Genomic DNA, 55,324 nt, shown 5'->3' on the forward strand with positions numbered 1-55,324 from the left:
CACTTTGTCGCCCGCCTTGAACAGCGTGACCTCATTGCCCACCGCCTTGACCACGCCGGCCACGTCCCAACCCAGCACTTTGGCTGCGCCGTCTTCAGGCTGGACGTTCTGGCGAATTTTCGTGTCGACCGGGTTGACCGAAATGGCTTTGACTTCCACCAGCAGGTCCCGAGGGCCGGCGGTGGGTTCCGGCAGTTCAATGTCCTGCAGCGATTGCGGGTCGGTGATCGGTAACGAATGGTAGTAGGCGATGGCTTTCATAGGGCGGCTCCTTGAAGTGAGTTCGATGAAGCCAATGGTTAGCTATTTATCGCCGAGATAAAACCGGCTAAAAGAACAGGCTCTTTCAATGTTTTTTTGATAATGAGGCCGTCATGTTTCGATTCGACGACTTGCAGTTGTTCGTCCGGGCCGCAGACCTGGGCAGCCTGTCTGCCGCGGCCAGGGTCATGGACCTGTCGGCGGCGGTGGCCAGCGCCGCATTGAAGCGGATAGAACAACACTTGGGCGCCCGGCTGTTGGCGCGCTCTACCCGCAGTTTGCGCCTGACGGCCGAGGGCGAAGGCTTCCTTGAGTATGCCCGTGCGGCGCTGAGCAGCCTCGACGAAGGACGCAGGTTATTGACCAGCGGCCAGGATCAGGTCAGCGGGGTGTTGCAGTTGTCCGCCCCCTCGGACTTGGGACGCAACCTGCTGCTGCCCTGGCTGGACGCGTTCCAGGAGGAGCATCCGGGGCTGACCGTGCGACTGCTGCTGGGTGATCGCATCGCTGATCTGTTCAAGCAGCCGGTGGACGTCGCGTTGCGTTATGGCAAGCCGGAAGATTCGAGCCTGGTGGCCCTGCCGGTCGCGCCGGATAACCGCCGGGTGCTGTGTGCATCGCCCAGTTACCTGGCTCGGCATGGCGAACCTGTTCAGTTGGAGCAACTGGCCCAGCACAATTGCCTGTTGTACATGCTCGGCACGCGGGTTCATGACCGTTGGCGTTTTCATGACGGCAAACGGGAAATGAGCCTGACCGTCAGCGGCGACCGCTTCAGCGACGATGCCGATGTGGTGCGTCGCTGGGCGGTGGCAGGCGCGGGGATCGCTTACAAGTCCTGGCTGGACGTTTCAACCGATGTGTTGGCCGGACGTTTGAAAATCCTTCTGCCGCATCTGCAATGCGAACGCGCGCCGCTCAATCTGCTGTGTGCTCACCGAGCGCAACTGAGCAAACCCATCAATCTGCTGCGGGAAATGCTCAAGCTGCGTTGTGGCCGGTTGACGGCACAATTTGCCCTCTCGACGGGGGACGACCATTAGTCGCGCGTAAATAGAGACTTTTCCCTCACGAACAATCGCCTCCAAAGGTTTCCGGAGGACAGGAAACCTCGATCCGCACGCTTATACTAGCGGCCGCCTGAAGCGGCGCGCGATTTGCGGCGGTCGAGCCGCTTTGGGCGGCCCCATTGCTGGTCACTAGCGCCAGAGCAGTAGACGAATGATTCAACAGGGAGTGAATACATGGAACATGCACCTTGCATCAGCCAGATCGCCACGCTGCTGGCCGACCCAAAACGCAGCGCAATGATGTGGGCCTTGATGGACGGCACTGCGCGGCAGGCTGAAGAGCTGGCGTTGCTGGCCGGGCTGTCGCCGTCTTCGGCCAGCGCTCATCTGGGCCGTCTGTCCGCCGGTGGCCTGTTGAAAGTCGAAGCCCGTGGCCGCAAACGGTTTTTCCGCCTGGCGGCACCCGAGATCGGCGCTGCCGTCGAAGCGCTGGCCAGCGCGACCCTGGCCAGTACGCCGCGCCAGCTTCCGGAAGTCTTCAAGCGCGGAGTCATGCCGGGCAAGGCCCCGTCGGCTCCCGCTTCGTTGATGCGGGCCAGGCTTTGCGAAGACCATCTGGGTGGCACCCTGGCGGCCGACCTGTATCAGCGCCTGCTGGATGCCGGATGGATCGAGCAGGGCGACCAGCGGGTGATCGTGACTCACAAAGGTGCCAATGAGCTGGCCGGGCACGGCCTGTTCATCCAGGCGCTGGCCCACCGCAACGCCCGCACCGCTTGTGCCTGCCCGGACTGGAGCGAGCGACGTCCGCACCTGGGGGGCGCCTTGGGTGCTGCGTTGCTGCAACTGTTCATGCAGTCCGGTTGGCTGAGCTTGCCCAACGACTCCAGGGCCTTGCAGGTAACGGTGCTTGGCCAGCAGGAAATCCATCGGTTCGCCACGCAGGACACCGTGGAAATGGCGTTCTAGGGCTGCCGACAGGTCGTATTCAGCAATAGCCTCCAGCAAGGTTCGCGCACACTCGAACCTGGGATTTTTTTGGATTGGGGGAAACAGCATGGATACTCACGGCTACAGCGCGGCGGAACGTCTGGAGCGACTGCCCATCAGCGGCTACCACCGGATTATTTTCATCATTATTGCCTTGGCGTTTTTCTTCGACTCCATGGACCTGGCCATGATGACGTTCCTGCTGGGCTCGATCAAAGCCGAGTTTGGCTTAAGCACCGCCCAGGCAGGTTTGCTCGCCAGCTCCAGTTTCTTTGGCATGGTACTGGGAGCATCGCTGTCGGGCATGCTGGCCGATCGGTTCGGGCGCAAGCCGGTGTTCCAGTGGAGCATCGTGTTGTGGGGCGTCGCCAGTTATTTGTGCTCGACCGCCCAGAGCGTCGATTCACTGATGCTGTTCCGCATCCTGCTGGGTATCGGCATGGGCATGGAGTTTCCGATCGCTCAGTCGATGCTCTCGGAACTGATCCCGGCCACACGCCGAGGCCGCTATATCGCGTTGATGGATGGCTTCTGGCCGTTGGGTTTCGTGGCGGCGGGCGTGCTGTCATATTTCCTGTTGCCGGTGATCGGCTGGCGCGACATCTTCCTGGTGTTGGCGGTGCCGGCGGTGTTCGTCCTGGTCATTCGCTTCTTCATTCCCGAGTCGCCGCGCTGGCTGGAACAGGCCGGCCGGGGGGACGAGGCGGACGCCGTGCTCAAGCGAATCGAAGACAAGGTCCGAGCCTCGTTGGGACGTGGAGAATTGCCTGAACCGATTCGTCTGCCGAGGGGCGAGAGCACGCCGGGCAATTTCTTTTCGGCCCTGGCGCAGATCTGGTCACCGCTGTATTGCCAGCGCACGATGATGATCTGGAGCGTCTGGTTCTTCGCCTTGCTCGGTTTTTATGGCCTGACGTCCTGGCTCAGTGCCTTGTTGCAGCAGTCCGGATTCGCCGTGACCCAGTCGGTGTATTACACCGTGCTGATTTCCTTGGGCGGGATTCCCGGCTTCCTCATGGCGGCGTGGCTAGTGGAGCGCTGGGGACGTAAACCGGTGTGCGTGGTCACGTTGCTGGGTGGCGGGGTGATGGCGTTTCTTTATGGTCAGAGCGCGGTGTTTGGCGGCAACGTGGGCCTGCTCATCGGCACCGGGCTTTTGATGCAGTTCTTCCTGTTCGGCATGTGGGCGGTGCTCTACACCTACACGCCAGAGCTGTACCCCACCTCGGCACGGGCCACGGGCTCGGGTTTTGCCTCGGCTGTCGGTCGCATTGGTTCGCTGCTCGGGCCCCTGGTCACCGGATTGGTGTTTCCCATTACCGGACAGGGCGGTGTGTTCGCCCTGGGCGCGCTGTGCTTCGCCGTGGCGGCGGGGGTGGTCTGGTTGTTTGGCGTGGAGACGCGGGGCAAGACATTGGAGGAGTTGAGCGAGGGTACGGTGGCCGGTTAAACCACTTCACTCTTGTGGGAGCGAGCCTGCTCGCGATGGCGGTAAGTCAGGCGACATCGATGTCGAATGTCATGCTGCTATCGCGAGCAGGCTCGCTCCCACAAAGGGGCATCACCCGTCTTAGGGTTTTACCAGCCGTGCATCCAAGCTGTTCTGCGCCAGGCGTGTGGCCTGGTCCTGGGTCATCCCCAGATGGGTGTGCAGCGCGTGGAAGTTTTCGGTGACGTAGCCGCCGAAGTACGCCGGGTCATCGGAATTGACCGTCACCTTCACTCCGCGTTCGAGCATGTCGAGGATGTTGTGTTGCGACATGTCGTCGAACACACACAACTTGGTGTTGGACAACGGGCAGACCGTCAGCGGGATCTGTTCGTCGATGATCCGCTGCATCAGTCGTTCATCTTCAATGGCCCGCACGCCGTGGTCGATGCGCTGGATCTTCAACAGGTCCAGGGCTTGCCAGATGTACTCGGGCGGGCCTTCTTCACCGGCGTGGGCAACGGTCAGGAAGCCCTCGTTGCGTGCACGGTCGAATACCCGCTGGAACTTGCTCGGCGGGTGACCCATTTCCGAACTGTCCAGACCCACGGCCACGAACGCGTCGCGGAACGGCAGCGCCTGGTCGAGGGTTTTCTCGGCCTGTTCTTCGCTCAGGTGGCGCAGGAAACTCAGGATCAGGCCGCTGGTGATGCCCAGTTGCTGTTCACCGTCCTTGAGGGCCGCGGCGATGCCGTTGAGCACCACTTCGAACGGGACACCACGGTCGGTGTGAGTCTGCGGGTCGAAGAACGGTTCGGTGTGAATCACGTTCTGCGCCTTGCAGCGCAACAGGTAGGCCCAGGTCAGGTCGTAGAAATCCTGGGAGGTGCGCAACACGTCGGCGCCCTGGTAATACAGGTCGAGGAATTCCTGCAGATTGTTGAAGGCATAGGCCTTGCGCAGGGTGTCCACGTCGCTCCACGGCAGGGCGATCTTGTTGCGTTCGGCCAGGGCGAACAGCAGCTCGGGCTCCAGCGAGCCTTCCAGATGCAAATGCAGTTCAGCCTTGGGCAAGGCGTTCAGCCAGTCGTACATGTTCTTTTCTCATCAGCGAATCGATGGCGGGCATTCTACAGGGGCTGGCCGCAATGTCTGGTAAAACCTGACCGGCTGATCCACTACACCGCCTGTTGTTCCCGCCGATAAGCATAGGTGTCAGCGAAGCGTGACAGCAGGAATTCGGCGCAGGTGGTGGTCGGGTACTTCGGTGGGTGGCCCTCATCCTGACAACCGGGCAGGCATTGGATCTGCGTATCGGGGTGCGGCTCGGCAAAGAACGGCATCGAGTAGCGGTCTACCCCCAGCGGGCTGATCACCCGGTGGGGGGTGGACAGGTAACGGTCGTTGCTCCAGCGCGCCATCATGTCGCCGAGGTTGACCACGAACGTGCCGTCGATGGGCGGCGCGTCGATCCATTGGCCGTTGACGTTGCGCACTTGCAGGCCACCAGCGGCGTCCTGGTAGAGCAGGGTGATGCAGCCGTAATCGGTATGGGCGCCGGCACCTTGCTGCTCGGCAGAGCTGGCGGTGTGACGCGGCGGATAGTGAATCAGGCGCAGCACGCTCACAGGCTCGGTGAAGCGCGTGTCGAAGAAGTCCCGCTCGATGCCGAGGGCCAGGGTCATGGCGCGCAGCAGGGTTTGGGCAAGGGCCTGCATGTCGCGGTAATGCTGCTCCATCAGGGGTTCCCAGCCCGCCAGATCCGGGTGTCGGTTAGGACCGCGCAGAGGCTTGTGCGCCAGCACGTCGGGATGATCGGCCGGCAAGTGCAGGCCCATGTCGAAGGTTTCTTTCAGGTCGCTGGGTTTGGCCGGGTCCAGTTGTTCGGTGGCGACGGCGCCGTAGCCGCGATGATGGCGGGTCTGGGTGATGTCGATCTTGAGTTTTTCTTCTACCGGCAGCCTGAAGAAGCGTTGGGCATGGTCCAGGACTTCGGTGATGCGAGCCGGGCTGATGGGGTGACCCTTGATGTAGAAAAAGCCCCACTGGCGGCAGGCCTGGTCGATCTGGTTGGCGACCGATTGCCAGGCGCTGGGGCTATCGCCGTAGAGCGGGCTGATGTCGATGATGGGAAGGCTGTTCATGCGGCTTTCCTGATTGTGTGAGGGGGCCGATGTGGGAGCGAGCCGGCTCGCGATAGCGATTTGTCTGTCGACATCAACGTTGCATGTCAGTCCGCTATCGCGAGCAGGCTCGCTCCCACAGGGTTTTGTGTTGACTCGTCAGTTATTTGGGAATCTCAGCCTTCATACCTTCGACGTAGTAATTCATCGACGCCAGTTCCACATTGGTAGCGCTCACGCCCGCCGGGATTTTCTCGACGCCGGCCTGGTCCTTGATCGGCCCGGTGAACGGATGGAAAGCACCGCTCTCGATGTCGGCGATGATCTGCTCGGCTTCGCCTTTGACCGCCGCTGGCACCAGGTCGCTGATCGGCAGTTTCACCGTGCCTTCCTTCAGGCCGCCCCAGTAGTCCTGGGATTTCCAGCTATGGTCGAGCACGCTTTGGGTGGCCTGGATGTAGTGCGGGCCCCAGTCGTTGACAATCGAGGTCAGCACCGCCTTGGGACCGAAGTGGGCCATGTCCGAAGCGTAGCCGACGGCGTAGACGCCGCGCCGCTCGGCGGCCTGGATCGGCGCCGGGCTGTCGGTGTGCTGGAACACCACATCCACGCCCTGGTCGATCAGTGCGTTGGCGGCATCGGCTTCCTTACCCGGATCGAACCAGGAGTTGACCCACACCACTTTGATTTCGGTGCCGGGGTTGTACTTGTTCAGGGCCAGTTGGATGGCGTTGATATCGCGGATCACTTCTGGAATCGGGAAGGAGGCGACGTAGCCGATTTTTTTGCTTTTGGTCATCTTGGCCGCGATGAAGCCGCCGACGTAGCGACCCTCATAGGTGCGAGCCAGGTACGTGCCCAGGTTCTTGTCCTGCTTGTAGCCGGTGGCGTGTTCGAAGGTCACCTTGGGGAATTGCTTGGCGACCTTCAGTGTCGGGTTCATGTAGCCGAAGGACGTGGTGAAGATCAGGTCGTACTTGTCCTTGGCCATGTTGCGGATCACCCGCTCGGCGTCGGCGCCTTCAGGCACGTTTTCCACGTAGTTGGTGGTGATTCGGTCGCCGAGTTTCGCCACCAGTTCCTTGCGTCCCTGTTCATGCTGGTAGGTCCAGCCGTGGTCACCGATGGGGCCGATATAGACGAAACCGACCTTCAGCGGGTCGGCAGCGCTGGCATTCAGGCCGGCGCTCAGACCGACAGTCGCAGCGACGGCGCAAAGCAACATCTTCAAGGGACGCTTGTGCATGAACTCGAACTCCATTTTGTTGTGAGGTTGGCTGAACAGCGCTAATGCAAAATGCTGACCAATAGGACAACAAAATCTGTGATCTTTTCGAGGCAGCCATCGCGAGCAAGCTCGCTCCCACAAGGACAACGCAATACCTGTGGGAGCGAGCTTGCTCGCGATGAGGTCCTTGAGATCGATAAAGGTGCACCTGCCACCCACTCGCCACTCCCTGGTGCGTCACTTCGCCCGAACGTTCGCCGCCCCCTACAGTCAGTAGCTCAAGACCCCGACCACGGTGATAGGCCCGCGATGCTGACTTTGATCAAGCAAGAAAAACTGCTGTTGCTGGCGCTGATCGCCGCAGTGCTCGCCTATCCGCTGGAGCACTGGCTGTTGGGCAGCGGACAGATCGTGGCGTTGCTCGGCGGTTTGGTCCTGATCGGCTTTATCGTCGCGGCTTCCATGCGTGTGGCCCATCACGCCGAGCTGCTGGCAGAGAAGGTCGGCGATCCCTACGGCACGATGATCCTGACCCTGTCGGCGGTGCTGGTAGAAGTGGTGATCCTGGCGATCATGATGAGCAACGAAGCCTCGCCAACGCTGGTGCGCGATACCATCTATTCTGCGGTGATGCTCGATATCAACGGCATTCTTGGCCTTGCGGCGCTGATGGGCGGAATCAAGCATGGCGAGCAGGCTTACAACGATGATTCGGCGCGCACCTACAGCGTGATGATCCTCACCGCCATGGGCGTGTCGATGGTGGTGCCGGAGTTCATTCCCCAAGAGAGCTGGAAGCTCTATTCGGCATTCACCATCGGCGCGATGATCGTGCTGTACACCCTGTTCCTGCGCATGCAGGTGGGGCCTCACAGTTACTTTTTCAGCTACAGCTACCCGGAAAAACGCCGTCGGAAAGAGCCGGTGGAAAACCAGCCGAAACCCATCAGCCTGACGTTCTCCATCGCGGCGCTGGTGTTTGGCGTCGTAGTGATCGGAGCGTTGGCCGAGGTCATGTCCAAAGCCATCGACCTGGGGCTGGAAGGTTCAGGGGCGCCGCCGGTGGTTACGGCGATTCTGGTGGCTGCCATTTCCGCGGCACCGGAAATCCTCACCGCCTTGCGCGCTGCGTTGGCCAACCGTATGCAGTCGGTGGTGAATATCGCCTTGGGGGCTTCGCTGTCCACCGTGATCCTCACCGTGCCGGTGATGGAAGCGATGGCGCTCTACACCGGCCAGCCGTTCCAGATGGCAATGACCCCGGTGCAGACGGTGATGATCTTCATCACCTTGATCGTCTGCGCCATCAACCTCAACGATGGGGAAACCAATGCCATTGAAGGCATGACCCATTTTGTGTTGTTCGCGACGTTTATCATGTTGTCGTTGCTGGGACTCTAGAAGAGTATCGCGGGCAAGCCTTGCTCCCACTGGTCTCACGGCAAGGCTGCTTCATACATCCACCCTTGATGTGGGGGCAAGGCTTGCCCGCGATAGCGTCCGGTCAGGCGCCGGCGATCAACTCCCGCGCCGCCTGGCTGTGATCAGCAATCAACCCCTTCAGGTCCAGCCCCTCGACCTGCCCGTCGATGACCCGCCATTGCCCACCGACCATCACCCGGTCCGCCCGGTCCGCGCCGCACAGCAGCAGGGCCGAAACCGGATCGTGACTGCCGGAGAAGCGCAGTTCGTCGAGTTTGAACAGCGCCAAGTCAGCCTGTTTGCCCACCGCCAGCTCACCGATATCGTTGCGCCCCAGCAGTTGTGCCGAGCCGCGGGTCGCCCAGCCCAGCACTCGCTGCGGGGTGATCGCCTGCGCGCCATAGCGCAGGCGCTGAATGTACAACGCCTGGCGGGTTTCCAGGATCATGTTCGAGGCATCGTTGGAGGCCGAGCCGTCCACACCCAGGCCCAGCGGTGCGCCGGCGGCGGTGAGTTCCAGGGTAGGGCAGATGCCCGAGGCCAGGCGCATGTTGGAGCTTGGGCAATGGCAGATGCCGGTGCCGGCGGCGCCGAGACGGGTGATTTCCTCAGGATTGAAATGAATGCCGTGGGCCAGCCAGGTGCGCGGGCCGAGCCAGCCGACGCTGTCCAGGTAGTCCACGGTGCGCAGGCCGAAGCGTTGCAGGCAGAAGTCCTCTTCGTCGAGGGTTTCGGCCAGGTGAGTGTGTAGGCGTACGTCGAGTTTCTCCGCCAGCTCGGCACTGGCGCGCATGATTTCAGGCGTGACCGAAAACGGTGAACAAGGCGCCAGGGCAATCTGGATTTGCGCCCCGTCGCCGCGCTCATGGTATTGGCTGATCAACCGCAGACTGTCCTCGAGAATCACGTGGCCCTGCTGCACGGTCTGTTGTGGCGGCAAGCCACCGTCGGCTTCGCCCAGGCTCATGGAACCGCGGGTCAGCATCGCGCGCATGCCCAGTTCACGGACACTTTGCACCTGCACATCGATGGCATTTTCCAAGCCTTCAGGGAACAGGTAATGGTGATCGGCCGCTGTGGTGCAGCCTGAAAGCAACAGTTCGGCCAGCGCCACTTTGCTCGCCAGAGCGAGCTTTTCCGGTGTCAACCGCGCCCATACCGGGTAGAGGGTTTTCAGCCACGGGAACAGGGGCTGGTTCACCACCGGTGCCCAGGCGCGAGTCAGGGTCTGGTAGAAATGATGATGGGTGTTGATCAGCCCCGGCAGGATCACATGTTCGCCGGCGTCGAAGACTGTGTCGCAGGGCTGGGCGGGTTGCTGGCCGGCCCTCAGCAATTCGACGATCACGCCGTTTTGCAGGACAAGACCGCCACGGGCATCGAGGTCGTTGGCCGTGAAGATGGCGAGGGGATTTTTTAACCAGGTACGGGTCGCAGGCATGGTGGCCGGCTCCTCTGAAAGTGGGTTCAGGTTAGCCAGCTCAGTGATGCCCTGTCTGCTGATCCAGGGTCGCCCGTTGGGTAGGGCGAGGTGCTGAGTTTACTCAGGTTGCGGGGCACATTTCCAGAGTTCGCTGAGGCTCAAATGTGGGAGCGAGCCTGCTCGCGATAGCGGTGTGTCAGTCGACATCATGGTGAATGTCAGGCCGCAATCGCGAGCAGGCTCGCTCCCACAGGGGGAAGGCTTGGGTTACCAGGGAATCGTCTCGCCCTTGTAGTTGACGAAATGATGCCCACCCTTGCCGGCAAAGGCATTGACCTGATCAATCAGGCCGCGGGTGCTGGTCTCGACATCAATGTCCGCCCCTTCGCCACCCATGTCGGTCTTCACCCAGCCCGGGTGCAGCGACAGAACCGTCAATGTCTGCTCGCCCAATTGAGTGACAAAACTATTGGTCATCGAATTGAGCGCCGCCTTGCTGGCCTTGTACAGCGCCAGTTCCGGGGCGTCAGGCATGGTCACGCTGCCCAGCACGGAGCTCATGAATGCCAGCACGCCACTGCCGTCGCGGATCTGACCGACGAAACGCTGGGCCAGATTGATCGGTGCCACGGCGTTGGTGAAGAACAACTGGCCGACTTCGGCCAGCGTCGCACCGCCGGGGCTCTGGTTGTCAGGGCCTTTGACGCCGGCATTGACGAACAACAGGTCGAAGGTTTCGTCCTTGAGCTGCTGGCTCAGGGTGATGACGGCTTGCTGGTCGTCCATGTCGAGCTTTTCGATCCGCACTGGGCCCAGTGCCTTCAACGCCTCGGCGTTCTGCGGGTTGCGCACGGTGGCGGTCACGCTCCAGCCATCGCTGAGCAGCGTCTTCACCAGGCCGAGGCCCAGGCCCCGGGAGGCGCCAATGATCAATGCGTTTTTTGCCGAATTCATGAGGAGCATCCTTGATGAAAAAAGGTCACGGATTTAATGGACAGCGTTGCCCGAGCCGTTGTTTCAGCTCATGGCGCAACGCGTCGAGTTCGGTCATACGGGTTTCGATCAGGTTCAGTTTGTCTTGCAGCAATTGCGTCACGGCGCAGTCAGGGTCCTGCGCCTGCCACAGGGCGGCGACGCTTGCGCCGATCTCGCCCAGGGTAAAACCCAGGCGCTGGGCGGTCTTGATGTAGAGCACCAGTTGCACCATGTCGGCGGGGTAGTGGCGATAGCCATTGGCGCTGCGCTGCGCCGCGATCAGGCCGCGCTGCTCGTAGAAGCGCAGGGTGTCACGGCTGACGGCACAGGCTTGGGCGAGTTCACCGATGCGCATGGTGGGTCTCCGAAGGGCTTGACCTTGGAGCATACCCCAGGCTTTAGGCTCTTTGCTTCCCAATTATCTGGAGCAAGGTGTATGTGGACTTTGATGCAATATCGCCGGGTGGTGCGCGGCAGCGCCTGGTACGACCTTATCGTGTCGGCCGTGCTGGCCACGCCGTGGAGCTTTGCGGCGTTGCATGATGTGTTGATGAGTATGACTCAGCTATTTGACCTGCCTGGAGAACTGCCGCCGTTCGCGCCGGCGCATGTGCTGATGGTGAATCTGCTGGGCTCGATTGTCTGCGTGTGGGCGGTGCTGCGGATTCGTGATCCGCAGCCGCTGTACGGGCGTTATGACGCGGCGGGGCGGTTTTTGTTTTCGGCCTGGATGCTGTATGCACTGCTTCATGGGGCCAGTGCGGTGTTGTGGGTTTTCCTGTTTTTCGAGTTGGTGTGGGGCTTGGTTCAGGTATTGCCTGTTCGGGCCTCATCGCGAGCAGGCTCGCTCCCACAGGGAGAGATGGGGCGAGCCTGAAACTGACGGTCACCCCGATCAAATGTGGGAGCGAGCCTGCTCGCGATAGGCGCGCCGCCGTCTACGTCAATGCCCTGCCTGCCAAGGCTGTCCCAGCGACACCGGCGCATACAGCCGCGTGCGCACCGCGTCCCGGGACAGCAACACCAACACCACAATGGTCGCGACGTACGGCAGCATCGCCAGCAAGCTCGATGGAATCGCCAGCCCCAAGCCCTGGGCCACCAGGTGCAGGATGCTGGCGAGGCCGAACAGGTAGGCGCCCAGCAGCAGGCGCCAGACTCGCCAACTGGCGAACACTACCAGCGCCAGGGCGATCCAGCCGCGCCCGGCGCTCATGTTTTCGGCCCACATCGGCGTGTAAGCCAGCGACAGATAGGCACCCGCCAGCCCGGCCATGGCACCGCCGAACAGCACCGCCAGGGTCCGCACCCGCAACACCGGCAGGCCCATGGCACTGGCGGCATCGGGATTTTCCCCCACCGCCTGGATGATCAGCCCGACGCGACTTTTCACAATCACCCAGGCCACCAGGGCGAACAGCGCAAAAGACAGGTACACCAGCAGATCCTGGGCAAACAGCATCCGCCCGATCAACGGGATGTCGCTCAAGTAGGGAATCGCCAGCGGCTCGAACCCCGCCAGCGGCTTGCCGACCCAGGCCGCCCCGACAAAACTCGACAGCCCCACGCCGAAAATCGTCAGCGCCAACCCGGTGGCCACTTGATTGGCATTGAACACCAGCGCTACCAACGCGAACAGCGCCGACAACAGCATCCCGGCGGCCATCGCCAGCAGCACGCCAAGCCACAGGTTGCCGCTGTTGAACGCGACGATAAAACCGATCACCGCGCCGAACAGCATCATGCCTTCCTGGCCCAGGTTCAAAACACCACTTTTCTCGCAGATCAGCTCACCCAGAGCCACCAGCAGCAACGGTGTGCCGCAACGGATCATGGCGTAGAAAATATTGCTCAACAGGTCGATATCCATCACAGCGCTCCTGCCTGTACGGCGGTGGTCCGGGTGCGCCGGGCCCAGCGCAGGTTCAGGCGCGGCCGATACAGGATCAGTACGTCGCAGGCCAACAGGAAAAACAGCATCATGCCCTGGAACAGCTGGGTGATTGCCTGGGGAAGGTTCAGCGACATCTGCGCGCTTTCGCCGCCGATGTACAACAAGGCCATCAGCAGGCTGGCGAACAGAATGCCGATGGGATTCAGACGTCCCAGGAACGCCACGGTAATCGCCGCATAGCCGTAGCCCGGTGACACTTGCGGCACCAGTTGGCCGATTGGCCCGGTCACTTCGCAGACACCGGCGAGCCCGGCCAGTGCACCGCTGATCAACAGCGCCAACCACACCAACGGCTTCTGGCGAAAGCCGGCGAAGCCGGCGGCCCGAGCGTCCAGGCCCAGCACTTTGATCTGAAACCCGACAAAACTTTTCTGCAGCAACACCCAGACCGCCACCAGTGCCAGCAGGGCGAAATACAACCCGGCATGAAGCCGCCCGTCTTCCACCAGCAATGGCAGGCGACTGGCATCGCCGAACATCGCCGACTCCGGAAAGTTGAACCCGGCCGGGTCTTTCAGCGGTCCGTGAACGCAGAACAGCAGCAGGTTAAGTGCGATGTAATTGAGCATGATGCTGGTCAGGATTTCATTGGCATTGAAGCGCGTGCGTAGCCACGCCGTGAGCCCGGCCCAGGCGGCACCGGCGAGGGTGCCGGTCAGCAGAATCAGCACCAGTGCCCAGCGGCTTTGCATGCCGATGATGTTCACCGCGACGGCGCTGCCGGCCAGGGCGCCCAATAGCAATTGTCCCTCGGCGCCAATGTTCCAGATTCGTGCCTGGTAGGCCACCGCCAGGCCGAGGGCGCAGAGCAGGATCGGCAAGGCTTTGACCAGCCATTCGGACACACCGTATAGATCACTGATCGGGGCTATCAACAAGGTGTACAAGGTTTGCAACGGATCATGCCCCAGGACGGCGAACAGCAGCGAGCCACAGCCCAGGGTCAATACGGCGGCCAGCAGCGGCGAGCACCAGAGCATCAGGCGCGATTGTTGGCCGCGGGGTTCAAGAGACAGCAGCATAAAAACTCCGTTAGACCGTCGCGGGATCAGGGGATTGAGGGGCGTCGAACTGGCCGGCCATCCAGCCGCCGACGTCGCTAAGCCGGGTTTGGACAGTGGGCCTCAAGGCGGACAAACGCCCGCCACACAAAGCGCCGAGGCGGTCGCTGATCTGGAACAGTTCGTCGAGGTCTTCGGAGATCACCAGGATGGCGGCACCCGCATCGCGCAAGGCAATCAGGGCCCTGTGGATGGTCGCCGCTGCGCCGACGTCTACGCCCCAGGTCGGATGCGCCGCCACCAGCAGCCTGGGCTGTTGAAGGATTTCCCGACCGAGGATGAATTTTTGCAGGTTGCCCCCCGAGAGGCTGCGCGCCGGGGTTCTGGTGTCGGGCGTCTTCACCCCAAAACGACGGATAATCTCCTCGGCCAGGTGCTCGACCTTGCGCCGTTGAATCAGGCCGCAACGGATCAGTCCTTGTTGGAAGGCGCTGAGCAGGGCGTTATCCGCCAGGCTCAATTGCGGCACGGCGCCGTGGCCCAGGCGTTCGGCTGGAACAAATGCCAGCCCGAGGCGGCGCCGGGCATTGGGGCGCAGATGCGCCACCGGTTGCCCATCGAACCTGATCGTCTCGCCTTTGTGGCGGGGCAGTTGCGTTTCACCGCTGAGTAATGCCAGCCACTCGTCCTGCCCATTCCCCGCCACTCCGGCGATACCGACGATTTCGCCGCTGCGTACCTCAAGGTCTATATCCCGTAACGAGCAACCGAACGGGTCTGGGTTTGGCCATGACAGTTTGTGGATCTCAAGGAACGCTTTGTCTGCGCTGACCTTGGGATAGTCCGCGATCAGCCCGGCCGCTTCGCCGACCATCAACTGCGCCAGTTCCCGGTCCGAGCACTGCGCTGGTGTGCAATGCCCTGACACCCGTCCGCCGCGCAGCACCGTCGCGCTGTGGCACAACGCGCGGACCTCGCCCAACTTGTGGCTGATGAACAAAATGCTGCAGCCTTCGCTCGCCAGGCGCCGCAGGGTCACGAACAGTTCTTCGGCTTCCTGGGGCGTCAGCACCGAGGTAGGTTCATCGAGAATCAGCAGACGGATGTCCTGCATCAAGCAGCGAATGATCTCCACCCGTTGACGTTCGCCAATCGACAAGCTGTGGACCAATCGCTGCGGCTCCAGGGCCATGCCGTAGCGTTGGGAAACTTCGCGAATTCGCGGCTCCAGTTGCGCCGGTGTGCCGGCTGCCGCGCCCATGGCCAGGGCGATGTTCTGCGCCACGGTAAGGGTTTCAAACAGCGAGAAATGCTGGAACACCATACCGATGCCCAGGCTGCGGGCCTGGGCCGGGTTGCGCAGGTCGACCCGTTGGCCTTGCCAGATCACCTCGCCCGAATCGGCTTGGGTAACGCCGTAGATAATCTTCATCAGGGTGCTTTTGCCAGCACCGTTTTCGCCGAGCAGCGCGTGGATCTCGCCGGGCTGGATGCTCAGGTCGATGGCGTCATTGGCCAGGCAACCTGGGTAGCGTTTGCTGATCTTGCGCAATTGCAGGCGCGGGATGGAATCGAGGTCGGACATGACAGGCTCGGGTCAGGGGACATGAATGCCTGTGGATAAAGCAATTTCCTGGCCAGTAGGTCAGGAAATGTCAGCAAGCCCCGCTCTTTGCCTATCGGCTTGGCTTACCCGCCAACACCCTCGCTGTGGATAGGGCACCGCAATGGGGCGAGCAGGTGATAGAGGCGCTGTTTGTGCCCCGAAACGGGTGGTTAAAAAATGATCAGGCGGCTGCGAGCCATGCCTTTCTTGGGACGGCGTGAGCCATGAACGGGTTATCCACAGTATGTTCCACAGTTATTGTGCGCAAGCCTGAAGGTCCGGCATAACCAGCGCCCGGCTTTCTTCTAAAGGTGATAAAACCTCGCAAGCATTTGTTTTTCTGAAGAAATCGTACAGAAAACAGTGCTTTGATCAAAAAACGAACAACAGCCGCAAAGCCGCATGACAGAAGGGTTACAGCGGAATGTGCTCAGGTTATCCACAGTCGGGTGCACAGTGGATGTGGGCAAGTCGCACGATGGCGTTTGCCCTGAAAAGTCGCAGACCCCCTCGCGCTCAACGGGCCAGCAGAATCCGTCCACGGCTCAGGTCGGCCAATTGCTTTTGCAATGTTTCGATCTGCGCTTCACCCACGGCCACCTGCAAGTCCACGCCATTGGCTGTAAAGCTCTCGGTGTTCACCAATCCGCCGCATTCGGCGACCCGCAGTTTCACCAGGGCCAGTTCCGCGAAACCGCAGGTGCAGCGCAGCGCCACACGGCTGATCAACTCAACCTTCTCGGCGTTTTGCAGGCATTTGTTCGCGCCCCCGCCATAGGCCCGGGCCAAGCCTCCGGTGCCCAACTGGATTCCACCGTACCAACGGATCACCAGCACCACGACCTGATCGCAAGCCTGGGCTTCGATGGCCGCCAGGATCGGCCGCCCGGCGGTGCCACCCGGTTCGCCGTCGTCGTTGCTGCGGTATTGGTCGCCGAGTTTCCAGGCCCAGCAGTTGTGTGTGGCGTTCAGATCGCTGTGCTGCTCTATAAAGGCCACTGCGTCGGCAGGGCTGGTGATAGGGGCGGCGAGGGTGATGAAGCGGCTTTTGCGAATCTCTTCGCGGTATTCACAAAAGCCGGTGAGGGTAAAAGGCATGAGGGTCTTAAAAGGTTGGTTTCAGGCCGCAGCCCTTGAGAATGATGCGGATCAGGTTGTCGCCGGCATCGATCATGTCCTGCTTGGTCAGCTTGCTGCGACCGGTCACGCGGCAGATCTGGGTGGCGAAGTCGGCGTAATGCTGAGTACTTCCCCACAATAGAAAGATCAGGTGCACGGGGTCGATCGGGTCCATCTTGCCGGCATCGATCCAGGCCTGGAACACTGCCGCGCGGCCGTTGAACCAGGTGCGATAATCCTGGTTGAAATATTCAGTCAGGCATTCACCACCGCTGATCACCTCCATGGCGAAAAGCCGGGACGCCTGGGGATGGCGGCGGGAAAACTCCATTTTGGCGCGGATGTAGCGGGTCAGGGCTTCGGCCGGATCATCCTCGGCGGTGAGGGTATTAAAGGTGCTATCCCACAACTCGATGATGTTGCTCAGCACCGCCACGTACAACCCAAGCTTGTTGGTGAAGTAATAATGCAGGTTCGCCTTGGGCAGCCCGGCCTTCAAGGCAATGGCATTCATGCTGGTGCCTTTGAACCCGTGACGGGCGAATTCATCTTCGGCGGCCTTGAGGATGGTCTCTTCGTTTTTTTGACGAATGCGGCTGGTGGGCTTGCCACCGTGGGCAGGGACTTCAAAGGTCATGGGCGTTTCCGGGCTGGGTCTGTGGGGCAAGCAAATGCGTTGATAGCGCACCGGCAGCGATCCGACAAGTGCCATCATGCTAAAAGCCTTTCGCTGGGGGCAGGCTAACCCAGCCAATGTCGGACCAAGGGTTAGCGGGTTGCCGCCAGGCTCTGGAGAAAGCTCTCCAGCACCAGATGAGGCCGACGCCCCTTGCGCGTGACTGACGCCAGGCTCAAATCATAGAAACGGGCCGTGGGTTTGAGGGCGCGCAACCGTCCCTGCTGGACCCACAGGCTGGCGTAATGATCCGGCAGGTAACCGATGTAGCGCCCTGTAAGAATCAGGAACGCCATGCCTTCGCGGTCCGATGCACTGGCAGTGCAATTGAGTGCCTGGTAGTGGGCCTGGATCTCGGCGGGCAGGCGGAAGGTCGGGGCGATGGCATCCTGGCTGTTGAGGCGAGCGTCGTCCAGTTGTTGGTCATCCACATAAAACAACGGATGCCCGACCGCGCAATACAACAGCGAACGTTCGCTGTAGAGCGGTTGATACTCCAGCCCGGAAAGGGCACTGGCCTGAGGCACCACGCCGACATGCAGTCGGCCGTCGAGTACGCCTTGTTCGACTTCGTTGGGGGCGATCATGCGAATCTGAATCTGCACGTCTGGACCGCGTTCCTTCAATTGGGCCAGGGCATGGGTGATGCGCATGTGGGGCAGGGTGACGAGATTATCGGTCAGGCCGATGATCAATTCGCCGCGCAAGTGTTGATGCAGGCCGTTGACTTCGGTGCGAAAGCTTTCCAGTGCACTTAATAGTTGCAACGCCGATTGATAGACCTCGCGGCCTTCCTCCGTCAGGGAAAAGCCCGCCCGCCCGCGCTGGCACAACCGTAGGCCAAGACGCTGTTCAAGGTCGCTCATCTGCTGGCTGATGGCGGAGCGACCGATCCCAAGCACCGTCTCCGCTGCGGAGAATCCACCGCACTCCACCACGCTGCGAAAAATGCGCAACAGACGAATATCAAAGTCGCTGACCTGGGCCAGCGGATCGGGACGACGCGCGCTCATAGTTTAGTGATCCGCTGACTGAAGGTTAGAAAAGTTGGATTTCATCGACTTTATCGCCGTGGCAAGTTAGCTGCAAGAACGCCTTTGGATCCCTGTCGCTTCTCTCCTGCGAGGTTCTGTCGATGAACATGCCCGAACATGCTGCCGGCTCCCTGGCCAGCCAGCTCAAGCTTGATGCCCACTGGATGCCTTACACCGCCAACCGCAACTTCCAGCGCGATCCACGTCTGATCGTCGCCGCCGAAGGCAGTTGGCTGGTGGATGACAAAGGGCGCAAGGTCTACGACTCGCTGTCGGGCCTGTGGACGTGCGGCGCCGGGCACACCCGCAAGGAAATCCAGGAAGCAGTCGCCAAACAGCTGGGCACCCTCGACTACTCGCCGGGCTTCCAGTACGGCCACCCGCTGTCGTTCCAGCTGGCAGAAAAAATCACCAGCCTGACACCGGGCAACCTCAACCATGTGTTTTTCACCGACTCCGGTTCCGAGTGTGCCGATACCGCAGTGAAAATGGTCCGCGCCTACTGGCGTCTCAAGGGCCAGGCGACCAAGACCAAGATGATCGGCCGTGCTCGTGGTTACCATGGCGTGAATATCGCCGGTACCAGCCTGGGCGGCGTCAGCGGCAACCGCAAGTTGTTCGGCCAGGCGATGATGGACGTCGATCACTTGCCCCACACGTTGCTGGCAAGCAATGCCTATTCCCGTGGCATGCCAAAAGAGGGTGGTATCGCCTTGGCCGATGAGCTGTTGAAGCTGATCGAACTGCACGATGCCTCCAACATCGCCGCGGTGTTTGTTGAACCGATGGCCGGCTCCGCTGGCGTACTGGTGCCGCCTGAGGGTTATCTCAAGCGCCTGCGGGAAATCTGCGATCAGCACAGCATCTTGTTGGTGTTCGACGAGGTCATCACCGGGTTCGGCCGCACCGGTTCGATGTTCGGTGCCGATAGTTTCGGCGTGACCCCGGATCTCATGTGCATTGCCAAGCAGGTTACCAATGGCGCGATCCCCATGGGCGCGGTAATTGCCAGCTCCGAGATCTACCAGACGTTCATGAACCAGCCGACGCCTGAGTACGCAGTGGAATTCCCCCATGGCTACACCTATTCGGCGCATCCGGTGGCATGCGCGGCAGGCTTGGCGGCACTGGATCTGCTGCAAAAGGAAAACCTTGTACAAAGCGTGGCCGAGGTGGCTCCGCATTTCGAGAAGGCCTTGCATGGCCTGAAGGGGGCGAAGAACATCATCGACATCCGCAACTATGGCCTGGCCGGGGCAATCCAGATTGCGCCCCGCGATGGCGACGCGATCGTGCGCCCGTTCGAGGCTGGCATGGCGTTGTGGAAAAAGGGGTTCTACGTGCGTTTCGGCGGTGACACTCTGCAATTCGGGCCAACGTTCAACAGCAAGCCACAGGATCTGGATCGCTTGTTCGATGCGGTCGGTGAAGTGCTGAACAAACTCGACTGACGCGTCCCTCTATATAGCTTTCAATACGGGCGTCCGGCAGCGGGCGTCTGTGGATAACATTCTGGAGTCCCCATGAGCCTCATTGCGCATTTGATCAATGGCGAACTGTTGAGCGACAGCGCTCGTACCGCCGACGTGTTCAACCCTTCCACCGGCCAGGCGATTCATAAGGTGCCACTGGCCGATCGTGCGACGGTTCAGCAAGCTATCGACGCCGCCAAGGCGGCTTTCCCTGCCTGGCGCAGCACACCGGCGGCCAAACGAGCGCAGGTAATGTTCCGGTTCAAGCAGTTGTTGGAGCAGAACGAGTCGCGCATCGCCCAGTTGATTAGCGAAGAGCACGGCAAGACCCTGGAAGACGCGGCTGGAGAGCTTAAGCGCGGGATCGAGAACGTTGAATTCGCCTGCGCGGCACCGGAGATTCTGAAGGGCGAATACAGCCGTAACGTAGGACCGAACATCGACGCGTGGTCAGACTTCCAGCCCTTGGGCGTGGTGGCGGGCATCACGCCATTCAACTTCCCGGCGATGGTGCCGCTGTGGATGTACCCGCTGGCGATCGTTTGTGGCAACTGCTTCATCCTCAAACCGTCCGAGCGTGACCCTAGTTCGACGTTGCTGATCGCCCAATTGCTTCTGGAAGCCGGGCTGCCCAAAGGCGTGTTGAGCGTGGTGCATGGCGACAAAGCTGCAGTGGACGCACTGATCGAAGCGCCGGAGGTGAAGGCGCTGAGTTTTGTCGGCTCCACGCCGATTGCCGAATACATCTATGCCGAAGGCACCCGGCGCGGCAAACGCGTGCAGGCACTGGGTGGGGCGAAGAACCATGCGGTCTTGATGCCGGATGCGGATCTGGATAACGCCGTCAGTGCGCTGATGGGGGCGGCCTACGGTTCGTGCGGCGAACGCTGCATGGCGATCTCCGTGGCGGTGTGTGTGGGCGATCAGGTGGCGGATGCGCTGGTCGCCAAGCTGGTGCCGCAGATCCAGTCACTGAAAATCGGCGCGGGTACGTCGTGCGGACTGGACATGGGGCCATTGGTGACCGGTCAGCATCGCGACAAGGTCAGCGGCTATATAGAAGATGGCGTATCGGCGGGTGCGTCGCTGGTTGTCGATGGTCGCGGTTTGAGCGTGGCCGGGCATGAGGAGGGGTTCTTCCTGGGCGGCTGCCTGTTTGATCGCGTGACGCCTGAGATGCGCATCTATAAAGAAGAGATTTTCGGGCCGGTGCTGTGCATCGTCCGGGTCAACAGCCTGGAAGAGGCGATGCAACTGATCAACGATCACGAGTATGGCAACGGCACATGCATCTTTACCCGTGATGGTGAGGCGGCGCGGTTGTTCTGCGATGAAATCGAAGTCGGCATGGTAGGCGTCAACGTTCCTTTGCCGGTGCCCGTGGCCTACCACAGCTTCGGTGGGTGGAAGCGTTCGCTGTTTGGCGATCTGCATGCCTATGGTCCGGACGGGGTGCGCTTCTATACCCGTCGCAAGGCCATTACCCAGCGTTGGCCGCAGCGTGCCAGCCACGAGGCGTCACAGTTCGCCTTCCCGAGCTTGTAAGCGGTAGGTGGGTGAAGAGGCCGGTGTCTTTGGGCACCGGCCTCTGTGTTTGCGGGGGCTTTTGGCTGTTGTGACAGAAATATGAAAATAGGTGTTGACGGCAAATTCTGGACGTCTATAATTCGCCCCACTTCCGGCACAGTCGAAACGGAAAACTCCTTGAGTTTCAATGAGTTAAGCGGTTTTCGGCAGTGCAGGGCTTCAGGTCATCGAAGCTTGGGAAGCAGTTAGTGGGGCGGTTTTTCTGGCTCCGTTAACGATTCGATCTTCTCGATCGAAAGCGGTCAAAAAGAGGTGTTGACAGCAGCGAGTAACGCTGTAGAATTCGCCTCCCGCTAACGAGAGATCGGAAGCGCAAGTGGTTGAAGTTGCAGAGGAAACTTTGAAAACTTCTTAAAATAACCGCTTGACAGATACACAGAGCGCTGTAGAATGCGCGCCTCGGTTGAGACGAAAGGCTCAACCCACCGCTCTTTAACACGAATTTTGTGCCCGCCACAGATCCCCTGTGGGAGCGAGCCTGCTCGCGATGACGGCGGCCCATCCAACATCACCGGTTCAGACAGACCCCTATCGCGAGCAAGCTCGCTCCCACAGTTTTGATCGCGGTGTTCACAGATTCTATGCCCGCCACAGATCCCCTGTGGGAGCGAGCTTGCTCGCGATGACGGCGGCCCATCCAACATCACCGGTTCAGACAGACCCCTATCGCGAGCAAGCTCGCTCCCACAGTTTTTTGGTGGTGTTCACGAATTTTGTGCCCGCCACAGATCCCCTGTGGGAGCGAGCCTGCTCGCGATGACGGCGGCCCATCCAACATCACCGGTTCAGGCAGACCGCTATCGCGAGCAGGCTCGCTCCCACAGTTTTGATCGCGGTGTTCACAGATTCTATGCCCGCCACAGATCCCCTGTGGGAGCGAGCTTGCTCGCGATGACGGCGGCCCATCCAACATCACCGTTTCAGGCAGACCGTATCGCGAGCAGGCTCGCTCCCACAGTTTTGATCGGTGTGTTCACGAATTTTGTGCCCGCCACACATCCCCTGTGGGAGCGAGCTTGCTCGCGAAGACGGCGGCACATTCAACATCACCGTTTCAGGCAGACCGCTATCGCGAGCAAGCTCGCTCCCACAGTTTTGATTGGTGGTGTTCACGAGTTTTGTACCCGCCACACATCCCCTGCTCGCGATGACGGCGGCACATTCAGCACCACCGGTTCAAGCAGAGCGCTATCGCGAGCAGGCTCGTTCCCACAGTTTTGATCGCCGGTGTTCCGGTCTTTCCAAGTCCTACCTGGTAACGCTGTGGTATGACGACTTCTGTTGTTTATGATGTGAGAAATAACCTCTTCGCTATGGAAATCCCATCATATGTTGGTTTTTGTGTGATTTACCGGTTGACAGTCTGACGGAAACGTCCGAATAATCAGCTACGTTGTATGACGACATACAAATAAAAATCACAATACATGGTGTTCTTCCCCTTATGAGAATCACAGGCGTTCACGTCGAAGTCTTTTCCACCCCTTCGCGCCGCGCTCAAGACAGCGCCGGCCACGCTCATCCGGGCGAGGAGGTTCTGATCAAGATGGCCTTGCTGCGAATTGGCTGCGATGACGGCAGCGAGGGCTATGCCTTCGGTCCGCCTGAGTTGGTTCGTCCGCACATCATCGAGTCCTTTGTGCGCAAGGTGCTGATCGGCCGGGACCCAATGGACCGCGAAAGCATCTGGCAAGACTTGGCGCACTGGCAGCGCGGCAGCGCCGGGCAGTTCACCGACCGCGCGTTGGCGCTGGTGGAACAAGCGCTGTGGGACCTGGCCGGGCGCAAGCTCAAGTTGCCGGTACACAAGCTGATTGGCGGCTATCGCGACAAAGTGCCGGCGTACGGTTCGACGATGTGTGGCGATGATCTGCCGGGGGGCTTGTCCACGCCGGACGAGTACGGCCAGTTCGCCGAAAAGCTGGTCCAGCGCGGCTACAAGGCCATCAAGTTGCACACCTGGATGCCGCCGATTTCCTTCGCCCCGAATCCGCAGATGGACATCCAAGCCTGCGCCGCCGTGCGTGAGGCAGTCGGTCCGGACATCGCGCTGATGCTCGACGGCTACCACTGGTACAGCCGCATGGACGCGCTGACCATTGGCAGGGCGCTCGAGCAACTCAATTTCGCCTGGTTCGAAGAACCGATGATGGAAGATTCCGCTGAGTCCTATGCCTGGCTGGCGGCCAATCTGGACATCCCGGTACTGGGCCCGGAAAGCATCGCCGGCAAGTTCCACAGCCGCGCCAGTTGGGTCACCCATAAGTCCTGTGACATCCTGCGCGCGGGCGTGGCCGGGGTCGGGGGGATCGGGCCGTGCCTGAAGGTGGCGCACCTGGCCGAGTCGTTCGGCATGGACTGTGAAGTCCACGGCAATGGCGCGGCGAACCTGGCTGTAGTCGGTGCAATCAGCAATTGCCGCTGGTACGAGCGCGGCCTGCTGCATCCCTTCCTCGACTACGAAGAAGTCCCTGCGCACCTCAATAGCATTGTCGACCCGATGGACGCCGACGGTTTTGTGCACCTGTCTGATCGGCCTGGGTTGGGCGAGGACATCAACTTCGCGTATATCGAGGCCAATACCTTGTCTCGACATTGATCGCGCACCACGTCCGCGGCCGATAGCTGCCCGGACGACAAGTCTTTATAAATATAAGAAAGGACTGAACCATGAAACTCTGGCCCAAGCGCCTGACCAGGCTGCTGTGTGTCACCGTGGCCCTGTGCACAGTGCAGGTGCCCGTCAGCCTGGCTCAAGGCGAAACGCCCGCCGACCAATTGGTGGTGGGCATGAGCATGATCAACCTGCTGTCCCTGGACCCCGCCGCGGCAACCGGCCTGGAGGTCGCCGAGGTTAACGCCAACGTTTATGACATGCTCCTGGAGCAGGACGCGGCGCAACCGGACACGCTGATCCCGGCCCTGGCGAAAACCTGGGAGGTCAGCCCCGACCGCATGCGCCTGACCTTCCAGTTGCGCGATGACGTGCGTTTTCACTCCGGCGCACCGCTCACCGCGCAAGACGTCGCCTGGTCGCTACAACGGGTGGTCACCCTCAACCGCGCCCTGGCTTCGACCTGGAAAGCCTACGGTTTCACCGCCGACAACGTCAGCAAACTGATGCGCGCCGAAGGGCCGCATACCTTTGTCATGGACCTGCCGCGCAGCACCGACCCGATGCTGGTGCTTAACACTCTGGCGACCTCTCCCAGCGCCTTCATCATTGATCGCTCGGTCGCTTTGCAACATCAGGTCGGTGATGATCAGGGCGCCGCGTGGCTGGCGACCCACACAGCCGGCTCCGGTGCCTTCAAGCTCGACATCTGGCGCGCCAACGACGTGATTCTGATGAGTCGTCATGACGACTATTGGCGCGGCCCCGCGAAGTTGCGCCGGGTGATCATGCGCAACATGACCGAGTCCCAGGCCTTGCGCCTGATGGTCGAGCGCGGTGACCTGGACGTCGCCCGAGGCATGGCGGCCACCGACATCAAGGCGCTGGGCAAGGTCGATGAGGTACGCATCCAGAGCATCGCCCGTGGCACGCTGTATTATGTGGCGATGAGCATGCAACAGCCGCTGTTCCAGGACATCCGCGTGCGCCAAGCCATCCGCCTGCTGATCGACTACCAGGGCATCAACGATGTGGTGATGCCGCACTACGGGGTGATCAATCAGCGGCCGATGCAACTGGGGCTGCCGGCACGCCTGGAAGATCCTGGCTATCGCCTGGATGTGGCCGAGGCCAAGCGTCTGCTGGCAGCGGCGGGGCACGCCGAAGGCTTCAAGGTGAGCATCCGCTCGCTGACCGATCCGCCGTTCATCAACATCGCCACCAGCCTGCAAGCGACACTGGCCCAGGCAGGTATCCAGGCCACGATCATCACCGGCACGGGAAATCAGATTTACGGTGCAATGCGCGACCGCCAGTTCGACATCCTCGTCGGTCGTGGTGGTGGCGGGGCGGAGCGTCATCCGCATTCAAGCCTGCGGGCCCTGGTCTACAACCCGGACAACCGCACCGAAGCCAAGCTGAGCAACTTCCAGGGCTGGCGCACCTCGTTCTTCAACCCGCAGCTCAATCAGTTGATCGAGCAGGCCGAGCGCGAGCAAGACCCCGAGCGCCAGCGGGAAATGTACGCGCAGATCCAGACCCTCTACGACCAGCAGGCCGGAGCAATCATGCCGGTTTCACAGATGGTCGACGAAGTGGTGATCCACGCCGACGTGCGCAACTACATCGGCCATACCGCCGCCACCACACGTCTTCGGGACGTTTACAAGCAGCGCTGAAATCGACGGCCGCAGGGCCAAGGCAGGAATGAACATGTCGACTGCATCCTTTTCAATCTGGACATCCCGGGTCGCTTCGGCGTCCCGGCGCAGCGGGTCGGTGGCGGTGACGCTGCTGGGGCTGCTGCTACTGACCTTTTTCATCGGACGGGTCATGCCCCTGGACCCGGTGCTGGCCATCGTCGGCCCGGACGCTGACGCCTCGGCCTACGCCCAGGTGTATCAAGAGCTAGGCCTGGACAAACCGTTGTGGACGCAGTTCGCGATCTACCTCGGCGACCTGCTGCACGGTGACTTCGGCATGGCCTTGCTGACCGGCAACCCGGTCATCACCGACATCGCCCGGGTCTTCCCAGCCACTTTGGAACTGGCCACCCTGGCCATTCTGTTCGGCGTGTTGGCGGGCTTGCCGCTGGGCGTCTACGCGGCGACACATCAGGGGCGTGCCGGGGACCATATCGCGCGGTTGATCACGCTGTTCGGCTACTCCACGCCGATTTTCTGGATCGGCATGATGGCCTTCCTGGTGTTCTACGCCTGGCTGGGTTGGGCCGGTGGCGTCGGGCGCATCGGCCTGGCCTATGACGGGCTGATCCCCAAACACACCGGGCTGCTGTTGATCGATACCGCCTGGTCCGGCGATTGGGAGGCCTTTCGCAGCGCGTTGCGCCACATCCTGCTGCCGGCGGTGATCCTCAGTTTCAACTCGGTGGCTTACATCAGCCGCATGACCCGCAGCTTCATGCTCGAGCAGCTGTCCCAGGAGTACATCATCACCGCCCGGGTCAAGGGTTTGTCCCAGCGGCGAATCGTCTGGGGCCATGCCTTCGGCAACATCCGCGTGCAGCTGTTGACCATCGTTGCGCTGGCCTACGGCGGGCTGTTGGAAGGCGCGGTGCTGATCGAAACCGTGTTTGCCTGGCCGGGCTTCGGTCAGTACCTGACCAGCAGTTTGCTCCTCGGTGACATGAACGCGGTGATGGCCTGTGTCCTGCTGATCGGCCTCATCTTCGTGACGCTGAACCTGATCAGCGACGCGCTGTACAAGATCTTCGACCCGAGGACTCGCTAATGAACCTGCCTCTTGCTTCCAGCGCAGCCGGCAGTGCCGCGCTGCCATCTTCAAGTACGGCAGCGATGGCCGTCAGTGCCTTGCGCCTGCTGCGTTTCCTGCTGCGCAACCCGATGACCTTTGCCGGCCTGATCGTCGTCTCGACCCTGATGCTGGTCGCGGTTTTCGCGCCATGGATTGCCGGTCACGATCCGCTGTTGCAGAACCTTGCCGGGGCGTTGCAAGCACCCAGCAGCGTCCACTGGTTCGGCACTGACGAATACGGTCGCGATGTCTTCGCCCGCTTGGTTTACGGCTCGCGCATCACCCTGTACATCGTTTTGCTGGTGACCGTGATTGTCGGGCCAATCGGCTTGCTGGTGGGCACGGTGTCCGGTTACTTCGGCGGTTGGGTCGACAGCCTGTTCATGCGCATCACCGACATCTTCATCTCGTTTCCCAGCCTGGTCCTGGCGCTGGCGTTCATCGCCGCCCTCGGCCCGGGCCTTGAGCATGCGGTGATCGCCATCGCACTGACTGCCTGGCCGCCGATTGCCCGACTCGCCCGCGCTGAAACCCTGCCGCTGCGCAACGCTGACTTCGTCGTGGCGGTGCAGCTTCAAGGCGCGTCGAGTACCCGGGTCATCCTGCGCCACATCATTCCAATGTGCCTGTCCTCGGTGATCATCCGCCTGACCATGAACATGGCGAGCATCATTCTCACCGCCGCCGCCCTGGGCTTTCTCGGCCTCGGCGCCCAGGCACCGTTGCCGGAATGGGGTGCCATGATCTCGACCGGACGGCGCTACATGCTCGAAAGCTGGTGGCTGGTGGCGGCGCCCGGTGCGGCGATCATGCTGGTCAGCCTGGCCTTCAACCTGTTGGGCGACGGTTTGCGCGACGTCCTTGACCCACGTAGCCAATCCTGAGGAGCAGCCCCATGACTGAGATAAAACTTGCCGTACAGGACTTGTGTGTGGAGTTTCGCAACGCCGGCAAAATCTCCCGGGCGGTGCGTGACGTGTCGTTCACTTTGGGCCGGGAAAAACTCGCCATCGTTGGTGAATCCGGCTCGGGCAAGTCCACCGTTGGCCGCAGTCTCTTGCGCTTGCATCCGCCGACGGCGCGAGTCACCGCCAAGACGTTGCGTTTTGCCGATATCGACTTGCTGGCCGCCAGCGAAAAGCAGATCCAGGCGATTCGCGGTGCGCGCATGTCGATGATCATGCAAGACCCCAAGTACTCGCTGAACCCGGTGGTGCGGGTCGGCGAACAAATCGCCGAGGCCTATCTGGCCCATCACAAAGTGCCCCATCGCGAGGCCCGCGAACGCGCCCTGGACATGCTCGCCAAGGTACACATTCGCGACCCGCAGCGGGTCTACGACCTGTACCCCCATGAAGTCTCGGGCGGCATGGGCCAGCGGATCATGATCGCCATGATGGTGATCACCGACCCCCAGGTGATCATCGCCGACGAACCCACTTCTGCCCTGGATGTGTCGGTGCGCCGGCAGGTGCTCAACGTGCTGGAGGAGTTGGTCAGCGAGCGCGACCTCGGGCTGATTTTCATCAGCCACGATTTGAATCTCGTGCGGAATTTCTGTGACCGCGTGCTGGTGATGTACGCCGGCCGTGTGGTCGAGTCGATTGCCGCCGCCGACCTGGATCAAGCCAGCCATCCCTATACCCGTGGCCTGCTGGCCGCACTGCCGAGCCTGGATCATCGGCGCGCCACGCTGCCGGTGTTGCAGCGTGACCCGCAGTGGTTGAATGCTTGAGGAGCCTGTCATGAGCATGATTGAAATCGCCGGCCTGAACCTTTGTTTTGGCACCGGCGCGGCACTGAACGCGGTATTGCACGACGTCGATTTGAGTGTTGCCGAAGGCGAGGCATTCGGCCTGGTAGGGGAGTCCGGTTCGGGCAAGACCACCGTGCTGCGCTGTCTGGCCGGGCAGTATCAGCATTGGACCGGGCAACTGCAGATCGCCGGCCAGGCCGTGATCCGCAACCTGCCGCTGAACCACTATCGTACGGTGCAGATGGTGTTCCAGGATCCCTACGCCTCGCTGCATCCGCGCTACACCATTGATGCCGCGTTGCAGGAACCGTTGCGCATCCACGGCATCGACGGGCGTGCGCAGAAGGTCAGCGAGATCCTGCGCAAGGTCGGCTTGAACGACAGCTTCCGTTTTCGTTACCCGCATCAATTATCCGGTGGCCAACGCCAGCGCGTGGCGATCGCCCGTGCGTTGATCCTGCGTCCGCGGGTGCTGTTGCTGGACGAGCCGACCTCGGCGTTGGATGTCTCGGTGCAGGCGGAAATCCTCAACCTGCTGGCCGACTTGCGCCGCCAGGAAGGCCTGACCTACCTGATGGTGACCCACGATCTGGCGGTGGTTGCGCACTTATGCGATCGGGTCGCGGTGATGCAGCAGGGCAGGGTGGTGGAGACGCTCGACAGTCAGCTTCTGGCGAGTGACGGTGCCACGCACGCGTACACCCGTTTGCTGGTGCAGGCCAGTCGCGACATACAAGGCATCCCTGTCGCCGTTTGAATTAAACCCTGATTCATCAGTTGCACTTGTTTTAACCCGTAAAAGACGTTGAACCCCAGGTTTCAATGCCGCGCACGCGCTCGCCTGTGATTTAGCGTTTAACCCAACTAACCCGTTCAACCAACAAGAATAAAAAAACATGAAAAAGACATTGGTAATACTTTCTCTCGCTTCCTTGTTTACTTCGGTTATTGCCCAGGCCGATACCGGCTATATCAATGTACGCCACCAATATGCGGAAAAAAGTCGTATGCATGCCGACCGTGCCAAGTTTGGTATTCGGCTGGACAGTGGCCTGGGTCTGGAGGGTGAACTCAAATACAAGACCGCCGGTGACCGGCAAGACGTCGCCTTCGACAATACCGTCGGCAGCGGTCATGAATTTACCGTCAACTACCAGCACAAGATCAATGATCGCTGGATGCTGACGCCCTCGTTGGCCTTGGACAGCGACGAAGAATCCACCACCTACAAGCTGGGCCTGCGCCTGGGTTACCGCGTGACCAAAGAGTTGAGCATCGCCGGTCGCTACCGTTTGGATTCAGCCAAACTGGACCGCGACAAGATCGACCGTGACGTGCCGCATAATGGGCAGGACGATCAGACGGTCAATCGTTACGATATTTATATCAACTATGGCCCCCAAGGACCGTGGGCCTATGAATATCAGTTGACTTACTTCGATGCCGACTACATTCGCTATAACGGCGGCACCGACGACTATGAGCAGAACGCCGTGGTCAAATACCAGTGGGATAAACGCTGGGCGCCGTTCTTTGAAGTGGGTGATATTAAAGTCAACTCGGTCGACAGCGATCGCCAGTTGCGGCTGCGGGTCGGTGTTAAATACAGCTTCTTCTAAATTGTAGGAGCGAGCCTGCTGGCGATAGCGTCGGATCAGTTGGCATTCATGTTGACTGACCCACTGCCTTCGCGAGCAGGCTCGCTCCCACAGAATCAGTGGGCATTATTCGTTGTAAAAAGCCTGGCGTTGTTGAGTTTCACACAGGCGCATGCGGCTATTGCTCAAATGCAGGTACATGGCCGCCCGCGCTGCGTCGACATTACCACTGGCGATGGCGTCGAAGATCTGTTGATGTTCGGCGTTGATCCCCTGCAGGTAGGCGCTGCGATCACTCTGCCCGGAATAGGCGGAGTTCATCCGGGTACGTGGGATCAGCTTGGTACCCAGGTGCTTCATGATGTCGATCAGGTAGTAATTGCCAGCGGCCTTGGCGATTTTCAGATGGAACTGGAAATCGGCATTGATGGTGGTGCCGGACTTTTCCGGGCCTTGCAGCAACGCTTCCAGCGCCTGGGCCAGTTCGGCCAGGGCTTGGGGCGTGGCGCGCTCGGCAGCCATGCCGGCGGCCTGGACTTCCAGGCTCAGGCGAAACTCCAGCAGGTTGAGCACATCCGACAACGTGGCAATCGTCGCCGGCCCGAGGGTAAAGCCCTCCGGCGCCGGCATGTCCAGGACAAAGGTGCCGACCCCATGCCGCGTCTCCACCAGCCCCGCCGCCTGCAAGCGCGACAGCGCTTCACGCACCACCGAACGACTGACGCCCTCGGCTTCCATGATATGCACTTCGGTGGGGAGCTTTTCGCCGCGCTTGAGAATGCCTTCACGCATGCGCTGGGCAAAGCGGTCCACCAGTGTTTCGGCGAGGCGGCGCGGTTTATTCAATGGAGATAACGCTTGATCCGTCATCGGCTTGCTCTAGTGTGATCAGCCGGCATTATAGTGCGTTTCGACGTTAGGTCGCGGCTATAATGCCGCGATCGTCTGGCTTTAATGGATAGGTGCAATGGACCGTGTCACACCCGATCGACGCCTGAGCATGACCCAGCAACTGGTGGTCGATCTGACGCAGCAGATACTGGCCGGCGAACTGCCCGCAGGCAGCAAACTGCCGACCGAGCAGGTCATCATCAAGGACCGTGGCGTCAGTCGTACGGTGGTTCGCGAAGCCATGTCGCGGTTGCAGGCCGAAGGCCTGGTGGAAACGCGTCACGGCATCGGCACCTTCGTGGTCGACACTGCTCGCCCGGGGGATTTCCAGGGCAGCAAGCACGTCAAGGGTGGCGCGTACGACGCGCTGGCGGTGATCGAATTGCGCCAGAGCCTGGAAGTCGAAGCCGCTGGCATCGCCGCCCAACGCGCTACGCCGCAGCAGTTACTGGCGATGCGTGAAGCGCTGGATGTGGCGAACGCTTCTGAAGCCGCGGATGCCGAAAGCGCCCAGGTGGATTTCGAATTTCATTTACAGATCGCCCAGTGCACCGGCAACAGCTTCTTTATCGATGCCATGGCCCATGTGGGCAATACGTTGATCGCGGTGGTTCAACAGGCCGGGCCAGCTGTCACGGCTGAGAATCGCGCCTTGGTGATTCGTGAGCGCGAGCAGATCTACGCAGCGTTGGCGCGCCATGATGCCGAAGCGGCCCGGGCTTCGATGCGGTTGCATTTGATCAACATGCTGCAGCGGGTGCGGGGAGCGGTTGAGTCGACGACGCAATAACCTCCACAAAACCTGTGTCCACCACACCCCCCTGTGGGAGCGGGCTTGCTCGCGAAGACGGCGACCCATCCAACATCACCGTTTCAGACAGACCGCCATCGCGAGCAGGCTCGCTCCCACAGTTTTGATTGACGGTGTTCACGAATTTTGTGCCCGCCACAGATCCCCTGTGGGAGCGAGCCTGCTCGCGATGACGGCGGCACATTCAGCATCACCGGTTCAGACAGACCGCTATCGCGAGCAAGCTCGCTCCCACAGTTTTGATTGGTGGTGTTCACGAATTTTGTGCCCGCCACAGAACCCCTGTGGGAACGAGCCTGCTCGCGATGACGGTGGCCCATCCAACATCACCGTTTCAGGCAGACCGCTATCGCGAGCAGGCTCGCTCCCACAGTTTTGATTGGTGGTGTTCACGAATTTTGTGCCCGCCCCACATCCCCTGTGGGAGCGAGCCTGCTCGCGATGACGGCGGCCCATCAAACATCACCGGTTCAGACAGACCGCTATCGCGAGCAGGCTCGCTCCCACAGTTTTGATTGGTGGTGTTCACGAATTTTGTGCCCGTCACACATCCCCCTGTGGGAGCGAGCTTGCTCGCGATGACGGCGGCCCATTCAACATCACTGGCCCAGACAGACCAAGAAGCTCAGGGCTCCAGCGCTGGGCCCTTCAACTCAATCTGATTGCCATCCGGATCGAAGCAGTAGATCGACCAGCCTTTCCCCTCCGCGCCATAGCGCATCTGCGCTTTCTCAACGCTCAGGCCGGCTGAGGCCAAATGAGCGATGAGGGCTTGTTCATCAAACGGTTCGATGCGCAGACAGAGGTGGTCGACGTTGTGCCCTTGCTTGCCAGCCGCCGGCCCACCCGCGCGACCCAACGGCCCGTCGACAGCAACCAGATCAATCATCGAAACACCGGTGCTGAGGTGAATCATTCCAAGATCGTCCCGGCGCTTCTTCAGCTCGCAACCAAGCACCGACGTATAGAAAGCGAGGCTGCGCTCGATGTCTTTTACGCGCAGGACGATGTGGTCGATGTGTTGGATCGTGAAGTTCCTCATACGGGCCTCCTGTTCAGTGCTAGCCGCTAACGGGTTACTTCACCTTAGCTACCCATGCAGGAATGTCGTCGTAAAAGTCAGCTCTGCTGTGCCTGATTAACATCCTCTTGCGCACCGGATGATGCCTGGGGCCCATGACTTAAAAAAATTTTGTTTGCCCTTTGGGACCAACTCAGGAAAACCTCCTCGATACGATTGCACTCCGGCTCATCCAGATACATATGAAAAATCCCATGGGCCAGATACTCGGTGACGCCAATGAGTTTTTCAGTTTCTGTGTAGGTGGCGTTTTTTACGCAAGGAGGGTACTTGATCGTCGATTTTGCGCCGGAGCCGGGCGCCGTTCGTTGACTTTCGATATTCCAGCCTGTCTTCAAATCAGCCAATAACACTTTGATCGAGGCGCAGAATTCGGATGTCAGCAGGGCGAGAACTGCATCCCTATGCTCAAAGGGGGGAATTTTTTCCAGTTGCTCTACAAATGCTTCCAGTTGCCGAAGCTGTACGCGAATGTCGGCAGCCTTGAAACCCAGTGACCGCCATTGTTTGCCGCCTGTTATTTTCAGGTCGGGCTCGCCCTTGCGCGGGCCGATATCCTTGGCTGACAGACTCTTGTCATAGGCATTCTCACGCACGTAGCTGAAGCTCATGAACGCGCGAAGCACGATCTGGTAGATCGCCCTGGTGGTTTCTATCTTCTCTTGGTTGACTCTTTGGGCTTCACGTCTGTGATCTTCTGCTCGTTCCCGTCTGCTTCTTTCCTGGGCATTTCGGCCTTCATGCCGGGATACGAGTATTGCCACGATGATTGCGTAGATGCTGCCGATGCCTTGAAGCCACGCGGGAAGATCCTTGCTGCCCCAAATCAGTACCGCAGACATGACTATGATGAAGGACGTGGCAATGGTGCCGTACATGAACAACTGAGAGTCTTGATTCGATTTTTGATGGGCTTTGCTCAAGGTCTTCGTGATGCCCAGGACAAGCAAGCAGGATAAAACGATGATGAAAAACGTAGCACGTTGCCCGATGGCGTCGGCGGTGAGGAGGGTCATGAGCTGATCTTCGTTGTGACGCTCAGAGGGGCGGGCGTTCCAGGCATTTTCGGGCTTCCTTGAGGATTGATGGCTCAATGCTATCCTCTGGGTCTTCATTCGGACAAGGCTCGCGAAGACGCCAACCCATCCACCACGAATATCCGGACACACCGCCTCATGATGAAATGGTTCAAGACCCTCACCCGCACAGATGGAATTGCGACGCTCGCCTTACTCGTCTCCATTGCATCCGCTTTCTTCAGTTACCAGCAATATCAGGACAGTGTCGCCAGCCGCAGGACTCCGATCATCATCCGGGTCGGCGCCGAACACAGCAAGGTGTCGTTCTACAAGGCCTATAAAGATGATCAGGACGTACTCTTCAAACAGCGCTACAAAATCATCCTCACCAACAACAGCTTCAACCCGGAAAGCGTCATCGATTGGCGAATATGGGAGCGCAGGGAAGAAGGCGGTGGGGAATACGCTGGTATGAAATACAAGCTGCTGGATTCGACGGGCACACCCATGACCTTGCCTTTCCTGATCGCCGCGAAAGAAAGCAAGGTGGTCTTCCTGGATGTCGGCCAGAAGGTCACGCCAGAGGCATGGGCAATGGTGGAGCAACGTGTGAGCCTTGATAAGGAGATGGACTGGTTCGAAGCTGACAGGATTTTTGCCGACGCGGGCTATCCGCTGTTCGGGCAACTCACGCCCGGGGAAAGCTCCAGGTATCAAGGTCTGCAAGTTAACCGTTGGCTGGCCGGTCCTGCTTATCAGGAGTTTCAGTTGAACTTCAGCAAGGCTGATGGTTATGAGGTGGCTGCGAAGTTGTCGTTGAATGTCAGTGATATTTATCCACAGGGGGAGGCGGAGCGTTAGGTTGGGGCATCGAACGTTAAATCCCAGTTTGGGATGTGCACAAATCGAAGGAGCATCTACTTTCAATCACCAGAGGCGTGTCGTGCTCTGACTTAGATGTTCGTCTCCAACCGTTCGAGCCTTTGGTGACAATAAGTTCGGGATGACGCTCGAGGACATGCCCTACGTCGTAACAACTTTCTCGCACGCTATCAATACATCTGATAGCGTGCAAAAAACATGATTCAAGTGAGGCGGAAGGCTTCTTCAATCGTCTTGATCAAACGGTGGCCATCTACACCTTTGTAGGCTTGGGGATTTGACGCCAGCTCAGCAGGCACTTGGTCAAGAAAGCTCTTCAAATCGCGCGCCAGCCGTTCCGGTAGCTGGGCCATTCCTTCGGTGAGACCGACGGTCAGTACGATCACATCCCTAAAGTGTTTTTTGATATCGCGACTGTCTACTGGAATACCTTGCTCAAGCTGCGCCTTCTTGTTAAGCCAGGCATGGGCTTTGAGGGGAACGAGCCGGTCGGCACCAATGTGGCTGATATCCAGGGTGTGATCGACGCCGTCCAGAAGAAAGGCGTAGTACTCGTCATCAAGAATGATCGCAGATAGGCTGGCGGCTTGCTCCTCCACGGGGACTTTGGTCATTCTGGCCGCTTCTTCGTGCTCGAGGCCATCCGGGAGACGGGAAAACAGCTCGACCTGAACGGGAAAGGATTTGTCCTCCGGATTTTGAAAACGATAAAAACCCGGGGAGTCTCCATCGCTGTCGCCATTCTGGCGAATGGCATAGCCGCCGTCCTTGATGAACTTCCAGAACTGCCCGACGAACGCACGATCAAGTGCCTCGACGACCAGGACGATATCCAGGTCCTTGGTCAGTCGAAACTCTTCACCCAGTTCCTCCATAGCAATCGAGGCCGCCACACCACCGATCAGAACGTAGCTGCCCTGGAAGTCCCTGAAATACTCTCGAAACCGGTCGACACCCACTACCATTTCACGTTCTCCATCATTTCATCCAGACACATTTGCACGCGTTCATCATGGTCATCCTTGAGGCTCAGATAGAGAGAGAAGGGGTCTACCGTCCCCGTGGCGAAGTTGCTGCGTGGTGGCTCATAACTCCAAAACTGAATGCAACACGCTGCATGGTTTTGGGGCACTTCAAGGTAGGGCGCCGTGGTCTCGAGTTTCGATTTGGCCGTTTTCGTAGTTGAGCCCCAAGCGCCGAATTCCTCCCCGTAGGCCGCATTCTTTTCAGTTTGAGCATGCTCCCGAATATGCTCGAACTGCGCTGCCGTCATCGCATAGCAAGGGACTTTTGGGCCGGCGAGAAGACTCATTTCAGCCAGGGCCGTTTCTCCGGCCAGCAACATTGGGGTGTCGTCAAAAACCTGGGGAATTGCATTGAGCCAAAGTGCTTTTTTGACCGGCGTACGCATGGACTCCTTGGCCATCTCCCAAGTCTCCCTGGGGGACAAGTGAAACAGGATCGCGGCCTCACCCATTTCCTTTCCAGGCTTAACAATGTCCAAGTCGGTCAGTTCCTTGATCGCTCTGCTGACGGTCATTTTCGCGTAGGTAAAGGACTTCTCGAAGGTTGCGCGAGTGGTCAGGAGCTGGTGGTGCCATCCCTTGATCAGAAATTGAATCAGCATGGCTTGGGTGGCGGGGCTCAGGACCTGAGGTTTTTCCAGGCGCTGGCGGTAATACTCACGCAAATCCATACCAAAGGCCGGAAGAAAAAGCTGATTGCCCGGCACGATGAACTGGACGCCTTTCTCCACCAGTCGCTTGCGGTCATAGCTCGGAAGCGTGTCGGTGACGAAAATCATCAGGTCGCCGGTATCGGGCAACTTGTTGGATGCCTGCAAGTTGTGGATGGCCTGGATATGCTTGGCGACATCCGCAACGCTGGCTTCACGCTGTGGACGTTCCTTGAGAATGAGGCAGCCGGCCCCGAAGATTTCTGTGACAAAAAATTCGTAGCGGTCACGCAATGCATACGGAAGGATCTTGACGTGCTCCCACGGTTTCAAGCGCAGCTTCAGGCCTAGCACGTTCTCTACGTAGACTTTGAGCTCGATCAGATCACGCCTTTCGGAGAGCTCATGGTCTTGGCGGATAGCAGTCATGGTCATTTTTCCGTATCACGATTTCAACACGGTATCAGACGTTGTGATAGCGTGCAAAATTCTTGATATTATTCGATAAATGTTGGCGCCTAGAGTAACGAGGGGGGTAACCATTCAGTCGCGCCCCAACCTCGTGGCGAGTTCATGTGCAGGGGAAAATCGGGTTGAGCATCGCCACGTATCATGGTTTTTGACCTCACGCCTCAATGGGTTGCTACGCTGGTACTGGTGAGATTTGGAACCGACCACCCACGGACCCAAAACGATGAAAAAACAAGATCAGGAAAACCTCCTCAAAACCCTGAAAACCCGCTTCGAACAAAACCCCCAGCGCCACCCAAACTTCCCCTGGGCCGACGTCCAAACCAGGCTCGAAGCCAACCCCAACGCCCTGAAATCCCTTCAGGCCATGGAAACCACCGGCGGCGAACCCGACGTCATCGACCAGAATAAAGAGACCGGTCTCATCACCTTCTGCGATTGCGCCAATGAAAGCCCGACGGGCCGCCGAAGCCTCTGCTACGACCGCGCCGCCCTGGACGCACGCAAGGAAAACAAACCCAAAGGCAGTGCCATGGAAATGGCCGAAGAAATGGGCATCGCCCTGCTGACTGAAGACCAGTACCGAGCCTTGCAGCAGCTTGGCGAGTTTGATGCCAAAACGTCCAGTTGGCTGGCAACACCCCCTGAACTTCGCGCCCTCGGCGGTGCGCTATTCGGTGACTATCGTTATGAACGGGTGTTCGTTTATCACAATGGTGTGCAGTCGTATTACGCGGCGCGAGGGTTTCGCGGCGTGCTGTGCATTTAAGCAAACCTGTGGCGAGGGAGCTTGCCCCCGCTGGGCTGCGCAGCGGCCCCAAAACCATCCTGCCGCCCATCAGAACTCCCCACCCAAATAACAAACCGGCGAACTCCCCTCCGCCCGCTTCTCCACCTCATCCTCCAACCATTCAGCCAACACCACGGCATTGTTCTCGACCGTGGACTTGGCGGCATATACCAGAGTGAGATTGCCGCCCCGCGCAACATCCACCAACCGCCACCAACACTGCGGCCGCGCAGCCAACTCCTTGCGATAGGCCACCTTGAACTGCTCAAACGAAACCGCCCCCGCTTTGAACGCCTTGCGCAGCTCATGAGAAGGCGCCACCTCCGGCAGCCACTGCGCGATGGGGAGTTCGTCCTTGCGACAATTACGCGGCCATAGACGGTCCACCAGAACCCGTACGCCGTCCTCGGTGCTGGCTGCTTCGTAGGCTCGTTTGCAGTGGATCATGGGGCCTGCCTGTGGGAGAGGGGACAGCGTCAGAATAGGCCGAGGTCAGTGATCGGGTTGAGTCCCCCCTCGCAACCTGCTGAGATAATCCTAATATCAATGCTCGACTGGGGTCCTGGGAAGTGCTGATCCACAGCATGGCGGCCGCAAAGGTGTGGGGCTTGACAGGTCTGGGATACTGAAAGCAGTACCGCGGTTACGCGATGCGTCTATCACGACACAAGGTGCCCTATGCGCAGTGAAGACCTCAAGATATTGTTCGACCAGCAAGCTGTCAGCTACGACAAGCAATGGGAAAGGATGGCGCCGATTCGCGCCGCCCTCTATTTGCTGCTCGAATCTCAGTTCGCCGGCCTGCCGGAAAATGCCCGGATACTCTGCGTCGGCGTTGGCACGGGGGCGGAACTTGCCCATCTGGCGGAGCGCTTCCCCGGCTGGCATTTCACTGCTGTCGACCCTTCGGGCGCTATGCTTGATGTCTGTCGTCAGAGGGCCGTTCAGCATGGCTTTCTCGCGCGCTGCCATTTTCACGAAGGCTACCTGGATACGCTCGTCGCCGAGGCCAGCTACGACGCGGCTACCTGCTTGCTGGTCTCCCAATTCTTGTTGGAAGAAGATGCCCGCACCAGGTTCTTTCGCGAAATAGCCCAGCGCCTTAAACCCCACGGAATATTGGCGAACGCCGACCTCGCCTCTGATACCGAATCGCCTGCCTATGAGGCGCTGTTACGCAGTTGGATGACATTGATGTCCTCCGACGGTCTTCAGCCAGAAGTGCTGGAGCGAGCGCGTATTGCTTACGCCAGAGATGTTGCGATCCTGCCTGCGCAACAGGTCGCGAGCCTTATCAAGGCCGCCGGGTTTGACGCCCCTGTACAGTTCTTTCAGACGGGATTGATGCACGGATGGGTCTGTACGCGGCGAGCACATCTGGAGTGAGTTAGAGACATTTTCATAAGCGTGCGTAGATGACGGGTAGGGCCTTGAAGACTGAGCGGGTGGAGCGAGGCGCGGTGTGCCGTTCGTTACGGATGCTGACTCATTCATATTAATGCTGCTTGTTTGCACAATTTTGCTGTAGCGCGACTCGCCGCCCACTCATGAAGCACAGTGTGCCGCCCAGCGCCGTCAACAAGCTCAAGGCATAGAACATCGTCGGCGCTGGGGTGTGCATGAGCAGGAAGCCGCAGATCACCGGGCTCAACGCGCCGCCCAGGGCCGCGAGGTTCTGCGCGCCGTAGTAGCTGCCGCGCAGTTCTTCCGGTGCCAGGGTGTCAACGAAGAGGAATTCGGCAGGGTAAATGATCATCTCACCGAGGGTGAAAATGAACATCGCCACGCACCAGGACACCAGGCTGTCGGCCAGGCTGAAGCCGATCAGACCGAGGATGAATAGGCTGGTGCCACCGGCGATCCAGTAGCGCAGCTGTTCGCGCTTGAGAAAGCGGCCGATCTGGTATTGCAGCAGGATCACGGCAATCGCATTGCAGGCGAGCAGGGCCGCCATGGTTTGCAGCGCGCGCTGGGAGTCCTCGACCACCAGCAGGTATTGCGACAGGTACAGGGTAAAACGCCCGTGGACCACGGTACTGAGCAGGCAGCCGCAGGTGAACATGATCAGCGTGCGGTCGTTTTTCAGGGTCACCAGGGTCTTGAGAAAACTCTGTGGCTGACCGATCGCGGGGGCCGGGGCCGAGTCGCTGGGAATGCCGCTCATCAGGAAGATGCTGCCGAAAGCGATGGCGCCGGCAATCAAGAACGGTGCAATCGGGTACACCCCGGCAATCACCACGCCGAGCATCGGGCCGGTGGCGTAGCCGATATTGGTAAGGGTGTAGCGTAAGGAAAACGCCTTGGCCCGCTGGCCCACGGGCAGGTTTTCGCTGAGGATCGCTTTGGAACCGATCAGGAACAGGGCCGACGCGGTTTCGGTGATCACCAGGGTCAGGGTAGTCAGGTAGAGGTTCTGGGCGAAAGTTAGCAGTACGAATCCGATGGCGCTGGAGAGCATGGTCAGGATCAGTAACCGGCGTTTCTCCAGGCGATCGATGATGTAGCCACCGTAGAGCGCGAGCAGGGTGGCAATGAACACCGCGATGCCCAGCAACAAACCGACGTCCTGTTGGTTGAGACCGAGTTTGTTGCTCAGGAACAGGGTGAGCAACGGGCTGGTAATGGCGCGGCTGACGACGATAGTCAGTGAAACGATCATCAGGCGGCGGATGACGAGCGAGTAAGTGGCCACGGTGGGGCAGATGTCCTTATTCCAGTTTTTAGCGTTTGTTTGCGCCGAGGCACTGCCATCGCGAGCAGGCTCGCTTCCACAGGGGAAGGTAATTCAATTGTGGGAGCGAGCCTGCTCGCGATAACGCCCGATCAGGCAATAAAAGTTTCAACCCAACCACCGTTCGAGCAGTCCAACCGACTCCAGCGTTTCCAGCCGCGCTAGTTGCCCCAGCAACGCCTCGGCCTGCACCCGCGGCATCACTCGCTCCGCCAGGCTGAAAAATTTCTGCTCCAGCGCCGCATCGCTCAACGGATTGGCTGGCGCACCCAAGGGCGGATCGACGCACAGCCGCGCCTGCCGACCGTCCACGGTCCGCACGCAGACCACGGGTTCGCCATCCTCTGACCGTCGCGGGTCAACTTCAAGGCGAATGCGCGACAGCCAGCGGTCAATCCGCGGGTCGCGGCGCGCGGTCTCGTCATAGGCTTCAAGTCCGCAATGCCCGTGTACCAGCCGCGCCGCCAGGGCGTAAGGCAGGCTCATCTGCGCTGCCGGCAGCGTGCTGACATCCTGGCCACCGCACATGTCCTGTAGAAACCCGCACAACGACACCTGAATGTCTTCGACCTGATCGGCGCCGACTTGCAACTGATCCAGCAGCAACCCCAGCGCATCGATGGCCGAATGGGTGCCACGGCACGAGGCATAGGGCTTGATCGAGCAGCGGGCGAGTTTCCACACCGATCCGAGATCCGCGTCCAGCGCTTGCGGTTCTGCCGTCGGCCCGGCCAGGGTCTTGAGAAAACCGCCCCAGACGTCATCAAACAGCCTGGCCGGCCCGGTGATGCCCTGCTGGGCAAATCGCGCGGCCAGCAATCCTCCTTCAGCCGCACGACCGCTGTGCAGCTTCTTGCTTTGCGAACCGTCATGGATGAACGCCCACAAGCCGCCGCTGAAACTGCCCGCAATGCCAAGCGCAGCGAGCGTTTGCCCGGCGTCCAGTCTCAGGATGCGCGCACTGGCGGCTGCTGCGCCGAACACCCCGCAGGTGGCAGTGGAATGCCACCCCGCGCCGTTGTGCGCCGAATAGCCGCCGCAGGCTTCGAGCACCCGGCGACCGACTTCATAGCCAAGCACCACGGCCGTGATCAGCTCACGACCGTTGACCGTTCCGGGCGCCATCGACACCGCGGCCATCACCGCCGGTAGGACCACCGCTCCGGAGTGGTCGCAGCCACCGGTGTCGTCCAGTTCCAGCGCATGGGCGGCGACGCCGTTGAGCATTGCCGTCTGGGCGGCGCCGAGTCGCAGGTTGGTGCCCCAGACCAGGCTGTTGCCGGTTTCGCCCTCGAAGACCTGACGTGCCTGCCGTGCGACGTCGCTGTCCGCGCCGGCCAATGCCGCTCCGAACGTATCGAGGATGTGCCGTTTGGCCTGCGCCACCAGCGCCGCAGGCAAGTCTTCGAAGCGAGTGTCGACGCAGAACTGCGCCAGTCGCTGCAGGCGCTCGGTCATAGCAGGTAGTCCCGATAGTGCCGCTCGTACACCGAGGCGGGGTGATCGCCGGCCGTTGGCAGCGCCGAGTCCGCCCACCATTGGGCGACTTCGCAACCTCGGGCGATCCATACATCATCGTGCTGCTGGATGCCCCGCAGCAGCTCGCGCAACACGCCGATTCGCCCCGGCGTACCGATGATCTCGGGATGCAGGCGCAGCACGTAACACAGGCCGAAGCGGTGAAACCCGGCGAAGTCCATTTGCAGATTGCCCAGAGTGTGACTGTAGGAAGCGATCCGCGATTGCGCAGGTGGCACCGCCGGGCTCAGGTTGAAGGCGAAGTAGGGCTCGTCCTCCAGTTCATAGTGCAACGGCAGTTCGATAATCCCGGGTGCGGTAGGGTGAGCGAAAGGCAAATCATCGCCACGCCATGACGACGACCAGCTTATGCCGTGTTCGCCCAAGGCCTCGATGAACCCCGGTGCGCCATTGCCGGCGGGGATGCGAAAACCGCTGGGGCGCTGGCCGGTCAGCGCCTGCAACGCTGCACACCCTCGGGCGATTTCGTCACGCTGCTGCGCCAGGTCGAGAGTGTCGTAGTTGCAGTGGCGATAACCGGCGCAGGCAATCTCGTGCCCGCCTGCTTGAATCGCCTGGATGTGTTGCGGGTTTTTTTCGGCAACGATGCCGGGAATGAACCAACTGCTGCACACCTTCAGTTCGTCGAACAGCCCCAGCAGGCGCTCGACACCTCGTTGTGTGCCGTAACGCCACACGGACAGGGTCTTGTCGCGCCCGGCGACTTCCGGGGCCTGGGTGAGAATGCCGTGGATGTCGTTGTAATCGACCGTCAACACGACAGCGCAGCGGTAGCCCTGGGGCCAGAAAACCGAATCAGCCATGGTGATGCTCCTTGAGCCACCACTGCGCGACATCGCGGCAGGTGGCAAACCACACGTCGTTGCGCTGGCGCATGTGCCCGAAGAGTTTTTCCAGCAGCAGGATGCGTCCCGGCTTGCCGGTGATCTTGGGGTGGAACAGGGTGGTCAGGCACAAGCCTTCATTCATGGCACCGTCGTATTCGCGACACCAGTTGTCCAGGGTCAGCTCATAGCTGGCGGTGCGATCCAGCCCTGACGGAAAATCCGGCGCGCGGGTATAAGCCAGTGAGGCGTAGTCATCCATCTCCCAGCGACCGGGGATCTCCACCAGGGGCGTGTCAAAACCTGGCACCTTCACCAGGTACGGGCGGTCATCGCCACGCATGCTGCTGGAATAGGTCACGCCGGCCTCGACCAGCATCGCCGGGGTCTCGGCGCGCCAGTCGCCGGAGGGGGTGCGAAAGCCTTCGGCGCGGATGTTCAAGTGGTTCCAGAACACCTCGCGGCAGCGCTTCATCACGTCCTTCTGCTGTTCCAGCGTCAGGGCGTAAAAGGATTCGTGCTTGTAGCCGTGGTACGCCACCTCATGCCCGCGCTCGACAATCGCCTGGCACTGCTTTGGCCAGTTCTCAACGACCCAGGCCGGGACGAAGAAGGTGGTCGGGATGCCGAAGGCGTCGAGCAGATCGAGCAGTCGCGGCAGCGCCCGGTAAGGACCATAACCGCCAAATCCGAAATACTCAGGCTTGTGCCAGATCGAGCCGTTGAGCATGGCATCGCCGGTGGGGCCGTCGAGGTCGAAGGCCAGGGCGAGGCAGGCTTTGTGCGGCGCCGGCCAGGTGGGTTGGGGTGAGGAGGACATCGTGGTGCTCCAGCTATTTCATAGGTAAAGCCCAATCCGTGGGGGAGCGAGCCTGCTCGCGATGGCGTATCAGCGCACCCGTGTCGACTGACACACCATCGCGAGCAGGCTCGCTCCCACAACAAACGGACAGGCTTGTTCCTTGCGGTTACTTCCCGGCGTTAATGGTCGCCGTCTTGATCGCGCCCAGCTCCAGCTCCCACTTCTTCAGGATCGCCTGGTAGCTGCCGTCGTCGATCATGCTCTGCAGTGCGACTTTCACCGCTTCGCTCAGCTCAGGTTTTTTCTTGCTGACGCCCAGGCCGGTGAACTGCGACGAGATCGGCAGGCCCACGGTCTTGTACATGTCCTTTTCCTGGGTCTTGAGGTACGGCAGGGTTTCGCTGCCTTGCATCGCCGCGTCGATACGGCTCTGGCGCAGTTGCGCACGGGCGTCGGCGGAGCCTTCGGTGCCCACCACGTTGATCGCCGGTTTACCCGCCGCTTCGCAGTTGGCCTTGCTCCACTCGGCGATTTCCGTAGGGAAGGTGGTGCGGCGGCTGGTGCCGACTTTCTTGCCGCACAGGTCGATGATCTCGTTGATGTCTTTGTTCTTTTGCAGGGTGTAGAACTGCGGACCGCTGGTGAAGTAGTCAACGAAGGTCACGCTGGCCTGACGTTCGGCGGTGTCGGTCATGCCCGACAGCACCATGTCGACGCGGTCGGTGGTGAGCGCGTTGATCATTTGTTCGAAGCCAGTTTCCTGCCATTTGATCTTGATGCCCAAGCGTTCGGCCAAGGCGTTGCCCAGGTCATAGTCCAGGCCGGTCAACTGGTTGGTGGCCGGGTCCTTGAAATCCATCGGCGGATAGTTCGGCATGATCGCGACGACGATCTCGCCCTTGTCCTTGATGCTGGCCGGCAGTTCGGCGGCGAAGCTGAAGCTGGAGGCCATCAAGCCTGCGAGTACTGCTGGGATTACGAAGTTCTTCATGGTCGTTCTCTTTTGAGTGTTGTGAGCGCCAAAGGGCGCTTAGGTTCGAACGGCAGAAATGAAGCTTTGGGTGCGAGGGTTTTGCGGACTTATTAGTATTTCTTCGGGGCTTCCAGCCTCCACGATCTGCCCGCCGTCCATGAACACCATGCGATTGGAAACCTCGCGAGCGAAGCCCAGTTCATGGGTGACGACGATCATGGTCATGCCGGTCTGCGCGAGGTCGCGCATCACCGACAGCACCTCACCGACCAGTTCCGGGTCGAGTGCCGAAGTGGGTTCATCGAACAACATCAGCTTGGGGCGCATGGCCAATGCACGCGCAATGGCGACGCGTTGCTGCTGGCCACCCGAAAGTTCGATCGGGTAGCTGTTGCGCTTGTCGGTCAGGCCGACGCGGGCGAGCAATTCCAGGGCTTCTTCATTTGCCTCTTTGGGCGAACGCTTGAGCACCTGGCATGGCCCTTCGATGATGTTTTGCAGCACAGTCATGTGCGGAAACAGGTTGAAACGCTGGAACACCATGCCGGTGGACAGACGTTGACGGGCGATCTGGGACTCGTTGAGTTCGTGCAGTTTGTTGCCGACGATGCGGTAACCCACCAGTTCGCCATCGACCCACAGGCCACCCTTGTCGATCTTTTCCAGTTGGTTGACGCAACGCAGCAAGGTGCTTTTACCGGAACCGGACGGGCCGATGATGCACAGCACTTCACCTTGCTCGACTTCGATGTTGATGTCTTTGAGCGCGTGGAACTGGTCGTAATACTTATTCAGACTCACGGCCTTGACGATGCTTCTCATGTAGGGCTCCTCAAGAACGCTTGCCGGCGCCGCGAGCGAAACGACGCTCCAGACGGCTTTGACCAAAGGACAGGACGGTGACGGTGGCCAGGTACCAGATACCCGCGACGATCAGCAGCTCCATCACCCGGGCGTTGGCGTAGTAGATGTTCTGGGCGTTGTAGAGCAGTTCCGAGTACTGGATGACGCTCGCCAGCGAGGTCATTTTCACCATGCCGATAAACTCGTTGCCGACCGGCGGAATGATGATCCGCATCGCCTGCGGCAGGATGATCCGGCGCAGCGCTTGAAGGCGTGGCATGCCAATCGACTTGGCGGCTTCGTACTGCCCGGTGTCCACCGACAACAGGCCGGCGCGCACCACTTCGGCGGTGTAGGCGCCCTGGTTGATGCTCAAGCCCAGGAGGGCGGCCGCGAATGGCGTCATCAGGCTCACGGTGTCCATTTCGAACAGGCCGGGAATGCCGATGGTGGGGAAGATCAGCGCCAGGTTGAACCACAACAGCAGTTGCAGGATCAGCGGCGTGCCGCGAAACAGCCAGGTGTAGGTCACCGCGACGTAACGCAGGATCGGGTTGGCCGACATGCGCATGATCGCCGTGATCACCCCGAACACAATACCCAGCCCCATCGCCAGCACGGCCATGACGATGGTATTGAGCAAGCCCCACATGATCGCTTGGGAGGTGAGGAACTGGCCGATGTACGACCATTCGATCTTGCCTTCGGCAAAGGCGCGCACCAGGCCGATGATCGCTATGAGGATCACGGTGGCGAAAAAAATCCGCCCGTAGTAACGACGTGGCACGTGGTCGTACTGGGTTATATCAAACTGGTTTTCCGCCAGTTTGCGCTCCGCCTGAAGTCGTTCTGCCTGAGTCTGACTCATGTTGTTTCTCCGAACACGGGTATTGCAGGTCAAACACATTTCCTTGCAGGTGCCGGCTTGCCAGCTCCTACCGGGGTTTTGCGTTGTCTATCAGAGGCGGAAGCCCTGATAGTTCTTGGTCCATTCGTGTTGCGCGGCGAGGGCGGTCTTCAACCGGCCGATCTGCTCGCGCACCTGCTGCGGCGCGGTACCACCCCAACCGCTACGGGCAGCGATGGCGGCTTCTAGCGTCAGGCTGTCGCGTACTTCCGGGGTCAGGCGCGGATCGATTTCGGCCAACAGCGCCGGCGAGGCTTCCCACAACTCGATGTCGTGTTTCTCACAGGCTTGAACCAGCGCGCCGGTGATTTCATGGGCTTCCTTGAACGGCACGCCGCGCACCGCCAGCCAGTCGGCCACTTCGGTCGCGAGGGTGAACCCGAGCGGTGCCTGGCGGCGCAACTCTTCAACGTTGACCTTCATGGTCGCGACCATCCCAGCCATGGCGGGCAGGACCAGCAGCAAGGTGTCGACGCTGTCGAGCACGCCGTTCTTGTCTTCGCTCAAGTCGCGGTTGTATGACAGCGGCAGCGATTTCAGGGTAGAGAGCAGACCGGTGAGGTTGCCGATCAGGCGACCTGCCTTGCCCCGGGCCAGTTCGGCAATGTCCGGGTTTTTCTTCTGCGGCATGATTGAGCTACCGGTGGCGTAGGCATCGTCCAGGGCAACCCAGCGAAATTGCCGCGATGACCACAGACAAAATTCTTCGGCAAGGCGGGAAATGTTGATCCCGAGCATGCTGGCAATAAACAGGAATTCGGCGACGTGATCGCGGCTAGCCACCGCATCGATGGAGTTTTCGCAGACGCCGCTGTAACCCATTTCCCTAGCCGACTGCTGCGGCAGGCGCGCGATGGCGGAACCGGCCATGGCGGCGGCGCCGAGTGGCGACAGCGCGGTGCGGATGTCCCAGTCCACCAGTCGTTGCACGTCACGCAGCATCGATTGGGCGTGAGCGAGCAAGTGATGGGCAAAGACGATCGGTTGCGCCTGTTGCAGGTGAGTGAAGCCTGGGCAGATGCTTTCGATGTGTTGTTCGGCCTGATCGACCAGCGCTTGTTGCAAGGCAAGTACTTCGACGGCCAGGGTGCGCACGTGGTCGCGCAGGAACAGACGCAGGTCGTTGGCGGTCTGGTCGTTGCGCGAACGGCCGGCGCGCAGCTTGCCGCCCAATGGGCCGAGGCGCTCGGTCAGCAGGCGTTCGATGAACGTGTGGACGTCTTCGTCATCCAGCGTTGGCGCGATGCTGCCGGCTTTGAAATCAGCGCCGATACCTTCCAGCGCGTCGAGCATGGTGTGGGTTTCCTGCTCGCTCAACAGTCCGGCGCGTTGCAGCTCACGGGCATGGGCCTTGGAGCCGGCGAGGTCGTACGGGGTCAGGCGAAAGTAACGCTCAGGGCAACGGGACAGGGCCGCCAGGGCTTCGGAGGGGCCGCTTTTGAAACGGGCCCCCCAGAGACGTTCGGTGGGTTGAGACATTGTTGTTTTCCTCGTCGGTAAAGCGAACTGAAATGGATGCGAAGAGCCGAGAAGACCCGCCGGAAATAATTCGGGCGTGGTTCGGCCTAAGCAGTTTTCAAGAGGGCAGTTGCAGCGTTGCGAGAGCTGATCGAAGTGTCAGCTTTTAGCAGTTCGAAGTCAGTGAGTTGGCACTGAAGTACGGGGATTATTAGCGGTTGCCAAGCCTGGTTTTCTGTGTTCATTATTATTGGCCAGCTTTATTTTTGTTGTTGGACACAGGTTGTTGAATAGCGCGCCAGAGGTAAATAAGCATTATGGAAACCCCACTTTCCAATTCCGGAAACCCGGCGCCAAAAACGCTGCATCGGGCGCCGCTGGCCCTCAGCGGGCTGGATTTCAAACTGCTCAAAGTGTTCAAGGCCGTGGTCGAGGCTGGCGGTTTCAGTGCGGCGCAGAACGAGCTGAATGTGGGGTTGGCGGCCATCAGCAAACAAATTTCCGACCTTGAAATTCGTATCGGTATGCGCTTGTGCACCCGAGGTCGCGAGGGTTTTCATCTGACCGAAGAAGGCCGATTGGTCTATCAGGCGTCGATTGATTTATTTGCCTCGGTCGATAACTTTCGTGATCGCCTTAGTTCCGCGCAGAATGAACTTGTTGGCGACCTGGGTGTGGGCGTTATTGACAATACTATTTCCGACATTAATTCGCCGTTAGTTGCAGCGCTTGAACGAATAAATAAAGAGTCACCGAAAGTAAGGTTTCAACTTCAGACCTCACAACTGGATGAGGTTGAAAGAGGGGTCGTAGAGGGGCGCCTGGTGGCCGGTATCGTGCCGGTTTATCAGAAGCGCGAAGAGTTTGACTATTACGCGTTGTATGAAGAACGCTCAGAGGTCTACTGCGCGATCGGCCACCCGTTGTTTTCGGTGTCGGACGCAGAAATCGGCAGCAACGTACTCAAGGAGTACGAGTGCATCAACCATCGCTACGCGATCCATCGCGACAAACTGAATTTTGCCCGGTACGACAGTTTTTCCGCCTCGGCGACCCAGGTGGAAGCCGTGGCGCTGCTGATCAAGACCGGGCGCTTCGTGGGTTTTCTCCCACAGCATTACGCCGCGTCAATGGTGTCTGAAGGGCAATTGCGAGCCTTGCGGCCGGACCTCATTCACATTAGCACACCGTTTAATCTGATCCTGCGTCACAACATCGTGCGCAGTCCGCTGGTGAAGGCATTTGCCCAGGCATTGGGCGTCGATTTGAAGGCGTCGACTTGATAACAATCATTAAGTAATAGATAGCTCCCGCCCCGACGACGCGGCAACCAAACTGATCTGGCTTGGGTTGCGTAATATCACAGCAAAGTGGGGCCCAGCGGCACATGACATCCCGCCGTACGGCCACGCAAGAGCACCCGAACTTGTGGCGAGGGGATTTATCCCCGCTGGGCTGCGCAGCAGCCCCAAAACCACCCAACCCGATACACCCGGCCCCGGAATTATTTAGTGGCTTGAAATTAAACCCGTTCCCTTCGCTATGTAGCCTTATCTGCAGGCTTCGGCACTTAGGCCTTCTCCCGCAGGCCCGCCTTGCTAAAGTTCGCGATTCATAGGCCGACAGACTTCGTTTCCACCTCACGGATGATTCTAATGTTCCGCTCTGTTTTTTCTGGCGTTGCTTTGCTCGCCGTCGCCGCTGCCTGCACTGCCCAGGCTCAGACCGTCACCACGCCCGAACAACTGCTGACCGAATTTTCCCGTTGCGATGCGCATTTCTTCGAGAGCCTGCGCGACGCCCGCCTGCCGGCAGGTACCGTGCGCCTGAGTGATTACGGCTCGGTCAAGGCACCGACCATCATGAGCCCGCTACAGGAAGGTGGCACTTACCAACACTTCGAAACGCCCCTGATCGTCAACGGCGTGCAGATGGTCGGCTATTACAACCAGGCCGAAACCATCAAGAATGCCGGCAATTTTCTGTTCTGGGGTTTCGTAGCCGATGGTTCGCCGCAAGAGGTGGCCGCAAAACTCAAACCATTGATCGTCGATAACGCGCGTTTTGTCGGTCAGGGCAAAGCCATTACCCGCGCCGAAATTCGCCGCGTCGGTGACCCGATCGGCCAATGGCGCACCGAAGGATTGACCGGCCCCGGCGTCGTCACTCCGTTTGGTTTCGTAGACCGCGTGTTGATGGTCGACACGGGCGGCACAACACCGCCGCTGGCAGGGCACACCACCGTGTTCTGCTCGCTACAAGGCACCGTGACCGCGCCGCTCTTGCAGGTCTATCGCCCTGACCTCAACGCTCGTCTGTTCGACTAACAAGGATGCTTTTCATGAATGCTCGCTGGCCCGCACTGATCGCCTGCTCCCTCATCCTCACAGGATGTGCCGGAATGCAGAACCCGCAAAAAGCCAACCTCGCGCACTGCACAAATCAGATTAAGGCGTCCAAAGCCGAAAATTACCCTCTGGCGCTACAGGAAGGTGATCTATGCCTGCAGAAAAATACCTTGCCCGCCTCGCTGGAAAGTTTGATTTACGCGGTGCAGGCCGACGCCCACAGCAACCTCAAGCATTTCCCCGAAGCGGTGGCTGCCAAGGAAAAATCCATCCAATTGGAGGCCAAGCCTGATGCGCGCGCCAATCTGGATTTGAGCAGCATGTATCGCGACGCTGGCAACCCGAAAAAAGCGCTTGAACTTGTGCAGTACAACCTCGACAACGGACTGGGAGAAGCCGGAAAGGGCTCCGGCTTCCACATGCCGACCTACTATCATCAGGGCCTCGCGCTGACAGACCTGGGTCAGTACCGAGAGGCCGCTGAAGCATTCAGCACCGGCCTTGAGCGCCAGGCGGACTATGCCTGGGCCTATTACGAGCGTGGGATCGCGTACGACCATTTGGGAGATAAGGACGGCGCCAAGGCCGACTTCATGAAGTTCTCGCAGATCGTCAACAAGAAGTACGTACGTGAGGAGCACAAGGCCAAGCTCGCCGAGTACAAGATTTCCATGCCGTGAGGTGGTTTCCCAAAATAAATAGCATCGCCACCGAGCTACACACGTATCGCTCCGGTTTTTTTGTCATGACTGGCGGTGTACTGCTGACATTGGTGTTCCTGTGTATTTCCTTCAGGACGTTCGGTCGCATTTATCGCATGAAAGAAGAAGACCGCTTCTATTGAAACGGTTGTCAGTCATGGCGCCCAGAGCCCCCATTCATCCAGGTAATCGGTTTCCCCACCCATGAAAAAGTTGATTCTCGCGTTGCTTTCGGTCGTCCTGCTTTCCGGGTGTGTAACCAAGTCTTTGAGTGTCGAAGACCGCCACCAGATCAAAACGATCAAGATCCTTCCCGTGTACTTTGCCGTAGAAAACTTCAAATACACGAGCATGACTCAGGCGTGGGGTGCAGGCCTGGGTGCTGGAGCAGGCGCAGCGACTGGCATGTTGGCCGGAGCATCGAGCGCTGGCACAAGCGCGTTGACGGGCGCCGGCTCGGTCGTGGGCACCAAGGCGGCCGATGGCGCGACGGCGGATATTTCCCAAGCGATTCTGAACAACATGCAAGCCCACGGTATCGATGTGGGCAAACTGGTGCGTGAAAGCTTCGAGAGGCGCATCAAGCAAGAAGGGCTGTTCACCATCGTGGCGCAAGGCGAGAGAGCGGATGCCGACGTTGAAATCATGGTCATGCAGTGGGGGCTTAGCCTGAAAAACTACAGCTCTGTGCTTTACCCAGTCATTGGTGTCAACGGCTCCATGAAACGCAGCGGCACCTCGGTTTGGCGCAACTTCAATACCATTTCGGCATTCAATGAAAGCAACACCCTCGCTTACACCCCTGAGCAGTACGCCACCGATCCCGAAGCAGCGCGTGCGGCGTTTTCCCGGGTGTCTGATTTGGCTGTAGGTAAGCTGATTGAAGACCTGAAGCAATAATGGCTCAGGCGAAACGGAGAGCTGCACGCCTCCTCATGGATTAGGAGCTATTGATGACCGTTGTCTCGACACTTAGGCAGTACTCGGTAAAAAGCTGGGCCGTTATCGTCGCAATTGTTGGCTTAATGGCGGGGTTCCCCAGCATTTCATCCTGGTTGGCCGAAATGAGGACCGACTACTACAAAAGCCATTTCATTGGACGTTGGACCGAGCAGTTCAGCTATCCCAATGCCGGCGGGGTTCAGTTCGAGTTCAAGGGCATGATCGAGTACTTCGCCAACAACCATTACAACGTTAGCGGCGTGGCCGCATTGGTTGGGACAGATCATTCGAAACCCTATCGGTTCGAATACAGCGTAAATGGCGCGGGTAATTGGAGTGCTGACAGCGAGTACCTTTCCTTCACATTGGAGCAGATGAAGACGTTGCCCAAGGCCTATACGCTTGACGGCGTAGCTATTCCGCCTTTGATGGTGGCGCATTTTGTCGGCCCCAGCATGCCCAACCTCAGTGATATCTACCCGGCAGGGGCATCGGGGCAGGCGCGCATCAAGGAGGTGGAGAAGAACAAGATTGTCTTGGAACAAATGGACTTGGCCGGCAAGCCCTTCATCGTGACTACCCACCGCCAGGTAGCTGACCCGTCAGAGAAGCCTTGATTTGAGGCTAGGTATCCGCGGGGGGCGACCCACAATCTCGCGTCGCACATCACCGACCCTACCTGAGGCGCTTAGTCGGTACCATTTGCGAAAAACCCCATCAGCTAAGACAAAATCCCCGCCTTCCCAGACTCGATAAGGATGACTATGAATGAGTTTGGCCTATACGCGTTGGCATACGTAGTGTTCCTGCTGTTGTTTTTCTATATGAAATCCTACGGCCTCAGGAAATGGCTAGGCATCGCCCTGGTTGCCCTGGGGTTTGCGAGCATTTTTACACTGCCGTCTTTCGTCTCGGGTTTTGATCTGGGTATCGCCTCAACCAGTGCTATTGGCATCGGAGCGGCACTGTTTTTTAGCCGGGCACGGTATGTGGCGTGAACCTAAGGAACGAGTCAGTCATCCCTGCCCCCAAGTGGGTGAATGGGGCTTTGATGTGAGGCTGGGATGATGACTTGGAACTGGCGGATGCCTCCTTGCATCGGTTGGCGCTGGAGCAAGCTGGTGAGGTGATGACCGGATAAGATTTAAGGCGCGCTGAGGCATAAAATCGACGCTACCTGCTAACACGAGCGGAGCAGCAACCATGGAATACGACGACAGATTGATAGAAGAAGCTGTGCTTGCCTTATTGGCAGCCTTCAGCTCCGACACCGGCAACGCCTGGAAAGGTTTCGACTTCGAGGTCATGAACCGAGGCATGAACAAGGTCTCATCAGCGATCCGGTAAACAGGAATAAGTCGATCTGGTTGACGGAAGAAGGGTTGGAGCGAGGCCGGCAGATTGCCGAGCGGTTGTTTGGAAAGAAGAGTTGAGGGTGCGCGTCGCCTTGTGATCGCACGCCGGAAGCCATAGCAAACCCTATCGAAAGCCTGGCTTCAGCTAATGCCATGTTAGGTGATCATTCGTCGCCCAGCACAACTCGGCCAAACCTGGCGTTCTTATCCTGCGGCGTAACTGCCAATAGCTGATCGAGGCGAATCTCCTGGCGGCCGTCCGTGGTTTCGACTTCGAGAAACTCTTCCCGGGTGGAAGCGGTTCGCGTGGTGATCGCACGGGCTGTCAGGCGTTGGCCGTTAGTTAGCTCGATGTCCAGCGTATAGCCGCATAGGCAGGCAATTTCCAGGTAGTCGTGCAGGTCGCAGTGCAACGGTTTATAGGTGCTCATCTCATGCCTCGCAGCCTTGCAATTTAAGAATGGAAAAGCCCTGCTTGGCGGTGGCTTCGCCGATCTCAGGGATACGTCTCGAATTGGTCCTTAACGGTGCAAATAAACAATAGCTGTCGCTCTGAAAGTTAGTTGCTGCTGGTTAAAAAAAGCAATAGGTTTCGGGGCAGCTCTATTGAGCAAGCATTTTCCAATGCTTCAATTTGAGATGTGTTCAGTTCGTAATCGTAAAAGTAGTTCTCTTCTTTGGTCCAGTTCATTATTTTTGCTAGAGCCTGAGTGTCAATGCAGAGCGTTTTTTCGTATGAAGCGAAGTCGTCGCCGGCAATGACACCCATTATTTTGTGTTTCATGGTTCTACCCACCTCGTTGGGTTAGCTGGTTTGGTTTGGGCTCCCGTAATAGGGTCGAATTCGCCCAAGTGCTTTCCACGCTTGTTATATTTTTCTACTGCGCCATGTTGGAAATCCCATTCATATATTAATTTCTCATTGTCCTTCCAGCGAGGACGTAACCCTCCTCCTTTCATGCGGGTTTTGGGTGGCGCCCATTTGGCACTTGGAAAAGCGGGTAAAAAATCTGGTTTCGGGTGGTAGTCATGATGGGCCGTACTCACCACAACATAAACCGGCCGAACCCCCGAATCCGCCGGAAACACCAGGATGAAATCCCTGTACTCCGGCGGATAGATCGGATCGACGATGATGCTGTCAGCCATCGGCGTCGGCGGGTAGATCCAAATAGGCGGTGCCTGGGGCGCCGCTTCCAAGGCGGGAATGCCGAGGGTGTCAGCTGGATTGGTGGCCGGTGTCCAGATCAGTTCGATGCCATCCCCCAGGTCGGCGATGAACTGATCGGCTCGCGACGTGAACTGAACAACATCAACCATTTCCCAATCGTGGTTTTGACCGGTGTAAAAGCCATACCCCTTGAGACTGCCGTCGGCCTGCTGCTCGATGCTCAGGCGCATGCGGCTGCGGGCCTGTTTGAGGTTGCGTAACTGGTCTTCGCTGTAGAGCGCGCTGTCACCCAGATTGGACGGCCAGAGCAGGGCGACGATGCCGGTTAGCAGCGCTGCGCCGACGGTGCCGCCGGCAGCCGCAGCCGTGGAAGTTGCCGAACCGCCCAGCGCGAGCCTGCCCAAGGTAACCGGAACCGTGCCAGCGCCGATCCGCTTGAGGGGAATCGTGCCGGACGGGTCGGCGCTCCGGCCGCCGAGCCACATGAGGTCGCCGTACTGCTTGACCAGATCTGCCGGCACGTAGCCGTTGGGGTTGCTGTAATCGATGATGCCGTTGGGGAGCTTGCAGCTCTTGGCAAACACGCATCCGGTTGCGGTGGACAACGGCTTGTTATCCACCGTGGCCCAGCGCGCTTGTTCATAGGCAGCCTGCCGGGCAAGCATGGCTTGGTAAGCCTGCTGTCGGGTTTCGCGCTCGGCCAGTTCGCTGGCGGTCATGTCCCGATAAGTGACGTGATACCCATCGCCGCTGGGTGGGTTTCGGACCTGGGGGATGTCTTTTTTGCGTGTCGCCACGTAGTGAGTCTCGTCCGGAAAAAATGCAGGACAGACGCTAACGCGTGAAGAGAGGGGCGCGATGTAGGCGCTTTCTTGAAGTGGTTGTTCTGGTTTCCTCAATACCGGTAGGACTGGCTATTTGAGGCTCGGAACAATCTGAAGCGTCAGATCGGGCTGTCAGTCATTGGGCGCCCGCCATTCGCCAGCCGACCTCGCCTTGCGCCTTTGCCTACAACTACGCCAGAATCCGCCGGCTTGTTCGCCTTGGGTTGCATCGG

At 59.6% G+C, this 55,324-nt stretch carries 56 protein-coding genes and 1 pseudogene (1 of these 57 only partly in view); 27 read left to right on the plus strand and 30 right to left on the minus strand.

Translation table 11 applies throughout. The annotated features are described in order from the left end of the window. On the minus strand, positions 1-261 hold the 5' end (the start) of the coding sequence (locus CRX69_RS02830; protein ID WP_047227417.1) for a zinc-binding alcohol dehydrogenase family protein. Its footprint begins 753 nt before the window's first position; only the first 261 of its 1,014 coding nucleotides appear in the window; its start codon is at positions 259-261; its stop codon lies off the left edge, out of view. 113 nt (positions 262-374) lie between these two features. Here CRX69_RS02830 and CRX69_RS02835 point away from each other — a divergent pair, with 113 nt between their 5' ends. From CRX69_RS02835 to CRX69_RS02845, 3 genes are all read left to right on the plus strand, one after another. Next, positions 375-1,304, plus strand: a complete 930-nt coding sequence (locus CRX69_RS02835; RefSeq protein ID WP_107321492.1) for a LysR family transcriptional regulator — start codon at positions 375-377, stop codon at positions 1,302-1,304. Between the two features lie 201 nt (positions 1,305-1,505). Beyond that, positions 1,506-2,240 (plus strand): ArsR/SmtB family transcription factor, encoded by a 735-nt coding sequence (locus CRX69_RS02840; RefSeq protein ID WP_047227419.1) that lies wholly within the window; start codon positions 1,506-1,508, stop codon positions 2,238-2,240. Positions 2,241-2,328: 88 nt separating this feature from the next. Further along, positions 2,329-3,711 (plus strand): MFS transporter, encoded by a 1,383-nt coding sequence (locus tag CRX69_RS02845; protein ID WP_107321493.1) that lies wholly within the window; start codon positions 2,329-2,331, stop codon positions 3,709-3,711. Positions 3,712-3,831: 120 nt separating this feature from the next. Here the strand turns inward: CRX69_RS02845 and CRX69_RS02855 are convergent, their stop codons facing one another. The 3 genes from CRX69_RS02855 to CRX69_RS02865 all read right to left on the minus strand — a co-directional run bounded on the left by CRX69_RS02855 (position 3,832) and on the right by CRX69_RS02865 (position 7,059). Continuing rightward, positions 3,832-4,785, minus strand: a complete 954-nt coding sequence (locus tag CRX69_RS02855) for an adenosine deaminase (protein ID WP_076386484.1) — start codon at positions 4,783-4,785, stop codon at positions 3,832-3,834. Positions 4,786-4,868: 83 nt separating this feature from the next. Beyond that, complete coding sequence (locus CRX69_RS02860; RefSeq protein WP_107321495.1) at positions 4,869-5,834, minus strand: 2-oxoglutarate and iron-dependent oxygenase domain-containing protein; 966 nt, start codon at positions 5,832-5,834, stop codon at positions 4,869-4,871. A 142-nt stretch (positions 5,835-5,976) separates the two neighbouring features. After that, complete coding sequence (locus CRX69_RS02865) at positions 5,977-7,059, minus strand: BMP family ABC transporter substrate-binding protein (RefSeq protein ID WP_107321496.1); 1,083 nt, start codon at positions 7,057-7,059, stop codon at positions 5,977-5,979. A 291-nt stretch (positions 7,060-7,350) separates the two neighbouring features. On the opposite strand from CRX69_RS02865, the gene CRX69_RS02870 reads away from it, so the two are divergent. After that, complete coding sequence (locus CRX69_RS02870) at positions 7,351-8,442, plus strand: calcium:cation antiporter (RefSeq protein WP_047227424.1); 1,092 nt, start codon at positions 7,351-7,353, stop codon at positions 8,440-8,442. A 103-nt stretch (positions 8,443-8,545) separates the two neighbouring features. On the opposite strand, the gene CRX69_RS02875 is transcribed toward CRX69_RS02870, so the two are convergent. The 3 genes from CRX69_RS02875 to CRX69_RS02885 form a co-directional block, all read right to left on the minus strand. Then, positions 8,546-9,904 carry an 8-oxoguanine deaminase gene (locus tag CRX69_RS02875; RefSeq protein ID WP_076386476.1) on the minus strand — a complete coding sequence of 453 codons (1,359 nt, stop codon included), beginning with the start codon at positions 9,902-9,904 and terminating at the stop codon, positions 8,546-8,548. A gap of 249 nt (positions 9,905-10,153) precedes the next feature. Then, on the minus strand, positions 10,154-10,840 hold the full coding sequence (locus CRX69_RS02880) for an SDR family oxidoreductase (protein WP_047227426.1): 687 nt from the start codon (positions 10,838-10,840) through the stop codon (positions 10,154-10,156). A 25-nt stretch (positions 10,841-10,865) separates the two neighbouring features. Continuing rightward, positions 10,866-11,216, minus strand: a complete 351-nt coding sequence (locus CRX69_RS02885) for a MerR family transcriptional regulator (protein ID WP_047227427.1) — start codon at positions 11,214-11,216, stop codon at positions 10,866-10,868. An 81-nt stretch (positions 11,217-11,297) separates the two neighbouring features. Between CRX69_RS02885 and CRX69_RS02890 the strand changes: the two genes are divergently transcribed. Continuing rightward, entirely contained in the window at positions 11,298-11,738 is a 441-nt protein-coding gene (locus CRX69_RS02890) for a hypothetical protein (RefSeq protein ID WP_107321497.1), read from the plus strand. 66 nt (positions 11,739-11,804) lie between these two features. Here CRX69_RS02890 and CRX69_RS02895 read toward each other — a convergent pair whose 3' ends face one another. The 6 genes from CRX69_RS02895 to CRX69_RS02920 all read right to left on the minus strand — a co-directional run bounded on the left by CRX69_RS02895 (position 11,805) and on the right by CRX69_RS02920 (position 18,230). Continuing rightward, positions 11,805-12,731, minus strand: a complete 927-nt coding sequence (locus CRX69_RS02895) for an ABC transporter permease (RefSeq protein ID WP_047227429.1) — start codon at positions 12,729-12,731, stop codon at positions 11,805-11,807. Beyond that, complete coding sequence (locus CRX69_RS02900; RefSeq protein WP_047227430.1) at positions 12,731-13,837, minus strand: ABC transporter permease; 1,107 nt, start codon at positions 13,835-13,837, stop codon at positions 12,731-12,733. Before CRX69_RS02900 ends, CRX69_RS02895 begins: the two co-directional genes overlap by 1 nt. 10 nt (positions 13,838-13,847) lie before the next feature. Beyond that, positions 13,848-15,401, minus strand: coding sequence for an ABC transporter ATP-binding protein (locus CRX69_RS02905; RefSeq protein ID WP_107321498.1), 1,554 nt, complete (start codon positions 15,399-15,401; stop codon positions 13,848-13,850). 537 nt (positions 15,402-15,938) lie between these two features. Next, complete coding sequence (locus tag CRX69_RS02910; RefSeq protein ID WP_076386466.1) at positions 15,939-16,520, minus strand: IMPACT family protein; 582 nt, start codon at positions 16,518-16,520, stop codon at positions 15,939-15,941. A gap of 7 nt (positions 16,521-16,527) precedes the next feature. After that, positions 16,528-17,178, minus strand: a complete 651-nt coding sequence (locus CRX69_RS02915; protein ID WP_047227433.1) for a TetR/AcrR family transcriptional regulator — start codon at positions 17,176-17,178, stop codon at positions 16,528-16,530. A gap of 131 nt (positions 17,179-17,309) precedes the next feature. Further along, positions 17,310-18,230, minus strand: coding sequence for a LysR family transcriptional regulator (locus tag CRX69_RS02920; RefSeq protein WP_047227434.1), 921 nt, complete (start codon positions 18,228-18,230; stop codon positions 17,310-17,312). 122 nt (positions 18,231-18,352) lie between these two features. Between CRX69_RS02920 and aptA the strand changes: the two genes are divergently transcribed. From aptA to CRX69_RS02970, 9 genes are all read left to right on the plus strand, one after another. Beyond that, on the plus strand, positions 18,353-19,702 hold the full coding sequence (aptA, locus tag CRX69_RS02925; RefSeq protein ID WP_076386464.1) for an omega-aminotransferase AptA: 1,350 nt from the start codon (positions 18,353-18,355) through the stop codon (positions 19,700-19,702). 72 nt (positions 19,703-19,774) lie between these two features. Then, on the plus strand, positions 19,775-21,268 hold the full coding sequence (locus tag CRX69_RS02930; protein WP_107321499.1) for a CoA-acylating methylmalonate-semialdehyde dehydrogenase: 1,494 nt from the start codon (positions 19,775-19,777) through the stop codon (positions 21,266-21,268). Positions 21,269-22,754: 1,486 nt separating this feature from the next. Then, the gene (locus CRX69_RS02940) at positions 22,755-23,909 is read left to right on the plus strand and encodes a mandelate racemase family protein (RefSeq protein WP_047230519.1); all 1,155 of its coding nucleotides are present in this window, start codon (positions 22,755-22,757) and stop codon (positions 23,907-23,909) included. A 71-nt stretch (positions 23,910-23,980) separates the two neighbouring features. Beyond that, entirely contained in the window at positions 23,981-25,603 is a 1,623-nt protein-coding gene (locus CRX69_RS02945) for an ABC transporter substrate-binding protein (RefSeq protein WP_107321500.1), read from the plus strand. Between the two features lie 34 nt (positions 25,604-25,637). Further along, positions 25,638-26,675: an ABC transporter permease gene (locus CRX69_RS02950; protein WP_047230517.1), complete on the plus strand. Its 1,038-nt coding sequence runs from the start codon at positions 25,638-25,640 to the stop codon at positions 26,673-26,675. Further along, positions 26,675-27,583 (plus strand): ABC transporter permease, encoded by a 909-nt coding sequence (locus CRX69_RS02955; RefSeq protein WP_047230516.1) that lies wholly within the window; start codon positions 26,675-26,677, stop codon positions 27,581-27,583. Before CRX69_RS02950 ends, CRX69_RS02955 begins: the two co-directional genes overlap by 1 nt. Before the next feature lie 11 nt (positions 27,584-27,594). Continuing rightward, positions 27,595-28,434: an ABC transporter ATP-binding protein gene (locus CRX69_RS02960; RefSeq protein WP_076386261.1), complete on the plus strand. Its 840-nt coding sequence runs from the start codon at positions 27,595-27,597 to the stop codon at positions 28,432-28,434. Between the two features lie 10 nt (positions 28,435-28,444). After that, complete coding sequence (locus CRX69_RS02965; RefSeq protein ID WP_047230514.1) at positions 28,445-29,212, plus strand: ABC transporter ATP-binding protein; 768 nt, start codon at positions 28,445-28,447, stop codon at positions 29,210-29,212. A 139-nt stretch (positions 29,213-29,351) separates the two neighbouring features. Then, on the plus strand, positions 29,352-30,074 hold the full coding sequence (locus CRX69_RS02970) for an oligogalacturonate-specific porin KdgM family protein (RefSeq protein ID WP_047230513.1): 723 nt from the start codon (positions 29,352-29,354) through the stop codon (positions 30,072-30,074). Between the two features lie 105 nt (positions 30,075-30,179). On the opposite strand, the gene CRX69_RS02975 is transcribed toward CRX69_RS02970, so the two are convergent. Continuing rightward, the gene (locus CRX69_RS02975) at positions 30,180-30,923 is read right to left on the minus strand and encodes a FadR/GntR family transcriptional regulator (RefSeq protein WP_047230512.1); all 744 of its coding nucleotides are present in this window, start codon (positions 30,921-30,923) and stop codon (positions 30,180-30,182) included. Positions 30,924-31,020: 97 nt separating this feature from the next. On the opposite strand from CRX69_RS02975, the gene CRX69_RS02980 reads away from it, so the two are divergent. Next, positions 31,021-31,734, plus strand: coding sequence for a FadR/GntR family transcriptional regulator (locus tag CRX69_RS02980; protein ID WP_047230511.1), 714 nt, complete (start codon positions 31,021-31,023; stop codon positions 31,732-31,734). A 646-nt stretch (positions 31,735-32,380) separates the two neighbouring features. Here CRX69_RS02980 and CRX69_RS02985 read toward each other — a convergent pair. Then, positions 32,381-32,797, minus strand: coding sequence for a VOC family protein (locus tag CRX69_RS02985; protein ID WP_047227439.1), 417 nt, complete (start codon positions 32,795-32,797; stop codon positions 32,381-32,383). 77 nt (positions 32,798-32,874) lie between these two features. Then, a complete protein-coding gene (locus CRX69_RS02990) occupies positions 32,875-33,852 on the minus strand; it encodes a hypothetical protein (RefSeq protein ID WP_157952113.1) in 978 nt (325 codons plus the stop codon). Between the two features lie 159 nt (positions 33,853-34,011). Between CRX69_RS02990 and CRX69_RS02995 the strand changes: the two genes are divergently transcribed. Next, positions 34,012-34,716 (plus strand): hypothetical protein, encoded by a 705-nt coding sequence (locus tag CRX69_RS02995; protein WP_047227441.1) that lies wholly within the window; start codon positions 34,012-34,014, stop codon positions 34,714-34,716. Between the two features lie 224 nt (positions 34,717-34,940). On the opposite strand, the gene CRX69_RS03000 is transcribed toward CRX69_RS02995, so the two are convergent. Both CRX69_RS03000 and CRX69_RS03005 read right to left on the minus strand, forming a co-directional pair. After that, complete coding sequence (locus CRX69_RS03000; protein ID WP_107321502.1) at positions 34,941-35,702, minus strand: hypothetical protein; 762 nt, start codon at positions 35,700-35,702, stop codon at positions 34,941-34,943. Continuing rightward, on the minus strand, positions 35,696-36,841 hold the full coding sequence (locus CRX69_RS03005; RefSeq protein WP_107321503.1) for a hypothetical protein: 1,146 nt from the start codon (positions 36,839-36,841) through the stop codon (positions 35,696-35,698). The genes CRX69_RS03000 and CRX69_RS03005 overlap by 7 nt, the downstream gene beginning before the upstream one ends. 265 nt (positions 36,842-37,106) lie before the next feature. Between CRX69_RS03005 and CRX69_RS03010 the strand changes: the two genes are divergently transcribed. Continuing rightward, a complete protein-coding gene (locus CRX69_RS03010; protein ID WP_107321504.1) occupies positions 37,107-37,652 on the plus strand; it encodes a DUF4256 domain-containing protein in 546 nt (181 codons plus the stop codon). A gap of 69 nt (positions 37,653-37,721) precedes the next feature. Here CRX69_RS03010 and CRX69_RS03015 read toward each other — a convergent pair whose 3' ends face one another. Then, on the minus strand, positions 37,722-38,120 hold the full coding sequence (locus tag CRX69_RS03015; RefSeq protein WP_047227447.1) for a DUF488 domain-containing protein: 399 nt from the start codon (positions 38,118-38,120) through the stop codon (positions 37,722-37,724). 231 nt (positions 38,121-38,351) lie between these two features. Here CRX69_RS03015 and CRX69_RS03020 point away from each other — a divergent pair, with 231 nt between their 5' ends. Continuing rightward, a complete protein-coding gene (locus CRX69_RS03020) occupies positions 38,352-39,059 on the plus strand; it encodes a class I SAM-dependent methyltransferase (protein ID WP_107321505.1) in 708 nt (235 codons plus the stop codon). 109 nt (positions 39,060-39,168) lie between these two features. On the opposite strand, the gene CRX69_RS03025 is transcribed toward CRX69_RS03020, so the two are convergent. From CRX69_RS03025 to argH, 8 genes are all read right to left on the minus strand, one after another. Then, positions 39,169-40,365 carry an MFS transporter gene (locus CRX69_RS03025; RefSeq protein WP_107321506.1) on the minus strand — a complete coding sequence of 399 codons (1,197 nt, stop codon included), beginning with the start codon at positions 40,363-40,365 and terminating at the stop codon, positions 39,169-39,171. Between the two features lie 147 nt (positions 40,366-40,512). Then, entirely contained in the window at positions 40,513-41,862 is a 1,350-nt protein-coding gene (locus tag CRX69_RS03030) for an MmgE/PrpD family protein (protein WP_107321507.1), read from the minus strand. Next, a complete protein-coding gene (locus CRX69_RS03035; protein ID WP_107321508.1) occupies positions 41,859-42,746 on the minus strand; it encodes a polysaccharide deacetylase family protein in 888 nt (295 codons plus the stop codon). The genes CRX69_RS03030 and CRX69_RS03035 overlap by 4 nt, the downstream gene beginning before the upstream one ends. After that, on the minus strand, positions 42,739-43,587 hold the full coding sequence (locus CRX69_RS03040) for a polysaccharide deacetylase family protein (protein ID WP_107321509.1): 849 nt from the start codon (positions 43,585-43,587) through the stop codon (positions 42,739-42,741). Before CRX69_RS03040 ends, CRX69_RS03035 begins: the two co-directional genes overlap by 8 nt. 148 nt (positions 43,588-43,735) lie before the next feature. Next, a complete protein-coding gene (locus tag CRX69_RS03045) occupies positions 43,736-44,560 on the minus strand; it encodes an ABC transporter substrate-binding protein (protein ID WP_107321510.1) in 825 nt (274 codons plus the stop codon). Between the two features lie 39 nt (positions 44,561-44,599). After that, the gene (locus CRX69_RS03050; RefSeq protein WP_107321511.1) at positions 44,600-45,364 is read right to left on the minus strand and encodes an amino acid ABC transporter ATP-binding protein; all 765 of its coding nucleotides are present in this window, start codon (positions 45,362-45,364) and stop codon (positions 44,600-44,602) included. Positions 45,365-45,374: 10 nt separating this feature from the next. Further along, positions 45,375-46,253 (minus strand): amino acid ABC transporter permease, encoded by an 879-nt coding sequence (locus CRX69_RS03055; RefSeq protein ID WP_107321512.1) that lies wholly within the window; start codon positions 46,251-46,253, stop codon positions 45,375-45,377. Between the two features lie 90 nt (positions 46,254-46,343). Further along, complete coding sequence (gene argH, locus CRX69_RS03060) at positions 46,344-47,771, minus strand: argininosuccinate lyase (protein ID WP_107321513.1); 1,428 nt, start codon at positions 47,769-47,771, stop codon at positions 46,344-46,346. 296 nt (positions 47,772-48,067) lie between these two features. On the opposite strand from argH, the gene CRX69_RS03065 reads away from it, so the two are divergent. From CRX69_RS03065 to CRX69_RS28180, 9 genes and pseudogenes are all read left to right on the plus strand, one after another. Then, positions 48,068-49,033, plus strand: a complete 966-nt coding sequence (locus tag CRX69_RS03065) for a LysR family transcriptional regulator (protein ID WP_107321514.1) — start codon at positions 48,068-48,070, stop codon at positions 49,031-49,033. Positions 49,034-49,067: 34 nt separating this feature from the next. Further along, a pseudogene (locus CRX69_RS28175) lies at positions 49,068-49,262 on the plus strand (hypothetical protein); the annotation flags it as partial. A 143-nt stretch (positions 49,263-49,405) separates the two neighbouring features. Continuing rightward, positions 49,406-50,077 (plus strand): hypothetical protein, encoded by a 672-nt coding sequence (locus CRX69_RS03070; protein ID WP_107321515.1) that lies wholly within the window; start codon positions 49,406-49,408, stop codon positions 50,075-50,077. Positions 50,078-50,091: 14 nt separating this feature from the next. After that, complete coding sequence (locus CRX69_RS03075) at positions 50,092-50,778, plus strand: tetratricopeptide repeat protein (protein ID WP_173407371.1); 687 nt, start codon at positions 50,092-50,094, stop codon at positions 50,776-50,778. A 225-nt stretch (positions 50,779-51,003) separates the two neighbouring features. Further along, positions 51,004-51,699, plus strand: a complete 696-nt coding sequence (locus CRX69_RS03080; protein WP_107321517.1) for a hypothetical protein — start codon at positions 51,004-51,006, stop codon at positions 51,697-51,699. A gap of 53 nt (positions 51,700-51,752) precedes the next feature. After that, positions 51,753-52,358 (plus strand): hypothetical protein, encoded by a 606-nt coding sequence (locus CRX69_RS03085; protein WP_107321518.1) that lies wholly within the window; start codon positions 51,753-51,755, stop codon positions 52,356-52,358. A 147-nt stretch (positions 52,359-52,505) separates the two neighbouring features. Further along, positions 52,506-52,739, plus strand: a complete 234-nt coding sequence (locus CRX69_RS03090; RefSeq protein ID WP_107321519.1) for a hypothetical protein — start codon at positions 52,506-52,508, stop codon at positions 52,737-52,739. Between the two features lie 205 nt (positions 52,740-52,944). Then, on the plus strand, positions 52,945-53,088 hold the full coding sequence (locus CRX69_RS27740) for a DUF6429 family protein (RefSeq protein ID WP_218277733.1): 144 nt from the start codon (positions 52,945-52,947) through the stop codon (positions 53,086-53,088). Positions 53,089-53,108: 20 nt separating this feature from the next. Beyond that, positions 53,109-53,174: a hypothetical protein gene (locus CRX69_RS28180; RefSeq protein ID WP_476705390.1), complete on the plus strand. Its 66-nt coding sequence runs from the start codon at positions 53,109-53,111 to the stop codon at positions 53,172-53,174. Between the two features lie 86 nt (positions 53,175-53,260). Here CRX69_RS28180 and CRX69_RS03100 read toward each other — a convergent pair whose 3' ends face one another. From CRX69_RS03100 to CRX69_RS03110, 3 genes are all read right to left on the minus strand, one after another. Further along, a complete protein-coding gene (locus CRX69_RS03100; RefSeq protein WP_107321520.1) occupies positions 53,261-53,527 on the minus strand; it encodes a Rho-binding antiterminator in 267 nt (88 codons plus the stop codon). A 128-nt stretch (positions 53,528-53,655) separates the two neighbouring features. Then, a complete protein-coding gene (locus CRX69_RS03105; protein WP_107321521.1) occupies positions 53,656-53,880 on the minus strand; it encodes a hypothetical protein in 225 nt (74 codons plus the stop codon). Further along, positions 53,877-55,064: a colicin E3/pyocin S6 family cytotoxin gene (locus tag CRX69_RS03110; protein ID WP_107321522.1), complete on the minus strand. Its 1,188-nt coding sequence runs from the start codon at positions 55,062-55,064 to the stop codon at positions 53,877-53,879. Before CRX69_RS03110 ends, CRX69_RS03105 begins: the two co-directional genes overlap by 4 nt. Between the last annotated feature and the right edge of the window lie 260 nt (positions 55,065-55,324).

It is taken from the genome of Pseudomonas rhizophila, from assembly GCF_003033885.1.
Lineage (GTDB): Bacteria > Pseudomonadota > Gammaproteobacteria > Pseudomonadales > Pseudomonadaceae > Aquipseudomonas > Aquipseudomonas rhizophila.

Excerpts from the sequence above, each read along its gene's own strand:
- CRX69_RS02835 (WP_107321492.1), top strand. The coding sequence starts at position 375 with ATGTTTCGATTCGACGACTTGCAGTTGTTCGTCCGGGCCGCAGACCTG.
- CRX69_RS02840 (WP_047227419.1), top strand. The coding sequence starts at position 1,506 with ATGGAACATGCACCTTGCATCAGCCAGATCGCCACGCTGCTGGCCGAC.
- CRX69_RS02845 (WP_107321493.1), top strand. The coding sequence starts at position 2,329 with ATGGATACTCACGGCTACAGCGCGGCGGAACGTCTGGAGCGACTGCCC.
- CRX69_RS02855 (WP_076386484.1), bottom strand. The coding sequence starts at position 4,785 with ATGTACGACTGGCTGAACGCCTTGCCCAAGGCTGAACTGCATTTGCAT.
- CRX69_RS02860 (WP_107321495.1), bottom strand. The coding sequence starts at position 5,834 with ATGAACAGCCTTCCCATCATCGACATCAGCCCGCTCTACGGCGATAGC.
- CRX69_RS02865 (WP_107321496.1), bottom strand. The coding sequence starts at position 7,059 with ATGCACAAGCGTCCCTTGAAGATGTTGCTTTGCGCCGTCGCTGCGACT.
- CRX69_RS02870 (WP_047227424.1), top strand. The coding sequence starts at position 7,351 with ATGCTGACTTTGATCAAGCAAGAAAAACTGCTGTTGCTGGCGCTGATC.
- CRX69_RS02875 (WP_076386476.1), bottom strand. The coding sequence starts at position 9,904 with ATGCCTGCGACCCGTACCTGGTTAAAAAATCCCCTCGCCATCTTCACG.
- CRX69_RS02880 (WP_047227426.1), bottom strand. The coding sequence starts at position 10,840 with ATGAATTCGGCAAAAAACGCATTGATCATTGGCGCCTCCCGGGGCCTG.
- CRX69_RS02885 (WP_047227427.1), bottom strand. The coding sequence starts at position 11,216 with ATGCGCATCGGTGAACTCGCCCAAGCCTGTGCCGTCAGCCGTGACACC.
- CRX69_RS02890 (WP_107321497.1), top strand. The coding sequence starts at position 11,298 with ATGTGGACTTTGATGCAATATCGCCGGGTGGTGCGCGGCAGCGCCTGG.
- CRX69_RS02895 (WP_047227429.1), bottom strand. The coding sequence starts at position 12,731 with ATGGATATCGACCTGTTGAGCAATATTTTCTACGCCATGATCCGTTGC.
- CRX69_RS02900 (WP_047227430.1), bottom strand. The coding sequence starts at position 13,837 with ATGCTGCTGTCTCTTGAACCCCGCGGCCAACAATCGCGCCTGATGCTC.
- CRX69_RS02905 (WP_107321498.1), bottom strand. The coding sequence starts at position 15,401 with ATGTCCGACCTCGATTCCATCCCGCGCCTGCAATTGCGCAAGATCAGC.
- CRX69_RS02910 (WP_076386466.1), bottom strand. The coding sequence starts at position 16,520 with ATGCCTTTTACCCTCACCGGCTTTTGTGAATACCGCGAAGAGATTCGC.
- CRX69_RS02915 (WP_047227433.1), bottom strand. The coding sequence starts at position 17,178 with ATGACCTTTGAAGTCCCTGCCCACGGTGGCAAGCCCACCAGCCGCATT.
- CRX69_RS02920 (WP_047227434.1), bottom strand. The coding sequence starts at position 18,230 with ATGAGCGCGCGTCGTCCCGATCCGCTGGCCCAGGTCAGCGACTTTGAT.
- aptA (WP_076386464.1), top strand. The coding sequence starts at position 18,353 with ATGAACATGCCCGAACATGCTGCCGGCTCCCTGGCCAGCCAGCTCAAG.
- CRX69_RS02930 (WP_107321499.1), top strand. The coding sequence starts at position 19,775 with ATGAGCCTCATTGCGCATTTGATCAATGGCGAACTGTTGAGCGACAGC.
- CRX69_RS02940 (WP_047230519.1), top strand. The coding sequence starts at position 22,755 with ATGAGAATCACAGGCGTTCACGTCGAAGTCTTTTCCACCCCTTCGCGC.
- CRX69_RS02945 (WP_107321500.1), top strand. The coding sequence starts at position 23,981 with ATGAAACTCTGGCCCAAGCGCCTGACCAGGCTGCTGTGTGTCACCGTG.
- CRX69_RS02950 (WP_047230517.1), top strand. The coding sequence starts at position 25,638 with ATGTCGACTGCATCCTTTTCAATCTGGACATCCCGGGTCGCTTCGGCG.
- CRX69_RS02955 (WP_047230516.1), top strand. The coding sequence starts at position 26,675 with ATGAACCTGCCTCTTGCTTCCAGCGCAGCCGGCAGTGCCGCGCTGCCA.
- CRX69_RS02960 (WP_076386261.1), top strand. The coding sequence starts at position 27,595 with ATGACTGAGATAAAACTTGCCGTACAGGACTTGTGTGTGGAGTTTCGC.
- CRX69_RS02965 (WP_047230514.1), top strand. The coding sequence starts at position 28,445 with ATGAGCATGATTGAAATCGCCGGCCTGAACCTTTGTTTTGGCACCGGC.
- CRX69_RS02970 (WP_047230513.1), top strand. The coding sequence starts at position 29,352 with ATGAAAAAGACATTGGTAATACTTTCTCTCGCTTCCTTGTTTACTTCG.
- CRX69_RS02975 (WP_047230512.1), bottom strand. The coding sequence starts at position 30,923 with ATGACGGATCAAGCGTTATCTCCATTGAATAAACCGCGCCGCCTCGCC.
- CRX69_RS02980 (WP_047230511.1), top strand. The coding sequence starts at position 31,021 with ATGGACCGTGTCACACCCGATCGACGCCTGAGCATGACCCAGCAACTG.
- CRX69_RS02985 (WP_047227439.1), bottom strand. The coding sequence starts at position 32,797 with ATGAGGAACTTCACGATCCAACACATCGACCACATCGTCCTGCGCGTA.
- CRX69_RS02990 (WP_157952113.1), bottom strand. The coding sequence starts at position 33,852 with ATGACCCTCCTCACCGCCGACGCCATCGGGCAACGTGCTACGTTTTTC.
- CRX69_RS02995 (WP_047227441.1), top strand. The coding sequence starts at position 34,012 with ATGATGAAATGGTTCAAGACCCTCACCCGCACAGATGGAATTGCGACG.
- CRX69_RS03000 (WP_107321502.1), bottom strand. The coding sequence starts at position 35,702 with ATGGTAGTGGGTGTCGACCGGTTTCGAGAGTATTTCAGGGACTTCCAG.
- CRX69_RS03005 (WP_107321503.1), bottom strand. The coding sequence starts at position 36,841 with ATGACTGCTATCCGCCAAGACCATGAGCTCTCCGAAAGGCGTGATCTG.
- CRX69_RS03010 (WP_107321504.1), top strand. The coding sequence starts at position 37,107 with ATGAAAAAACAAGATCAGGAAAACCTCCTCAAAACCCTGAAAACCCGC.
- CRX69_RS03015 (WP_047227447.1), bottom strand. The coding sequence starts at position 38,120 with ATGATCCACTGCAAACGAGCCTACGAAGCAGCCAGCACCGAGGACGGC.
- CRX69_RS03020 (WP_107321505.1), top strand. The coding sequence starts at position 38,352 with ATGCGCAGTGAAGACCTCAAGATATTGTTCGACCAGCAAGCTGTCAGC.
- CRX69_RS03030 (WP_107321507.1), bottom strand. The coding sequence starts at position 41,862 with ATGACCGAGCGCCTGCAGCGACTGGCGCAGTTCTGCGTCGACACTCGC.
- CRX69_RS03035 (WP_107321508.1), bottom strand. The coding sequence starts at position 42,746 with ATGGCTGATTCGGTTTTCTGGCCCCAGGGCTACCGCTGCGCTGTCGTG.
- CRX69_RS03040 (WP_107321509.1), bottom strand. The coding sequence starts at position 43,587 with ATGTCCTCCTCACCCCAACCCACCTGGCCGGCGCCGCACAAAGCCTGC.
- CRX69_RS03045 (WP_107321510.1), bottom strand. The coding sequence starts at position 44,560 with ATGAAGAACTTCGTAATCCCAGCAGTACTCGCAGGCTTGATGGCCTCC.
- CRX69_RS03050 (WP_107321511.1), bottom strand. The coding sequence starts at position 45,364 with ATGAGAAGCATCGTCAAGGCCGTGAGTCTGAATAAGTATTACGACCAG.
- CRX69_RS03055 (WP_107321512.1), bottom strand. The coding sequence starts at position 46,253 with ATGAGTCAGACTCAGGCAGAACGACTTCAGGCGGAGCGCAAACTGGCG.
- argH (WP_107321513.1), bottom strand. The coding sequence starts at position 47,771 with ATGTCTCAACCCACCGAACGTCTCTGGGGGGCCCGTTTCAAAAGCGGC.
- CRX69_RS03065 (WP_107321514.1), top strand. The coding sequence starts at position 48,068 with ATGGAAACCCCACTTTCCAATTCCGGAAACCCGGCGCCAAAAACGCTG.
- CRX69_RS03070 (WP_107321515.1), top strand. The coding sequence starts at position 49,406 with ATGTTCCGCTCTGTTTTTTCTGGCGTTGCTTTGCTCGCCGTCGCCGCT.
- CRX69_RS03075 (WP_173407371.1), top strand. The coding sequence starts at position 50,092 with ATGAATGCTCGCTGGCCCGCACTGATCGCCTGCTCCCTCATCCTCACA.
- CRX69_RS03080 (WP_107321517.1), top strand. The coding sequence starts at position 51,004 with ATGAAAAAGTTGATTCTCGCGTTGCTTTCGGTCGTCCTGCTTTCCGGG.
- CRX69_RS03085 (WP_107321518.1), top strand. The coding sequence starts at position 51,753 with ATGACCGTTGTCTCGACACTTAGGCAGTACTCGGTAAAAAGCTGGGCC.
- CRX69_RS03090 (WP_107321519.1), top strand. The coding sequence starts at position 52,506 with ATGAATGAGTTTGGCCTATACGCGTTGGCATACGTAGTGTTCCTGCTG.
- CRX69_RS27740 (WP_218277733.1), top strand. The coding sequence starts at position 52,945 with ATGGAATACGACGACAGATTGATAGAAGAAGCTGTGCTTGCCTTATTG.
- CRX69_RS03100 (WP_107321520.1), bottom strand. The coding sequence starts at position 53,527 with ATGAGCACCTATAAACCGTTGCACTGCGACCTGCACGACTACCTGGAA.
- CRX69_RS03105 (WP_107321521.1), bottom strand. The coding sequence starts at position 53,880 with ATGAAACACAAAATAATGGGTGTCATTGCCGGCGACGACTTCGCTTCA.